Origin of the sequence: Cellulomonas sp. SG140 (genome assembly GCF_025770785.1) — a bacterium.
In the GTDB taxonomy this organism is placed as follows: Bacteria; Actinomycetota; Actinomycetes; order Actinomycetales; family Cellulomonadaceae; genus Cellulomonas.
Genome location: NZ_JANZLA010000012.1, coordinates 1 through 57671, shown reverse-complemented (window position 1 = coordinate 57671; position 57671 = coordinate 1). Strand labels below are relative to the sequence as shown.

The 57671-nt window shown below is 73.4% G+C and carries 52 protein-coding genes (1 of these 52 running past the window's edge); 35 read left to right on the top strand and 17 right to left on the bottom strand.

All coding sequences use genetic code 11. The annotated features are described in order from the left end of the window. Nucleotides 1–776, top strand: partial view of an electron transfer flavoprotein subunit beta/FixA family protein gene (locus N0B34_RS17280; protein WP_263732517.1) — the 3' portion only. 22 nt of this gene lie to the left of the window's left edge; 776 of the gene's 798 nt are visible here — the last part of the coding sequence; its start codon lies beyond the left edge, outside the window; the stop codon is at nucleotides 774–776. A 20-nt stretch (nucleotides 777–796) separates the two neighbouring features. Next, the gene (locus tag N0B34_RS17275; RefSeq protein WP_263732516.1) at nucleotides 797–1774 is read left to right on the top strand and encodes an electron transfer flavoprotein subunit alpha/FixB family protein; all 978 of its coding nucleotides are present in this window, start codon (nucleotides 797–799) and stop codon (nucleotides 1772–1774) included. A 47-nt stretch (nucleotides 1775–1821) separates the two neighbouring features. Here N0B34_RS17275 and N0B34_RS17270 read toward each other — a convergent pair whose 3' ends face one another. Next, a complete protein-coding gene (locus N0B34_RS17270; RefSeq protein WP_263732515.1) occupies nucleotides 1822–2814 on the bottom strand; it encodes a phosphotransferase in 993 nt (330 codons plus the stop codon). A 61-nt stretch (nucleotides 2815–2875) separates the two neighbouring features. Between N0B34_RS17270 and N0B34_RS17265 the strand changes: the two genes are divergently transcribed. The 11 genes from N0B34_RS17265 (at nucleotide 2876) to N0B34_RS17215 (ending at nucleotide 15415) form a co-directional block, all read left to right on the top strand. Then, nucleotides 2876–4069: a cysteine desulfurase family protein gene (locus tag N0B34_RS17265; RefSeq protein WP_263732514.1), complete on the top strand. Its 1194-nt coding sequence runs from the start codon at nucleotides 2876–2878 to the stop codon at nucleotides 4067–4069. Continuing rightward, on the top strand, nucleotides 4069–5196 hold the full coding sequence (gene mnmA / locus N0B34_RS17260; RefSeq protein ID WP_263732513.1) for a tRNA 2-thiouridine(34) synthase MnmA: 1128 nt from the start codon (nucleotides 4069–4071) through the stop codon (nucleotides 5194–5196). The genes N0B34_RS17265 and mnmA overlap by 1 nt, the downstream gene beginning before the upstream one ends. Then, on the top strand, nucleotides 5193–6203 hold the full coding sequence (locus N0B34_RS17255; protein WP_263732512.1) for a hypothetical protein: 1011 nt from the start codon (nucleotides 5193–5195) through the stop codon (nucleotides 6201–6203). Before mnmA ends, N0B34_RS17255 begins: the two co-directional genes overlap by 4 nt. A gap of 187 nt (nucleotides 6204–6390) precedes the next feature. Next, nucleotides 6391–8676, top strand: coding sequence for an NAD-dependent DNA ligase LigA (ligA, locus tag N0B34_RS17250; RefSeq protein ID WP_263732526.1), 2286 nt, complete (start codon nucleotides 6391–6393; stop codon nucleotides 8674–8676). Continuing rightward, nucleotides 8673–9944: a GNAT family N-acetyltransferase gene (locus N0B34_RS17245; RefSeq protein WP_263732511.1), complete on the top strand. Its 1272-nt coding sequence runs from the start codon at nucleotides 8673–8675 to the stop codon at nucleotides 9942–9944. Before ligA ends, N0B34_RS17245 begins: the two co-directional genes overlap by 4 nt. A 25-nt stretch (nucleotides 9945–9969) precedes the next feature. Further along, nucleotides 9970–10389 carry a pilus assembly protein CpaE gene (locus N0B34_RS17240; RefSeq protein WP_263732510.1) on the top strand — a complete coding sequence of 140 codons (420 nt, stop codon included), beginning with the start codon at nucleotides 9970–9972 and terminating at the stop codon, nucleotides 10387–10389. Nucleotides 10390–10497: 108 nt separating this feature from the next. Further along, nucleotides 10498–10797, top strand: coding sequence for an Asp-tRNA(Asn)/Glu-tRNA(Gln) amidotransferase subunit GatC (gatC, locus tag N0B34_RS17235; protein ID WP_263732509.1), 300 nt, complete (start codon nucleotides 10498–10500; stop codon nucleotides 10795–10797). Beyond that, nucleotides 10794–12311, top strand: a complete 1518-nt coding sequence (gene gatA / locus N0B34_RS17230; RefSeq protein ID WP_263732508.1) for an Asp-tRNA(Asn)/Glu-tRNA(Gln) amidotransferase subunit GatA — start codon at nucleotides 10794–10796, stop codon at nucleotides 12309–12311. Before gatC ends, gatA begins: the two co-directional genes overlap by 4 nt. After that, nucleotides 12308–13813, top strand: coding sequence for an Asp-tRNA(Asn)/Glu-tRNA(Gln) amidotransferase subunit GatB (gene gatB / locus N0B34_RS17225; RefSeq protein WP_263732507.1), 1506 nt, complete (start codon nucleotides 12308–12310; stop codon nucleotides 13811–13813). Before gatA ends, gatB begins: the two co-directional genes overlap by 4 nt. A 115-nt stretch (nucleotides 13814–13928) precedes the next feature. After that, nucleotides 13929–14474: a GNAT family N-acetyltransferase gene (locus N0B34_RS17220; protein ID WP_263732506.1), complete on the top strand. Its 546-nt coding sequence runs from the start codon at nucleotides 13929–13931 to the stop codon at nucleotides 14472–14474. A gap of 11 nt (nucleotides 14475–14485) precedes the next feature. Beyond that, nucleotides 14486–15415 carry an NAD(P)-dependent oxidoreductase gene (locus N0B34_RS17215; protein WP_263732505.1) on the top strand — a complete coding sequence of 310 codons (930 nt, stop codon included), beginning with the start codon at nucleotides 14486–14488 and terminating at the stop codon, nucleotides 15413–15415. Nucleotides 15416–15475: 60 nt separating this feature from the next. Here the strand turns inward: N0B34_RS17215 and N0B34_RS17210 are convergent, their stop codons facing one another. Together N0B34_RS17210 and N0B34_RS17205 are read right to left on the bottom strand one after the other, a co-directional pair. Beyond that, nucleotides 15476–16891 (bottom strand): cryptochrome/photolyase family protein, encoded by a 1416-nt coding sequence (locus tag N0B34_RS17210; RefSeq protein WP_263732504.1) that lies wholly within the window; start codon nucleotides 16889–16891, stop codon nucleotides 15476–15478. Between the two features lie 157 nt (nucleotides 16892–17048). After that, nucleotides 17049–17633, bottom strand: coding sequence for a TetR/AcrR family transcriptional regulator (locus N0B34_RS17205; protein ID WP_263732503.1), 585 nt, complete (start codon nucleotides 17631–17633; stop codon nucleotides 17049–17051). 87 nt (nucleotides 17634–17720) lie between these two features. Here N0B34_RS17205 and N0B34_RS17200 point away from each other — a divergent pair, with 87 nt between their 5' ends. Continuing rightward, complete coding sequence (locus tag N0B34_RS17200; protein ID WP_263732502.1) at nucleotides 17721–18617, top strand: SDR family oxidoreductase; 897 nt, start codon at nucleotides 17721–17723, stop codon at nucleotides 18615–18617. A gap of 52 nt (nucleotides 18618–18669) precedes the next feature. Here N0B34_RS17200 and gap read toward each other — a convergent pair whose 3' ends face one another. Both gap and N0B34_RS17190 read right to left on the bottom strand, forming a co-directional pair. Continuing rightward, complete coding sequence (gap, locus tag N0B34_RS17195; protein WP_263732501.1) at nucleotides 18670–19674, bottom strand: type I glyceraldehyde-3-phosphate dehydrogenase; 1005 nt, start codon at nucleotides 19672–19674, stop codon at nucleotides 18670–18672. Beyond that, nucleotides 19671–20276, bottom strand: a complete 606-nt coding sequence (locus tag N0B34_RS17190) for a TetR/AcrR family transcriptional regulator (RefSeq protein WP_263732500.1) — start codon at nucleotides 20274–20276, stop codon at nucleotides 19671–19673. The genes gap and N0B34_RS17190 overlap by 4 nt, the downstream gene beginning before the upstream one ends. 186 nt (nucleotides 20277–20462) lie before the next feature. Between N0B34_RS17190 and ilvD (N0B34_RS17185) the strand changes: the two genes are divergently transcribed. From ilvD (N0B34_RS17185) to N0B34_RS17135, 11 genes are all read left to right on the top strand, one after another. After that, a complete protein-coding gene (gene ilvD / locus N0B34_RS17185) occupies nucleotides 20463–22325 on the top strand; it encodes a dihydroxy-acid dehydratase (protein WP_263732499.1) in 1863 nt (620 codons plus the stop codon). 67 nt (nucleotides 22326–22392) lie between these two features. Then, nucleotides 22393–24111 (top strand): dihydroxy-acid dehydratase, encoded by a 1719-nt coding sequence (gene ilvD, locus N0B34_RS17180; RefSeq protein ID WP_263732498.1) that lies wholly within the window; start codon nucleotides 22393–22395, stop codon nucleotides 24109–24111. 60 nt (nucleotides 24112–24171) lie between these two features. After that, entirely contained in the window at nucleotides 24172–25884 is a 1713-nt protein-coding gene (locus N0B34_RS17175) for a glycoside hydrolase family 13 protein (RefSeq protein WP_263732497.1), read from the top strand. A 273-nt stretch (nucleotides 25885–26157) separates the two neighbouring features. Continuing rightward, entirely contained in the window at nucleotides 26158–28005 is a 1848-nt protein-coding gene (locus N0B34_RS17170) for an acetolactate synthase large subunit (RefSeq protein ID WP_263732496.1), read from the top strand. Nucleotides 28006–28017: 12 nt separating this feature from the next. Further along, the gene (gene ilvN, locus N0B34_RS17165; protein ID WP_263732495.1) at nucleotides 28018–28542 is read left to right on the top strand and encodes an acetolactate synthase small subunit; all 525 of its coding nucleotides are present in this window, start codon (nucleotides 28018–28020) and stop codon (nucleotides 28540–28542) included. A 64-nt stretch (nucleotides 28543–28606) separates the two neighbouring features. Beyond that, nucleotides 28607–29635, top strand: coding sequence for a ketol-acid reductoisomerase (gene ilvC / locus N0B34_RS17160; protein WP_263732494.1), 1029 nt, complete (start codon nucleotides 28607–28609; stop codon nucleotides 29633–29635). 262 nt (nucleotides 29636–29897) lie between these two features. Continuing rightward, nucleotides 29898–30518, top strand: coding sequence for an ASCH domain-containing protein (locus N0B34_RS17155; protein WP_263732493.1), 621 nt, complete (start codon nucleotides 29898–29900; stop codon nucleotides 30516–30518). A 65-nt stretch (nucleotides 30519–30583) separates the two neighbouring features. Continuing rightward, entirely contained in the window at nucleotides 30584–31669 is a 1086-nt protein-coding gene (locus tag N0B34_RS17150; RefSeq protein WP_263732492.1) for a 3-isopropylmalate dehydrogenase, read from the top strand. 97 nt (nucleotides 31670–31766) lie between these two features. After that, complete coding sequence (locus N0B34_RS17145) at nucleotides 31767–32864, top strand: branched-chain amino acid aminotransferase (protein WP_263732491.1); 1098 nt, start codon at nucleotides 31767–31769, stop codon at nucleotides 32862–32864. 277 nt (nucleotides 32865–33141) lie between these two features. After that, the gene (gene cimA, locus N0B34_RS17140) at nucleotides 33142–34746 is read left to right on the top strand and encodes a citramalate synthase (protein ID WP_263732490.1); all 1605 of its coding nucleotides are present in this window, start codon (nucleotides 33142–33144) and stop codon (nucleotides 34744–34746) included. Nucleotides 34747–34798: 52 nt separating this feature from the next. Beyond that, complete coding sequence (locus tag N0B34_RS17135) at nucleotides 34799–35863, top strand: biotin/lipoate A/B protein ligase family protein (RefSeq protein ID WP_263732489.1); 1065 nt, start codon at nucleotides 34799–34801, stop codon at nucleotides 35861–35863. A gap of 26 nt (nucleotides 35864–35889) precedes the next feature. Here the strand turns inward: N0B34_RS17135 and N0B34_RS17130 are convergent, their stop codons facing one another. From N0B34_RS17130 to N0B34_RS17110, 5 genes are all read right to left on the bottom strand, one after another. After that, entirely contained in the window at nucleotides 35890–36363 is a 474-nt protein-coding gene (locus N0B34_RS17130; protein ID WP_263732488.1) for a MarR family winged helix-turn-helix transcriptional regulator, read from the bottom strand. Then, the gene (locus N0B34_RS17125) at nucleotides 36356–36772 is read right to left on the bottom strand and encodes a hypothetical protein (protein ID WP_263732487.1); all 417 of its coding nucleotides are present in this window, start codon (nucleotides 36770–36772) and stop codon (nucleotides 36356–36358) included. The genes N0B34_RS17130 and N0B34_RS17125 overlap by 8 nt, the downstream gene beginning before the upstream one ends. Nucleotides 36773–36850: 78 nt before the next feature. Then, the gene (locus N0B34_RS17120) at nucleotides 36851–37570 is read right to left on the bottom strand and encodes a YggS family pyridoxal phosphate-dependent enzyme (RefSeq protein WP_263732486.1); all 720 of its coding nucleotides are present in this window, start codon (nucleotides 37568–37570) and stop codon (nucleotides 36851–36853) included. 64 nt (nucleotides 37571–37634) lie between these two features. Continuing rightward, nucleotides 37635–38132 (bottom strand): Cys-tRNA(Pro) deacylase, encoded by a 498-nt coding sequence (gene ybaK, locus N0B34_RS17115; RefSeq protein WP_263732485.1) that lies wholly within the window; start codon nucleotides 38130–38132, stop codon nucleotides 37635–37637. A 22-nt stretch (nucleotides 38133–38154) separates the two neighbouring features. After that, nucleotides 38155–40713 carry a DEAD/DEAH box helicase gene (locus N0B34_RS17110; RefSeq protein ID WP_263732484.1) on the bottom strand — a complete coding sequence of 853 codons (2559 nt, stop codon included), beginning with the start codon at nucleotides 40711–40713 and terminating at the stop codon, nucleotides 38155–38157. Between the two features lie 94 nt (nucleotides 40714–40807). Here N0B34_RS17110 and N0B34_RS17105 point away from each other — a divergent pair, with 94 nt between their 5' ends. The 5 genes from N0B34_RS17105 (at nucleotide 40808) to N0B34_RS17085 (ending at nucleotide 45263) form a co-directional block, all read left to right on the top strand. Next, complete coding sequence (locus tag N0B34_RS17105; RefSeq protein ID WP_263732483.1) at nucleotides 40808–41629, top strand: methyltransferase domain-containing protein; 822 nt, start codon at nucleotides 40808–40810, stop codon at nucleotides 41627–41629. Between the two features lie 50 nt (nucleotides 41630–41679). Next, nucleotides 41680–42462 carry a fumarylacetoacetate hydrolase family protein gene (locus N0B34_RS17100; RefSeq protein WP_263732482.1) on the top strand — a complete coding sequence of 261 codons (783 nt, stop codon included), beginning with the start codon at nucleotides 41680–41682 and terminating at the stop codon, nucleotides 42460–42462. A 59-nt stretch (nucleotides 42463–42521) separates the two neighbouring features. Next, the gene (gene rnhA, locus N0B34_RS17095) at nucleotides 42522–42938 is read left to right on the top strand and encodes a ribonuclease HI (RefSeq protein ID WP_263732525.1); all 417 of its coding nucleotides are present in this window, start codon (nucleotides 42522–42524) and stop codon (nucleotides 42936–42938) included. A 76-nt stretch (nucleotides 42939–43014) separates the two neighbouring features. After that, entirely contained in the window at nucleotides 43015–44511 is a 1497-nt protein-coding gene (gene gltX, locus N0B34_RS17090; RefSeq protein WP_263732481.1) for a glutamate--tRNA ligase, read from the top strand. Then, nucleotides 44508–45263, top strand: coding sequence for an HAD family hydrolase (locus N0B34_RS17085; protein ID WP_263732480.1), 756 nt, complete (start codon nucleotides 44508–44510; stop codon nucleotides 45261–45263). The genes gltX and N0B34_RS17085 overlap by 4 nt, the downstream gene beginning before the upstream one ends. Before the next feature lie 34 nt (nucleotides 45264–45297). Here the strand turns inward: N0B34_RS17085 and hisN are convergent, their stop codons facing one another. The 4 genes from hisN to N0B34_RS17065 form a co-directional block, all read right to left on the bottom strand. Further along, nucleotides 45298–46101: a histidinol-phosphatase gene (gene hisN, locus N0B34_RS17080; RefSeq protein ID WP_263732479.1), complete on the bottom strand. Its 804-nt coding sequence runs from the start codon at nucleotides 46099–46101 to the stop codon at nucleotides 45298–45300. Nucleotides 46102–46205: 104 nt separating this feature from the next. Continuing rightward, nucleotides 46206–47267 carry a ribosome small subunit-dependent GTPase A gene (gene rsgA / locus N0B34_RS17075; protein WP_263732524.1) on the bottom strand — a complete coding sequence of 354 codons (1062 nt, stop codon included), beginning with the start codon at nucleotides 47265–47267 and terminating at the stop codon, nucleotides 46206–46208. Further along, nucleotides 47267–48568 (bottom strand): 3-phosphoshikimate 1-carboxyvinyltransferase, encoded by a 1302-nt coding sequence (gene aroA, locus N0B34_RS17070; protein WP_263732478.1) that lies wholly within the window; start codon nucleotides 48566–48568, stop codon nucleotides 47267–47269. The genes rsgA and aroA overlap by 1 nt, the downstream gene beginning before the upstream one ends. 54 nt (nucleotides 48569–48622) lie before the next feature. Then, nucleotides 48623–49216 carry a DoxX family protein gene (locus N0B34_RS17065; protein WP_263732477.1) on the bottom strand — a complete coding sequence of 198 codons (594 nt, stop codon included), beginning with the start codon at nucleotides 49214–49216 and terminating at the stop codon, nucleotides 48623–48625. A 95-nt stretch (nucleotides 49217–49311) separates the two neighbouring features. Here N0B34_RS17065 and N0B34_RS17060 point away from each other — a divergent pair, with 95 nt between their 5' ends. Further along, nucleotides 49312–50070, top strand: coding sequence for a sigma-70 family RNA polymerase sigma factor (locus tag N0B34_RS17060; protein ID WP_318530000.1), 759 nt, complete (start codon nucleotides 49312–49314; stop codon nucleotides 50068–50070). A gap of 2 nt (nucleotides 50071–50072) precedes the next feature. Beyond that, nucleotides 50073–50378, top strand: coding sequence for a mycothiol system anti-sigma-R factor (gene rsrA, locus N0B34_RS17055; RefSeq protein WP_263732476.1), 306 nt, complete (start codon nucleotides 50073–50075; stop codon nucleotides 50376–50378). 120 nt (nucleotides 50379–50498) lie between these two features. Here rsrA and N0B34_RS18110 read toward each other — a convergent pair whose 3' ends face one another. Then, nucleotides 50499–50573 carry a 50S ribosomal protein bL37 gene (locus N0B34_RS18110; RefSeq protein WP_378103088.1) on the bottom strand — a complete coding sequence of 25 codons (75 nt, stop codon included), beginning with the start codon at nucleotides 50571–50573 and terminating at the stop codon, nucleotides 50499–50501. Nucleotides 50574–50738: 165 nt separating this feature from the next. Here N0B34_RS18110 and N0B34_RS17050 point away from each other — a divergent pair, with 165 nt between their 5' ends. The 3 genes from N0B34_RS17050 (at nucleotide 50739) to N0B34_RS17040 (ending at nucleotide 53415) form a co-directional block, all read left to right on the top strand. Then, on the top strand, nucleotides 50739–51827 hold the full coding sequence (locus tag N0B34_RS17050; RefSeq protein ID WP_263732475.1) for a type IV pilus twitching motility protein PilT: 1089 nt from the start codon (nucleotides 50739–50741) through the stop codon (nucleotides 51825–51827). Nucleotides 51828–51991: 164 nt separating this feature from the next. Next, entirely contained in the window at nucleotides 51992–52804 is an 813-nt protein-coding gene (locus N0B34_RS17045; protein ID WP_263732474.1) for a DUF4097 family beta strand repeat-containing protein, read from the top strand. After that, a complete protein-coding gene (locus N0B34_RS17040; RefSeq protein WP_263732522.1) occupies nucleotides 52804–53415 on the top strand; it encodes a PadR family transcriptional regulator in 612 nt (203 codons plus the stop codon). The genes N0B34_RS17045 and N0B34_RS17040 overlap by 1 nt, the downstream gene beginning before the upstream one ends. A 3-nt stretch (nucleotides 53416–53418) precedes the next feature. Here the strand turns inward: N0B34_RS17040 and N0B34_RS17035 are convergent, their stop codons facing one another. Next, entirely contained in the window at nucleotides 53419–54015 is a 597-nt protein-coding gene (locus N0B34_RS17035) for a GDSL-type esterase/lipase family protein (protein ID WP_263732473.1), read from the bottom strand. A gap of 100 nt (nucleotides 54016–54115) precedes the next feature. Continuing rightward, on the bottom strand, nucleotides 54116–57671 hold a 3556-nt coding region (locus N0B34_RS17030; protein WP_263732472.1), incomplete at its 5' end, for a multifunctional oxoglutarate decarboxylase/oxoglutarate dehydrogenase thiamine pyrophosphate-binding subunit/dihydrolipoyllysine-residue succinyltransferase subunit.

Genomic DNA, 57671 nt, shown 5'->3' with positions numbered 1-57671 from the left:
AGCACGTGCCGGACATCCAGTCCGAGCGTTCCCTCGGACCCGATGGCCGCATGGTCCGGGACGGCGGTGACGGGACGCTGAACGAGCTGGACGAGAACGCCGTCGAGGCCGCGCTCACCCTGGTCGAGGAGGCGGAGGACGGAGAGGTGGTCGTGCTGACCGTCGGTCCGGACGACGCCGTCGACGCCGTGCGCCGGGGCCTGCAGATGGGGGCCGACGAGGCGGTCCACGTCGTCGACGACGCGATCGCCGGCTCGGATGCCGTCAGCACGGCCCGCGTGCTCGCGGCCGCGGTGCGCCGGCTGTCCGAGCAGCAGCCGGTGGACCTGGTGCTCACCGGCATGGCAGCCCTCGACGGCCTGACGTCCCTGGTGCCGACCGTGCTGGCGGACCTGCTCGAGCTGCCCGCGTTGACCTTGGCGACCGAGGTGATGGTGGACGAGACGGCGGGCACGGTGACGATCCGCCGCGAGCTGGACCACGCGGTCGAGCTGCTGCGCGCACCGCTGCCGGCCGTCGTCTCGGTGACCGACAGCGCCAACGAGCCCCGGTACCCCGGTTTCAAGGGCATCATGGCCGCCCGCAAGAAGGTGGTGACGACGTGGACGCTGGCCGATCTCGGGATCGCGGCCGACCAGGTCGGTGCGGCGGGGGCCCGGACCGCGGTGGTCGAGGCTGCGGAGCGGCCACCCCGTGAGGACCGTGTCCTGGTGACCGACGGCGGGGACGCCGGCGTGCGCCTGGCGGCCTACCTCGTCGAGAACAAGCTCGTCTGACCCGGACCCGAGGACCTGCGATGACTTCCCCCGTGCTGGTGCTGCTCGACCACGCCGCCGACGGCGTGCTCCGACCCTCGGCGGCGGAGCTGGTGACGCTCGCCCGCCCGCTGGCCGGTGACGGCGGCGTGCTCGGCGCCTGGGTGGGCGACCGACCGGGCCCCGACGCGCTGGCGGTCCTCGCTGCCCACGGTGTCGCGGCGGTGCACGTGGTGCGTCCGGACGCCGATCCCGCGCTCAGCGCCGTCACCGCCGAGGCGGTGACGGCCGTGCTGGGCGCGACCGGGGCGGGACTCGTGCTGATCCCCTCGACGTTCGAGGGCAAGGAGGTCGCAGCCCACCTGGCCGCGTCCACCGGCGCCGGCGTGGTGACGGATGCGGACGGGGTGCAGCTGCAGGACGGCGTGCCGGTGGCGAGCAAGACCGTGCTCGCGGGGACCTGGACCACCCGGTGCTCCGTGGTCGGGGCGCCCGCCGTGGTGACGGTGAAGGCCAACGCCGTTCCCGCGGAGCCGGTCGCGGCACCGACGGAGCCCGCCGTGGTCGAGCACGAGCTGACGGTGAGCCCGGCGGCACGGCGGGTGGAGCTGGTGGAACGCACCGAGCGGGCGCCCTCCGACCGGCCCGACCTCTCCGGTGCGCAGGTGGTCGTGGTCGGCGGGCGCGGGACGGAGGGCGACTTCGGCCCCATCGAGGAGCTCGCCGACCTGCTCGGCGCGGCCGTCGGGGCCACCCGGGTGGCGACGGACGAGGGCTGGATCGCCAAGGAGGCGCAGATCGGGCAGACCGGCGTCACCGTGACGCCGCGGCTCTACATCGGTGCCGGGGTGTCCGGCGCGGTGCACCACCGCGGCGGCATGCAGGCCGCCGGCACGATCGTGGCGGTGAACTCCGACCCGGACGCGCCGATCTTCGAGATCGCCGACTTCGGCGTCGTCGGAGACCTCTTCACGGTGCTTCCGCAGGCGACCGCGGAGCTTCGCCGGCTGCTCGGCTGACCGCCGGCCCTCGGGTACGACGGCCACCCGGGGCCGCGGCGGCCGGGTCAGGACAGGTCGCGCAGCCAGCGCAGCGTCGCCTCGCCCTGAGCCGCCTGGAACGGGCGAAGGTTGGGAACGCCCGCGGGTGCGGGCTGCAGCGACCCCCAGACGAGGTACCCGGCGAGACCGGCCAGCCCGGCCCGCAGGTCGTCGCGGCTGACCCCGTCCGACACCGCCCTGGACGCGAAGATGCTGGCCGGGTCGCCGCCGCCCTGCAGCTCGACGGACGGCAGCATGAAGGCCAGGTCGAGCCACGGCGCCCCGACGCTGGCGTGCGGCCAGTCGATCAGCCACACGCGGTGGTGGTCGTCGATCATCACGTTGTCCGCGCGAAGGTCGCCGTGCACCAGCCCGTCACCGGCGAGGACGCCCGGCGCGTCCTGCTCCCAGCGCACCAGGTCGTCGAGGTGCTCCAGCGCCCACAACGTGACCGGTCCCTGCTGCGCCAGCGTCGCGCGGTCAGCGGACGGTCCGTGGAACAGCCGGCGCCAGCCGGTCAGGTCCTCCGCCAGCAGGTCGTCGGTGCGGGGCAGGCCGTGCCCCGGCAGCGGCTCCGCGTCCGCGAGCGCGTCGACGGCGTCCAGGACGGAGGCGAGGTCGCTGGGCCGCCACGGCATCTCGGGGGAGCGACCGTGCACGGACTCGAAGCCCAGCAGCAGCCAGCCGTCCTCCTCGCCGGACCACAGCAGCCGAGGCGCGGGCACCTCGGGAGGCAGCGCCGAGGCCACGACGATCTCGCGGCGCGCCAGCTCGACGGAAGAGGGGTTGATCTCGGCGGAGACGGCCTTGACGAAGACGTCGCCGCCGTCCGCCAGCTCCAGCACCGCCACGAAGCCGGGGGAGAAGCCCTCCGTCGCCGTGATCTCCGCCGTCACCTGCGAGCCGGCCAGGGTGCTGATCGCCCGGCGCACGCGGGTCGGCAGGTCGCGCCAGTCGAGCCGCTGACCGCTGAACGCAAGCGGCAGGGCGATGGCGTCGTCGGCACCCACGGAGGTCATACTGCCAGCCCGTCCCGTCCCGGTGGCGGTTCGTCCATCCACCGGTTCGTAGACTCGCACGGTGAGCGTCTACCTCGACCACGCGGCCACCACACCGATGCTCCCGGCCGCCGTCGAGACGCTCACCGCCGAGCTGGCCCGCACGGGGAACCCGTCCTCGCTGCACGGGTCCGGCCGTGCCGCCCGGCGCACGGTCGAGGAGGGTCGCGAGCGGCTCGCAGCCGCCCTGGGCGCCCGACCCAGCGAGGTCGTCCTGACCTCCGGGGGGACGGAGGCCGACAACCTCGCGGTGAAGGGCCTGTTCTGGGCGCGGCGCACCGCCGATCCCGAGCGACGCCGGCTGCTGGTGTCCAGCGTGGAGCACCACGCGGTGCTCGACCCGGCGTTCTGGATGGCGGAGCACGCGGGCGCCGAGGTGGTGCTGCTGCCGGTCGACGGGGACGGCGTGGTGGACACGGCGGCGCTCGCGGCCGAGCTGGCGGAGCACGGCTCCCGGACGGCGCTCGTGTCGGTGATGCGGGCCAACAACGAGGTCGGTGCACTGCAGCCGGTGGACGAGGTGGTGGCGCTGGCGCACCGCTACGGCGTCCCCGTGCACGCCGACGCCGTGCAGGCCGTGGGCCAGGTGCCCGTCGACTTCGCCGGATCGGGGCTCGACGCGATGACCGTCACCGCGCACAAGCTGGGTGGGCCGGGCGGCATCGGTGCGCTGCTCGCCCGGCGCGGCCTCGACCTGACGCCCGTGCTGCACGGCGGAGGTCAGGAGCGCGGCGTGCGGTCGGGCACGCTGCACGCTCCGCTGGTGGCCTCGTTCGCGGTCGCGGCACAGGAGGCGGTGGCGGTGATGCCGGAGCTCGCGGTCCGCGTCGGCGCGCTGCGCGACCGGTTGGTCGCCGGGGTGCTCGACCGTGTGGCGGGGGCGCGGCTGCGGGGACCGGCGGAGGCGTCGCGACGGCTGCCCGCGAACGCCCACTTCACCTTCGACGGGTGCGAGGGCGACTCGCTGCTGTACCTGCTGGACTCGGCGGGGATCGAGGCGTCCACGGGGTCCGCGTGCCAGGCCGGGGTCCCGCAGCCGAGCCACGTCCTGCTGGCCATGGGGCTCGGCGAGGACGACGCCCGCGGGGCGCTGCGGTTCAGCCTGGGCCACACGAGCACGGAGCAGGACGTCGACGCCCTGCTCGCCGCGCTGCCGGCCGCCGTGGACCGCGCGCGGGCGGCCGGCCGGGCGCTGCGGGCGGCGGTGCCGGCCTGATGCGGGTGCTCGCGGCGCTGTCCGGCGGTGTCGACTCGGCGGTGGCGGCAGCGCGCGCGGTCGACGCGGGTCACGAGGTGGTCGGGGTGCACATGGCCCTGTCCCGCAACCGCGACCAGCTGCGCACCGGCTCACGTGGCTGCTGCTCGATCGAGGACGCCGGCGACGCCCGTCGCGCGGCGGACGTGCTGGGCATCCCGTTCTACGTGTGGGACCTGTCGACGCAGTTCGAGCAGACGGTGGTCGCCGACTTCCTGTCCGAGTACCAGGCGGGTCGCACCCCGAACCCGTGCGTGCGGTGCAACGAGCACGTCAAGTTCTCGGCGCTGCTGGACAAGGGCGTGGCGCTCGGGTTCGACGCGGTGTGCACGGGGCACTACGCGCGCGTGGTCGACGGTCCCGACGGGTCCCGTGAGCTGCACCGGGCGAGGGACGCGGCCAAGGACCAGTCGTACGTGCTGGCGGTGATGGGTCCGCAGCGGCTCGCACGTGCGCTGTTCCCGCTCGGGGACGTCGTCTCCAAGGAGCAGACACGCGCCGAGGCGGCCCGGCGCGGTCTGTCCGTCTCGGCCAAGCCCGACTCCTACGACATCTGCTTCGTGGCCGACGGGGACACCCAGGGGTTCCTGAGGGACCGGCTCGGCTCCCGCCCCGGCGAGGTGGTGGACGTCGACGGCACGGTGGTCGGGGTGCACGACGGGGCGTACGCCTACACGGTGGGGCAGCGGCGTGGGCTGCACCTGGGACGGCCGGCGGTGGACGGCCGCCCGAGGTACGTGCTCGCGGTCGAGCCGGTGCGGAACCGGGTCGTGGTCGGCCCGGCGGAGGCTCTTGCCGTGACCGCGGTGCGGGCGGACCGTGCCGTGTGGTTCGGCGAGGCGCCGGCTGCCGGGACGGCGTGCGACGTGCAGGTGCGGGCGCACGGTGCGGCGGTGGGCGCTCAGGTCATCCGGGCGGACGACCGCGTCGAGGTCGCGCTGGACGCGGACGCCGCGCTGCGCGGCGTGGCGCCGGGGCAGTCCCTGGTGCTCTACGCGGGGAGCCGGGTGCTGGGACAGGCGACGGTCACCGGGACCGCTGGGCCGGCGTCGGCTGCGACGGGTCGGGATTCCGCGGTGCGCGCATGACGGCGGTCAGCGGTCCCGGCCCGTGGCCAGGGATGGACGCGCTCGAGGCGCAGAACGTGGTGCTCGGCGAGCTCGCTTCGCCGCCCGAGGGTGTCACCGGGATGCCGTTCGCGGTGGTGCTCACCCAGCGCGGGCCGTGGTCCGACCTGCTCGGACGGGCCCTCGGGATGCTCGTCGACCTGCCGGCCGAGCTGGGCCCGCACGGCTGGCGGCTGACCGGTCGGCCCGGCGGCGACCTGCTGCGCACCCGCTCCTACCTGCGCGACGACGTCGACGCCCTCGCGGTGGCGGCGCACGGCTGGTCCGGGCCGCTCGTGGTCCCCGTGTGCGGACCCGTGACGACGGCCGCGTCCGTGGACCTCGCCCGGGGCGACCGGGTGCTGAGCGACGCCGGCGCCTCCCGGGACGTGGCGGAGTCGTTGGCCGCAGGTATCGCCGACCATCTCGCGTCGCTGCGCCGTGCGGTGCCGGGCGCGACCCCGACGCTGCTGCTCCACGAGCCCGAGCTGGCGGCCGCGATCGAGGCTCGGGTCCCGACGTTCTCCGGCCGGGCCACGTTGCGTGCGGTGCCGGTGCAGGTGGCCGGTGAGCGCATCGCCGCGGTGGCGGCCGCCGCTCGTGCGGCCGGGGCCGGCGACGTGGTGGTGCACACCGGGAGCTCGCTGGTGGGGTTGGCCGCGGCGATCGTGGCCGGGGTCGACGGCGTGGCGGTGGAGATCCGGGACCTGCCAACTGCGGGCTGGGAGCAGCTCGCCGGTGCGGTGGAGGCCGGGACGGCGCTGTGGGCTCAGCTCGCGCCGGCGCCGCGCGGGTCGGGAGCGGCGGTGGACGTCGCGGCGCACGCGGAGCAGCTGCTGCGGCCGTGGTCGCGCATCGGGCTGGCCACCGCGCAGCTCGAGGGCGTGGTGCTGATGGCCCCGGCCGGCGACGGTGCCCCGTCCGCGCGCCGCGCGCTCGCGGACACGGTGCAGGCCGCGCAGCGGGTCGCGGACCGCGCCGCCGGGTAGGCGTGCGACCGGTGGCCGGCGCTCCGGGGCCGCTCGCTGGCCGGCGGTGCGGTGCCGGTCGGCGGCTGTCGGTGGTGCGGACCATGATGTGCGCGTGAGCGAGGCGAACCAGACCGGGCCCGACGAGGGGGCACAGGGCGGTGACCAGGGCACCGGCCCGCAGCAGGAGCAGGAGGTTCCTGCCGAGGTGCGGCGCCGGTGGACGGACCTCGCCGAGCGCGTGCGGTCCGACCAGTTCGCCTACTACGTGCTCGACTCGCCGCCGTCGTCGGACGCGGAGTACGACGAGCGCCTGCGGGGGCTGGCCGCGCTCGAGGACCAGTACCCGGGCCTGCGCACCCCTGACTCTCCGACGCAGCAGGTGGGCGGGACGTTCTCGACCGAGTTCGCCGCCGTGCAGCACGCCGAGCGGATGCTCTCGCTGGACAACGTCTTCTCCCGCGAGGAGCTGGCCGCCTGGGCCGATCGCGTGCAGCGCGACGTGCCGTCCGGGGTGCCGCTGCACTGGCTGTGCGAGCTGAAGATCGACGGGCTCGCGATCGCGCTGCTGTACGAGCGTGGCCGGCTGGTGCGCGCCGCCACCCGGGGCGACGGGCGCACCGGGGAGGACGTCACCCTCAACGTGCGGACCATCCCGACGATCCCGGCGGTGCTGGCCGGACCGCCGGAGTCGCACCCCGAGCGGATCGAGATCCGCGGCGAGGTCTTCCTGCCGGTCGAGGCCTTCGAGCAGCTCAATGCGGCCCAGGTCGAGGCTGGGCGACCGCCCTTCGCCAACCCCCGCAACGCGGCCGCGGGGTCGCTGCGGCAGAAGGACCCCCGCGTGACCGCGTCGCGGCCGCTGCGGATGTACGCCCATGGGTTCGGTGCGCTGCGCTGGGGGCCCGGGGGCGGGGTCGGCGTGGAGCGGCAGTCGCAGGTGTACGACCTGCTGGCCGGATGGGGCGTGCCGGTGTCCTCCCACAGCCGCGTGGTCGGCTCGCTCGACGAGGTGTGGGCGATGGTCGAGCACTACGGCGAGCACCGGCACGACGTCGAGCACCAGATCGACGGGATCGTCGTCAAGGTCGACGAGATCGCGCTGCAGCGTCAGCTCGGCAGCACCAGCCGGGCGCCGCGCTGGGCGATCGCCTACAAGTACCCGCCGGAGGAGGTGAACACCCGGCTGCTGGCCATCGAGGTCGGCATCGGCCGCACCGGCCGGGCGACCCCGTTCGCGGTGATGGAACCGGTGCTGGTGTCCGGCAGCACCGTGCGGCAGGCGACCCTGCACAACCAGGACGTGGTCCGCGCCAAGGGCGTGCGGATCGGCGACATGGTGGTGCTCCGCAAGGCGGGGGACGTGATCCCGGAGATCGTGGGCCCCGCACCCGCGGCCCCGGACGACACCGTGCCGCGCGTCGAGTGGCACATGCCGGCCGACTGCCCGGAGTGCGGCACCCCGCTGCGGCCGATGCGGGAGGGGGACGTCGACCTGCGCTGCCCGAACGCCCGGTCCTGCCCGGCCCAGGTGCGTGGCCGCCTCGAGCACATCGGGTCCCGCGGCAGCCTCGACATCGAGGCCTTGGGAGAGGTGACGGCGGCCGCGCTGACGCGGCCCGAGGTGCCGAGCACCCCGCCGGTGCCGACGGAGGCGTACCTGTTCGACCTGGTCGGGTACCCGGCCGACGCCCCCGCCGAGACGGTGGAGCGCGTCCGGGCGGCCAGCATGGCGCTGCTCGCCCAGGTCGAGGTGGTGGTCCGGGACCCCGAGACTGGGCTGCCCCGGGAGGACCCCGACGGGGCCGTGCGGCGGCGCGCACCCTTCCGGCGGCAGGCGAAGCGCACGCCGGCCGCACGACGCGCGGCGGCTGTGGACGGTCGCGAGCTGCCGGAGTGGGAGCCGTCCGAGCAGGCGCGCAAGCTGCTCGACGAGCTGGACGCGGCGAAGTCCAAGGAGCTGTGGCGCGTGCTGGTCGGCCTCAGCATCCGCAACGTCGGTCCGATCGCGGCGCGCGCCCTCGCGTCCGAGCTCGGGTCGATGGCGGCGCTGCGCGAGCTGCTGACCGACCGGGAGACGGCGCTGGCCCGACTGTCCGGCATCGAGGGCATCGGACCGACGATCGCGGAGTCGATCGTCGACTGGTTCACCGGCCCCGAGTCGGACTGGCACCGCGAGATCGTGGACCGGTGGGCGGCCGCCGGGGTCCGCATGCAGGACGCGCGTGACGAGTCGACGCCGCGCACGCTCGAGGGTGTGACCGTCGTCGTCACCGGCTCTCTCGAGGGCTTCAGCCGCGAGGAGGCGAAGGAGGCGATCCTCACCCGAGGGGGCAAGGCGGCCGGCTCGGTGTCGAAGAGCACCGACTTCGTCGTCGTCGGGGAGAACGCCGGCTCCAAGGAGGCGAAGGCTCGCGAGCTCGGCCTGCGGATCCTCGACGAGGCGGGGTTCGTGACACTGCTGGCGGACGGTCCGGACGGGGTCGCCGAATGAGCGGGGCGCCGGCTCCGCTCGCGGTCACCGTGCGCGTGGCGAGCGAGGACGACGAGCAGGCGGCCGGGGAGCTGACGGCCCAGGCCTACCAGGCGGACGGTCTGCTCCTCGACGCCGACCCCTACGCGGACGAGCTGCGCGACGCGCACCGCCGGGCCGTCGAGGCGCGGCTCCTCGTCGCGACGGTGCCGACGGGGGACGGTCGCGAGGCCGTGGTCGGCTCGCTGACGCTCGCACCGTACGGCTCCTCCTACGCAGAGGTGGCCGAGCCGGACGAGGTCGAGGTGCGCATGCTCGCCGTGGCGCCCGAGGCCCGACGGCGGGGTGTGGCGGAAGCCCTGATGCAGGCGGCGCTGCGGGAGGCGGTCGCCGGGGGCGCCCGTCGGGTGGTGCTGTCGATGCTCGACGCGGCCACGAGCGCGCGGCGCCTGTACGACCGGCTCGGTTTCGAGCCGCAGCCGGACCGGGACTGGGGGCACGGGGGCGTCCACCTGCGGGTGCACGCGTGGACGGCTCCCGAGCCGCCGGGCGCGCTGGTCGAGGCTGCTACCTGGAGCCCGGCACACATGGTGGACGTGGACGGCTGGCGGGTCGGGTTGTCTGCAGGGATCACCCGCCGGGCGAACAGCGTCCTCGCGCTGGCCGCGCCGTCCGACCTGGCGGGTGCCCTGGCGCGCGTCGAGGCGCTGTACCGCCAGGAGTCGTTGCCCGCGACCTTCCGCGTGGGGAGCGAGTCGCGGCCCTGGGACCTGGACCTGCTGCTCGAGGACCGGGGCTACACGACAGTGACGACCACCGACGTCCTGGTGCGGGCGGCGCACGACCCGACGCACGGCTCGGCGGAGCGCCCACCGCGTCCCGCCGGGCTGCACGTCGGTGACGACCCGGAGGAGGACTGGGTCCACGACTGGCTGGCCGGCAAGCACGGCGTGCATCCCGACAGCGCGGCCGTCGGTCGGGCCGTGCTCACCAGCGCACGTGCCCGCTATCTGTCCGTGCACGACGGCGGGCGGCTGGTCGGGCGGGCCCGCGTCGCCTTCGCCGAAGGCTGGGCGGGGGTGTCCTGCCTGGCCGTCGACCCGGCTCAGCGCCGACGTGGACTGGGCCGCGCGCTGATGGTCGCCGCCCTCGGGGAGGCGGCGCAGGCGGGGGCCCACCGCGTCTTCCTCCAGGTGGAGGCGTCGAACTCGGGTGCCGCGCGCCTGTACTCCACGCTGGGCTTCCGTCCCGCGCAGCGGTACGCGTACCGCGAGCTCACCCTGCCGTGAGCGTCGCGCCGCGGATACTGGAGAGGTGATCTCGACCTCTGCCGCCGAGCGGCTGCACCGGGCGGGCCTCGTGTGGCACCCGCACGCCGGGGACCGGTTCGCGCTCCGCTCGGCCCAGCTGTCCGGCGAGGTGTTCACCATCAGCGACATGGTGGTGGAGGCCCATCCCTACCCGAGCGGGACGGTGCTGGGCTTCAACGGCACCACCGAGTGGGCCCTGGACTCCGTCGAGCAGGACGACGCCCTGTGGCTGCCCCGCGAGGACCAGCTGCGCGAGCTGCTCGGCGGGACGTTCCGCAGCCTGGCGCGCACGTTGGACGGTCGCTTCGAGGTGCTCGTCGAGCTCGCCGGCAGACCCGAGCAGGTGTTCGGGGCCGACTCGGCGGCGGACGCCTACGCGGAGGCACTGCTCGAGCTGCTCGCCGTCGCCCTCGAACGCGGCTGACCAGCGACCGGGTGGTCGGCGGGAGACGCCGGTCGGCCGGGCCGGCGGTGGTCCGGCCGGGCCCCGGGGCCCGAGGGGCCGTCCGAGGGCGCCACTAGACTCCACCGCATGTCCACCCTCTCTCGCGACGAGGTCGCGCGCGTGGCGGCCCTGGCGCGGATCGACCTGACGTCCGTCGAGCTGGACCGCCTCGCCGGCGAGCTCGACGTCATCGTCCAGTCGGTCGCCCGGGTCGCCGAGATCGCCACCCCGGACGTCCCGGCCACCAGCCACCCGCTGCCGCTCACCAACGTGTTCCGCGCCGACGAGCCGGTTCCGCCGCTCGACCGCGACGAGGTGCTGGCCGGCGCACCGGCCGCCCAGGAGGGCAAGTTCGCCGTCCCGCAGATCCTGGGGGAGGACGCGTGAGCGCCGACCTGACGCGGCTGACCGCCGCCGAGCTGTCCGAGCGCCTGGCCACCCGCGAGGTCAGCGCGGTCGAGGCGACCACCGCGCACCTGGAGCGGATCACCGCGGTGGACGGCCCCGTCCATGCGTTCCTGCACGTCAGTGCCGACCAGGCGCTCGCGACGGCGGCAGACGTCGACGCCCGGCGGTCAGCGGGCGCGCCGGTGCACCCCCTCGCCGGGGTGCCGATCGCCGTCAAGGACGTCGTCGTCACGCGCGGCCTGCCCACCACCGCCGGGTCCGCCATCCTGCGCGACTGGGTGCCGCCGTACGACGCGACGCTGGTGCAGAAGATCAAGTCCGCCGGCCTGCCGATCCTGGGCAAGACCAACATGGACGAGTTCGCCATGGGATCGTCCACCGAGCACTCGGCGTACGGGAACACGCACAACCCGTGGGACCTCGACCGCATCCCCGGCGGCTCGGGCGGCGGTTCCGCCGCCGCCGTCGCGGCCTACGAGGCGCCGCTGGCGATCGGCACGGACACCGGCGGCTCGATCCGGCAGCCGGCGGCCGTCACCGGCACCGTCGGCGTGAAGCCGACGTACGGCAGCGTCTCGCGCTACGGGCTGATCGCGCTGGCGTCCAGCCTCGACCAGGCCGGCCCGGTGACCCGCACGGTGCTGGACGCCGCGCTGCTGCACCAGCTGATCGCCGGCCACGACCCGTTCGACTCCACGTCGCTGCCGGACGAGGTGCCGGACTACGTCGCGGCCGCGCGTGCGGGCGCGTCGGGCGATCTGCGCGGTGTGCGCGTCGGCGTGATCCGTGAGCTGCAGGGCGACGGCTACCAGCCGGGCGTGCTGGCCCGCTTCACCGAGTCGCTGGACCTGCTGCGCGAGGCGGGTGCCGAGATCGTCGAGGTCTCGTGCCCGCACTTCCAGTACGCCCTGGCGGCGTACTACCTGATCCTGCCGGCGGAGGCGTCGAGCAACCTCGCCAAGTTCGACGGCATGCGGTTCGGCCTGCGCGTCGAGCCGGACCACGGCCCGGCGACCGCCGAGCGCGTCATGGCGGCGACCCGAGGCGCCGGCTTCGGCGACGAGGTGAAGCGCCGGATCATCCTGGGCACCTACGCCCTGTCGGCCGGGTACTACGACGCCTACTACGGCTCGGCGCAGAAGGTGCGCACGCTGATCCAGCGGGACTTCGCGGCCGCCTTCGCGCAGGCGGACGTGCTGGTGTCCCCGACAGCGCCGACCACGGCGTTCCGGCTCGGCGAGAAGCTGGACGACCCGCTGGCGATGTACCTGAACGACGTGGCGACCATCCCGGCGAACCTCGCGGGCGTCCCGGGCATGTCGCTGCCGTCGGGACTGTCCGACGACGGCCTGCCCGTCGGCTTCCAGGTGCTGGCGCCGGCGCGTGAGGACGCGCGGCTGTACCGGGTGGGGGGCGCCCTCGAGGCGTTGCTGGAGCAGAGCTGGGAGGGGCCGCTGCTCTCGCGCGCGCCCGAGCTGGAGGTGGCACGGTGACGACGAGCGTGGACTTGGTCGAGTACGACGAGGCGGTGTCCCGGTACGACCCGGTGTTCGGGATCGAGGTGCACGTCGAGCTGGGGACGCGCACCAAGATGTTCGACGGCGCCGAGCAGTCGTTCGGGGCGGAGCCGAACACGCAGGTCACCCCGGTGAGCCTCGGCCTGCCGGGTGCGCTGCCGGCGGTGAACGGCACGGCGGTCGAGTACGCGATCCGCATCGGTCTGGCGCTGAACTGCACGATCGCCGCGAGCTGCCGCTTCGCCCGGAAGAACTACTTCTACCCGGACGTGCCGAAGAACTTCCAGACGTCGCAGTACGACGAGCCGATCGCGTACGACGGCTGGGTGGACGTGGACCTCGAGGACGGCACCACGTTCCGGGTGCAGATCGAGCGCGCCCACATGGAGGAGGACGCCGGCAAGAACACCCACGTCGGTGGTGAGGGTGGCCGCATCCACGGTGCGACGTACTCGCTGGTCGACTACAACCGGGCCGGCGTGCCGCTCGTCGAGATCGTCACCCGGCCGATCGAGGGAGCGGGCGCCCGGGCACCCGAGGTGGCCCGCGCCTACGTCCAGACGCTGCGCGACATGTTCCGCACGTTGGGCGTGTCCGAGGCGCGGATGGAGCGCGGCAACGTGCGCGCCGACGTGAACCTGTCGCTGCGCACCAGCCCGCAGGCGCCGCTGGGCACGCGGACCGAGACGAAGAACGTCAACTCCTTCCGTGCCGTCGAGCGCGCCGTGCGCTACGAGGTGACGCGCCAGGCCGCCGTCCTCGACGCGGGCGAGGCCGTGGTCCAGGAGACGCGGCACTGGCACGAGGACACCGGGATCACGACGCCGGGCCGCGTGAAGTCGGACGCGGAGGACTACCGGTACTTCCCGGAGCCGGACCTCGTCCCGATCGCACCGGACCCGGCCTGGGTCGAGCAGATCCGCGCCGCGCTGCCGGAGCTGCCGGCGGCTCGCCGTCGTCGGCTGCAGGGGGAGTGGGGCTACGCCGACGCCGAGATGCGCGACGTGGTCAACGCCGGTGCCGTGGACCTCATCGAGGCGACCGTCGCCGCGGGCGCCTCGCCGGCAGCGGCGCGCAAGTGGTGGATGGGCGAGCTGGCCCGCACCGCCAAGCAGCAGGAGGTCGAGCTGGCGGACCTGCCGATCACGCCCGCGCAGATCGGTGCGCTGCAGCAGCTGGTGGACGCCGGCCGGATCAACGACAAGCTGGCGCGCCAGGTGCTCGAGGGCGTGCTGGCCGGTGAGGGAGACCCGGAGCAGGTGCTCGTCGCCCGTGGCCTGGAGGTCGTCTCCGACGACGGGCCGCTGCTGGCCGCGATCGACGACGCCCTGGCGGCCCAGCCGGACGTCGCGGAGAAGATCCGTGGCGGCAACCTCGGCCCGGTGGGCGCGATCATCGGCGCGGTGATGAAGGCGACCCGCGGGCAGGCCGACGCCGCACGGGTCCGCGAGCTGGTGCTGGAGCGGGTGCGGGGCTGACCGGATCGACGTGCGGCCGGCCGAACCGACCGGTCGCACGTCGGCAACATCCGGGTCACATGCCGTCCCTACGATCCGATCCGGCAGGACGGCGGCGACGAGAGGCGTGCGGGCGATGAGGGCACCGACCTTGCAGGGCGAGATGATCGTGCTGCGACCGCTCGAGGGACGGGACGCGGACGCGGTCTACGAGCTGCTGTCCGACCCGGAGGGTCGGCGGCTGGTCGGCGGCACCCGCCAGTACACCCGCGCGGAGATCCCCGCGGCGATCGCCCGCGCGGCGGCGTCCGAGGACCGACTGGTCCTGGCGGTCACGGCCAACGGGGACGACGAGTACCTGGGCCAGATCGCGCTCGAGTCGATCGACCCCGTGGTCGGTGCCGCCTCCGTCACCCTGCAGATGCGCCCCGCGTACCGGGGTCGGGGGTACGGCACGGAGGCGATCGAGCTGGTGCTCGGCTTCGCCTTCGACGGGCTCGGTCTGCACCGCGTCGGCATCGAGGTGCTCGCGATCAACGCGCGGGCGAAGTCGTTGTACGAGAACCTCGGGTTCCGCGTGGAGGGCCGGCTGCGCGACGCCTACCGCGACGGCGACGGCTGGTGCGACGGGATCCTGATGGGTCTGCTGGAGGACGAGTACCGGGCCGGGCAGCCGGCCTAGAGGGGATCGGCGTGCTGACCGTCACCGTGCCGTCGCAGGACCTGCTCGGCCGTCTGGCCGACCTGGCCGACCGGGTGCGGCTGGTCCGCTGGGACCTCGCGGCCCCGCTGGGCCCGGACGTAGCGCCCGACGTGGGCGTGGTGGTGGTCCCGCACTACTTCGTCCGGCCCGGTGGCTTCGCCGTGCTGCACGGCCTGCCCCGGCTTCGGCTCGTGCAGCTGCCCAGCGCCGGGTTCGAGCACGCCCTGCCGCACATGCCGGCGGGCATCACGCTGTGCAACGGTCGCGGCGTGCACAGCACGGGTACCGCGGAGCTCGCCCTCGCGCTGACGTTGGCGATGCAGCGCGGCCTCCCGGACGCCGTCGCCGCCCAGGCACAGGGCCGGTGGAGCTCGCCGATGCTGCACTCGCTGGCGGACCGGCGGGTCGTGGTGGTCGGGGCCGGGTCGGTGGGTGCCGCGGTGGTGTCGCGGCTGCGGCCGTTCGAGGTCGACGTGGTGCAGGTGGGTCGCAGCGCGCGGGACACCGCCGACGGTCACGTGCACGCCGTCGGCGAGCTGGCGGACCTGGTGCGCGACGCTGACGTGGTGATCCTGGTCGTGCCGCTGGACCGCAGCACCCACCACCTGGTGGACGCTGCGCTGCTGCGGCGGATGAAGGACGGTGCGCTGCTGGTGAACCTGGCGCGCGGCAAGGTGGTGGACACCGACGCGCTGCTCGCCGAGCTGACCTCAGGTCGTCTCCGGGCGGCGCTCGACGTCACCGACCCGGAGCCCCTCCCACCGGAGCACCCGCTGTGGCACGCGCCGAACGTGCTGATCACGGCGCACCAGGGCGGCAACACCGATGCCACGGAGCCGCGCGTGGCGGCGCTGGTCCGTCGGCTGCTCGAGGACCTTCTGGCGGGACGGGAACCGCAGAACGTCGTCGCGCGCACCTGAGCCGGTGCCCACGTGCAGCCGCCGGGCCGCGCTCGCGCGGCCGTTCCCGCACCGGACCTGTCAGCCGCGGCGGCCGTACGCCTCGAGCGTCGCGCGTCGCTCCGTCGCGTGGTCGACGATCGGTGCGGGGTAGCCCGCCGGGGCACGTTCGCCGAGGGTCCACGGCTGGTGCACCGCCGGCGCGGGGACGTCGCGGAGCTCGGGCACCCACCGGTGCATGTACCGCCCGTCGGGGTCGAACCGCTGGGACTGGGTGACAGGGTTCAGCACCCGGAAGTACGGCGCGGCGTCGAAGCCGGTCCCGGCCACCCACTGCCAGTTCAGCTGGTTCTGCGCGACGTCCCCGTCCACCAGGTGCGCCATGAAGTGCGCAGCCCCACGTCGCCAGTCCAGGTGCAGGTCCTTGACCAGGAACGACGCGGTGACCATCCGCACCCGGTTGTGCATCCAGCCGGTGGTGGCCAGCTGGCGCATGCCGGCGTCGACCAGCGGGTAGCCGGTACGGCCCTCGGACCAGGCGGTGAACGCCGCGTCGGCGTGCGGACCGGACGCCCAGGCGTCGTCGGGCACCACGGCGCGCAGCGAGGAGTGGGCTGCCTCCGGCCGGTGCCACAGCACGTCGGCGTGGAACTCGCGCCAGGCCAGCTGGGAGGTGAACACCTCGGCGTCCGGGGCGAGCTCGGGTACGGCTGCCACCGCCTGGGCCAGGTCCGCGAGCAGCGTGCGCGGGTGCACCTCGCCGAGCTTGAGCGCGGCCGACAGCCGTGAGGTGCCCTCTCGGTCCGGACGGTCCCGGTCGACCGCGTACTCGGCGAGCGGGCCGCCGGCGAAGCGACGCCACGACGCGAGGGCGTCCCGCTCCCCGGCCGGTTCGGTGGGGTCCCCGCCGTCCGCCCCCGGTTCGCTCGGCTGCCGGTCGGCGCGCCGGTGGTCGTGGTCCGGTCCTGCCAGGCTCGCCCAGCCGTCGCCCCGCACCTGCACCCACCGGACCGTCGGAGCCGGCGCGGCGGGCGCCGACCACCCGTGCTCCAGCCATGCCCGCCGGAACGGCGTGAACACGGTGTACGGCGTTCCCTGCCGCGTGCGCAGCCGCCCGGGCGCCACCGCGTACGGGGATCCGGTCCGCACCAACGGCACGTCGAGCGCGTGCTCCACCGCCGCGTCGCGCCGCCGGCCGTAGGGCTCGGTCGAGGCCGTGACGTGCACGGCCGTTGCCCCGACCTCATGGACGACGGCGGGCACGACGGCGTCCGTTGCGCCGAGGCGGATCACCAGGCGCCCGTCCAGCGCCCGGTCGAGGGCGCGCAGGCTGGCGGTGAGCCGTCGCAGCCGGGGTGCTCCGGCTGCGACGATCAGCCGCGGATCGGCGACGAAGAGGGCGACCACCTCGCCGTCCGCCGCGTCGCGGACGGCGGCCAGCAGCGCCGGGTGGTCCGTGAGCCGCAGGTCGCGGCGGAACCAGAGGACGGTGGGCACGGGTGCGACGGTACGGGCCGGACGCTCGTGCGGCGACGCGTGCGGTGGCGCACCGACGCGCCGCTCCGACGCGCCCGCTGACGTGCCCCGCTGACGTGCCCCGCTGACGTGCCCCGCCGACGTGCCCCGCTGACGTGCCGCGCTGACGTCCCCCCGGCTACGTCGTGGCGCGCTGCGATGCCGAGCTGAGGGACCGCAGCTCGTCGAGCACCGTGGACTCGATCTCCGCCAGCGACCGGTGCTCGTCCTCCTGGATCCACTGCCCGAACGCGACGCCGAACACCGTGCTGCCGGCCTCCGCGGCGAGCGTGGCCCCCGGCTCTGGGACGCCTCGGGCGAGGAGCGCGGCGCGCAGCGTGCCGGCCAGCTCGGCCATCTTGTGCCGTTCCCGTTCGAGCAGCGCCGGGTTCTGGGCGATGACGGTGCGGCGCAGGCGGGCCCAGGCGCGCCGGTCGTCGGGGAAGAAGTCCGCACCCGAGCGCAGTGCTGCGGCTACCAGATCGAGCGCGGGGGTGCCGTCGGGTGCGTCGGCGAGGCCGGCGAGGAAGGCGTCGACCAGGCGGGACTGCCCGTCGAACAGCACCTCGCGCTTGTCCGCGAAGTGCCGGAAGAACGTCCGCTCGCTGAGGCCGACCGCGGCGGCGATGTCGGCGGCGGTCGTCTCCTCGAACCCGCGCTCGGCGAACAGCTCCAGGGCCGCCGCCTGCAGCCGCTCCCGCGTACCGGGTTCCCATCGCACCATGGCCCGAGTGTAGTGATGACAGCGACTGACATGAGACGTAGGGTGATGTCTGTCGCTGACATCAGCGACCTTTCGAAGGGAGCACCCATGCACGTGTTCGTCACCGGAGCCTCCGGGTGGATCGGCTCCGCCGCCGTCGACGAGCTGCTCGCGGCCGGTCACACCGTCACGGGGCTGGCCCGGTCGGACTCGTCCGCGGCCGCCCTGGCCGCCAAGGGCGTCACCGTGCAGCGCGGCGACCTGGACGACCTGGGCTCCATCCGCACCGGTGCGCTCGCCGCGGACGCCGTCCTCCACCTGGCCAACAAGCACGACTGGTCGAACCCGGCCGCCTCGGTCGCCGCCGAGCGCGGTGCGGTGGAGACGATCGGCGAGGCACTCGTCGGAACCGGCAAGACGTTCCTGCTCGCCTCGGGCGTCGCAGGGCTCACCCAGGGCCACCCTGCGACAGAAGCCGACCCGTCGCCGTTCCACGGGCCGCAGTCGCCCCGCGGCGGCACGGAGAACCTGGCCCTGGAGCTGGTGGACCAGGGGGTCCGCAGCATCGCGCTGCGGTTCGCACCGACGGTGCACGGCATGCGGGACCACGGGTTCGTCGCCGCGCTGACCGGTATCGCCCGCCGGCAGGGCGTGTCCGCCTATCCCGGCGAGGGGGCCAACCGGTGGGCGGCGGTGCACCGGTCGGACGCGGCCCGGATGATCGCTCTCGGCCTGGCCGACGCCCCTGCGGGCAGCAGGCTGCACGCCGTGGCGGAGGAGGGGGTGCCCTCCCGAGCGATCGCCGAGGCGATCGGGGCGGCTCTCGACGTCCCCGTCCGGTCCGTCGAGCCCGACGACGTGCCGGCGCACTTCGGTTGGATCGGCACGTTCTTCGGCATGGACCTGGCTGCGACGAGCGACGCGACCCGGCAGCTGCTGGGCTGGTCGCCGACGGGTCCCACCCTGCTCGAGGACATCGCGGCCGGCGCCTACACGCTCGCCTGACGGCCGCGGGTGCCGACGACCGACTCATCGGCTGTCGGCACCCGCGCCGCGGTCACCGCCGTTCGCCCACCAGCTGCGCCAGCTCGACGAGCCGGTGCGAGAAGCCGTACTCGTTGTCGTACCAGGCCAGGATCTTGACCTGGTCGCCCACCACCTGGGTCAGCGGGGCGTCGAAGATCGCCGAGTGCGGGTTGCCGACGATGTCGGCCGACACGATGGGCGCCTCCGAGTACTCGAGGTACCGCCCGAGCCCGGGGGAAGCCGCCGCCGCACGGAACGCCTCGTTGACCTCCTGGACGGTCGCGGTCCGGGACAGCACCGCGGTCAGGTCGGTGATCGAGCCGACCGGGACGGGCACCCGCAACGCGAAGCCGGTCAGCCTGCCGTCCAGCTCGGGGATGATCCGCCCGATGGTCTTCGCCGCGCCCGACGAGGTCGGGATGGTCGAGACCGCCGCCGCCCGCGCCCGGCGCAGGTCCGAGTGCGGCGCGTCGTGCAGCCGCTGGTCGCTCGTGTAGGCGTGCACCGTGGTCATCAGCCCCGACTCGATGCCGAAGGCGTCGTGCAGCACCTTGGCCATCGGCGCGAGGCAGTTGGTGGTGCACGAGCCGTTGGAGAACACGTCGTGCGCCGTGGGGTCGACCGCGTCGGTGTTGACGCCGAGCACGATCGCGGGCACGTCGCCCTTGGCCGGGGCCGAGACGATCACCTTGCGCGCGCCACCGGCCAGGTGCTGGCGCGCGCTGTCGGCGTCCGTGAAGCGCCCGGTGGACTCGATCACCACGTCGGCGCCGACCTCCCGCCAGGGGATCCGCGACGGCTCGCGCTCGGCGAACACGCGCAGCCGCCGTTCGCCGACGAGGATGTCGTCGCCGTCCACGCGCACGCCGTCGAGGTGACCCGAGATCGAGTCCCACTCCAGCAGCGTGGCCAACGTGGTCACGTCGGTGATGTCGTTGACCGCGACCACCTCGACGTCGGCGCCGCTGCTCAGCGCAGCCCGCAGAGCCGTGCGCCCGATGCGACCGAAACCGTTGATGCCGATCCGTACCGTCACTGCGTCTCCTTCGTCGAGGTGCTTGCCGTCTGTGCCCGCGCCGCCTCGAGGAGCGCCACCGCTCCGCGGACCGCTCGGTCCATGTACTCCTGGGAGCCGTGGGCGCGGGCCAGCACGTAGCCGCCCTGCAGCACCGCGGACAGGGCCAGGGCCAGGTCCTGCGCCGGGATCGTGCCCGGCAGCTGGCCGGCCTCGATGGCCTGCTCGACCGCCCGCGTCCAGCGCTCGGCCTGGGTGTCGAACGCGCGCGCCACCTCCGCGAGCAGCTCGGGGTCCTGGACCACCTGCGGGTCCTGTGTCATGCGTCCGGCGCGGCAGCCCTTGGTGCCGGGTCGCGGCCGTTGCAGGTATCCCTCGATCCGGTCGAGCGGCGTGCCGCCATGGTTCTCGTCCTCGAGCCCCTGCGCCTCGGCGATCAGGGTGTCGATGGCGGACCGGAAGGCCGCCACCGCGAGCTCGTGCTTTCCCGAGAAGTGGTGGTACATGCTGCCCTGCCCGACGCCGGCCTTGGCGAGCACGTCGTGCGGGCTGGTGGCGGCGTAGCCGCGCTCCCAGAGCAGGTCGGCCATCGCCTCGGTCAGGCGTTCCCGGGTGGAGGTCATGTCGTCACTGTACCTACTAGTAGTTACAGAACGCTAGGTGCTGCCCGTGGCGTTCCGCGGCGCACCCGCCGGGGCGGCGTGGACGCTCACACAGCGGGACGACGGGTTCTCTGTCCGTGAGACGGACGTACGGTTGGCGGGCGCCACCAGGCGGTGGCCACCGTCACGCCCGAGGAGATGCCCGCGATGAGCCGTCCGCTGCGCTCACGTACCTCGACCCACGGCCGCAACATGGCCGGTGCCCGCGCGCTGTGGCGCGCGACCGGCATGGGTGCCGACGACTTCGGCAAGCCGATCGTCGCGATCGCCAACTCGTACACGCAGTTCGTCCCGGGCCACGTGCACCTGAAGGACATGGGCGACCTGGTCGCGTCCGCGATCCGCGAGGCCGGCGGCGTGGCCAAGGAGTTCAACACCATCGCGGTCGACGACGGCATCGCCATGGGCCACGGCGGCATGCTCTACTCGCTGCCCAGCCGTGACCTCATCGCCGACTCCGTCGAGTACATGGTCAACGCGCACACCGCGGACGCCCTGGTGTGCATCTCCAACTGCGACAAGATCACGCCCGGCATGCTGCTGGCCGCGCTGCGCCTGAACATCCCGACGGTCTTCGTCTCCGGCGGCCCGATGGAGGCCGGCAAGGCCGTCGTCGCCGACGGTGTGGCCAGCACCCACCTCAACCTGATCAACGCGATCAACTACTCGGCGGACGACAACGTCTCCGACGACGCGCTCGGCCTGGTCGAGGCGAACGCCTGCCCCACCTGCGGGTCCTGCTCCGGCATGTTCACCGCCAACTCGATGAACTGCCTGACCGAGGCGCTCGGGCTGTCCCTGCCCGGCAACGGCTCGACGCTGGCCACGCACGTCGCGCGTCGGGACCTGTTCCTCGAGGCCGGGCGCACGGTGGTCGAGCTGGCCAAGCGGTACTACGAGGACGAGGACGACACCGTCACGCCGCGCGGCATCGCCACCAAGGCGGCCTTCACCAACGCGATGACGCTGGACGTCGCGATGGGCGGCTCCACCAACACCGTGCTGCACATCCTGGCGGCGGCGCAGGAGGCCGGCGTCGACTTCACGCTGGCCGACATCGACCGGCTGTCCCGCCGCGTCCCGTGCCTGAGCAAGGTGGCCCCGAACCACCCGGACTTCCACATGGAGGACGTGCACCGAGCCGGTGGCATCCCCGCGCTGCTCGGCGAGCTGGACCGCGCGGGCCTGCTGGACCACGACGTGACCAGCGTCCACACCCCGACTTTGCGGGCCTGGCTCGACGACTGGGACGTGCGCGGCGGCAAGGCCACCGACCGGGCGGTCGAGCTGTTCCACGCCGCCCCCGGCGGCGTGCGCACCACCCGGGCGTTCTCCACCGCCAACCGCTGGGACCACCTGGACACGGACGCGGAGAGCGGCTGCATCCGCGACGTCGCGCACGCCTACACGGTCGAGGGCGGCCTGGCGGTGCTGCGCGGCAACCTCGCCGACGACGGCGCCGTGATCAAGACCGCCGGCATCGACCCCGAGCTGTTCCACTTCGTCGGCACGGCCGTCGTCTGCGAGTCGCAGGAGGAGGCGGTCGACAAGATCCTGTCCAAGCAGGTCAAGCCGGGCGACGTCGTCGTCGTGCGCTACGAGGGCCCGTCCGGCGGCCCCGGCATGCAGGAGATGCTCTACCCGACGTCGTTCATCAAGGGTCGTGGCCTGGGCAAGGTGTGCGCGCTGATCACCGACGGCCGGTTCTCCGGCGGGTCCAGCGGCATCTCGGTGGGCCACGTGTCCCCGGAGGCGGCCGCAGGCGGCACGATCGGCCTGGTCGAGGACGGCGACGAGATCGAGATCGACGTCGAGACGCGGCTGATCCGGCTCAACGTGCCGGACGACGTGCTCGCTGCGCGCCGCGCCAAGATGGAGGCGTCCGAGCGGCCGTGGCAGCCGCTGGACCGCGAGCGGTACGTGTCCCAGGCGCTGCAGGCGTACGCGGCGATGGCGACGTCCGCCGATCGCGGGGCTGTGCGGGACCTGTCGCGGATCCGGCGCGGCTGACGGGCCGCGCTCGGCCGGCGGCGCGGGCCCGGGCCGACGAGGTAAGGGCGACCTACACTCCGAGGGCATGACGGCCACCGCGGGTTCAGGTAGCGACGGGATCGACCTCAAGCCGCGCTCGCGGCAGGTGACGGACGGCATCGAGGCGACGGCGGCGCGTGGCATGCTGCGCGCGGTCGGCCTCGGTGACGAGGACTTCGCCAAGCCGCAGATCGGCGTCGCCAGCTCGTGGAACGAGATCACGCCCTGCAACCTTTCGCTGCAGCGACTGGCCCAGGCCGTGAAGGGCGGCGTGCACGCCGCCGGCGGCTATCCGCTGGAGTTCGGCACCATCTCGGTCTCCGACGGCATCTCCATGGGCCACGAGGGGATGCACTTCTCGCTGGTCAGCCGCGACGTGATCGCCGACTCGGTGGAGACCGTGATGATGGCCGAGCGGCTGGACGGCTCGGTGCTGCTGGCCGGCTGCGACAAGTCGCTGCCCGGCATGCTGATGGCCGCCGCCCGGCTGGACCTGGCCAGCGTGTTCCTCTACGCCGGCACGATCATGCCGGGCTGGGTCAAGCTCGAGGACGGCACCGAGAAGGACGTCACGATCATCGACGCCTTCGAGGCGGTCGGCGCGTGCGCCCGCGGCCTGATGAGCCGCGGTGACCTCGACCGGATCGAGCGGGCCATCTGCCCGGGTGAGGGCGCCTGCGGCGGCATGTACACCGCCAACACCATGGCGTCGGTGGCCGAGGCGCTCGGCATGTCGCTGCCCGGCTCGGCGGCCCCGCCGTCGGCCGACCGGCGCCGCGACGCCTACGCCCACCGCTCCGGCGAGGCGGTCGTGAACCTGCTGCGGCAGGGCATCACCGCCCGCCAGATCATGACCAAGGAGGCGTTCGAGAACGCCATCGCCGTGGTGATGGCGTTCGGGGGCTCCACCAACGCCGTGCTGCACCTGCTGGCGATCGCGCACGAGGCGCAGGTGGAGCTGACGCTCGACGACTTCTCGCGGGTGGCGGCCCGGGTGCCGCACCTCGGTGACCTCAAGCCGTTCGGCCGGTACGTGATGTACGACGTGGACCGGGTCGGCGGCGTGCCCGTCGTGATGAAGGCCCTGCTCGATGCGGGGCTGCTGCACGGCGACTGCCTGACGGTCACCGGCCGCACGGTCGCGGAGAACCTGGCGGACATCGACCCGCCGGACCCGGACGGGGTGATCCTGCGTGCGCTGGACAACCCGATCCACCGGACCGGGGGCATCACCATCCTGGGCGGCAGCCTGGTGCCCGAGGGTGCCGTGGTGAAGTCGGCCGGCTTCGACTCGGACGTGTTCGAGGGCACCGCGCGGGTGTTCGAGCGCGAGCGGGCGGCGCTGGACGCCCTGGAGGACGGGACGATCCAGGCCGGGGACGTGGTGGTGATCCGCTACGAGGGGCCGAAGGGCGGCCCGGGCATGCGCGAGATGCTGGCCATCACCGGCGCGATCAAGGGCGCCGGGCTCGGCAAGGACGTGCTGCTGGTCACCGACGGCCGGTTCTCGGGCGGCACCACCGGGCTCTGCGTCGGCCACATCGCCCCGGAGGCGGTCGACGGCGGTCCCATCGCCTTCGTCCGGGACGGCGACCGGATCCGGCTCGACGTCGCCAACGCCCGGCTCGACCTGCTGGTGGACGACGACGAGCTGGCAAGGCGGCGCGCGGGCTGGGCGCCGATCGCCCCGCGGTTCACCACCGGGGTGCTGGGCAAGTACCAGAAGCTGGTCGGCTCGGCGTCCCGGGGGGCGGTCCTCGGCTGACCTGGCGCCTGTGCCGCCGGCCCGGCTGGCGGAGGCGCATCGGTCGGGTTTGATGGACCGGTGACCTTCACCCCCGCCGACGCCCCGTGGTGGACGCGCGCCGTCGTCTACCAGATCTACCCGCGCTCCTTCGCCGACTCCGACGGCGACGGCATGGGCGACCTGCGGGGGATCCTCGAGCACGTCGACCACCTGGTCGACCTGGGCGTGGACGTGGTGTGGCTGTCGCCGGTGTACCGCAGCCCGCAGGACGACAACGGCTACGACATCAGCGACTACCGGGACGTCGACCCGATGTTCGGCACGCTGGCCGACCTCGACGAGCTGATCGACACGCTGCACGGCCACGGCATCCGGCTGGTGATGGACCTCGTCGTCAACCACACCTCCGACGCGCACCCGTGGTTCGTCGCCTCGCGCTCGTCGAAGGACGACCCCAAGCGGGACTGGTACTGGTGGCGGCCGGCGCGCGAGGGCATGGAGGCCGGGACCACCGGTGCCGAGCCGAACAACTGGGGGTCCTTCTTCTCGGGCCCGGCGTGGCAGTACGACCAGGCGACGGGCGAGTACTACCTGCACCTGTTCTCCCGCCGGCAGCCCGACCTGAACTGGGAGAACCCGGACGTCCGCGCGGCCGTCTACTCGATGATGCGCTGGTGGCTCGACCGGGGGGTCGACGGCTTCCGGATGGACGTCATCAACCTGATCTCCAAGGACCCGCGGCTGCCCGACGGCGAGGCGCAGCACGGTGCCCACGCCGGTCCGCTGGTCGCCAACGGCCCGCGGGTGCACGAGTTCCTCGCGGAGATGCACCGCGAGGTGTTCGCCGGGCGGGCCGACAAGCTGATCACCGTGGGGGAGACCCCCGGTGCGACGGTGGCCGACGGTGAGCGCTACACGGACCCCGCACGGCACGAGCTCGACATGGTGTTCACCTTCGAGCACGTCGATCTCGACCACGGTCCGGGCGGCAAGTTCGACGTGCGGCCGCTGAGGCTGACCGACCTGAAGGCGGTGCTGGGCCGGTGGCAGGTGGGGCTGGCCGAGCGGGGCTGGAACTCCCTCTACTGGGACAACCACGACCAGCCGCGCATCGTCTCCCGCTGGGGCGACGACGGCCGTTACCGCCGCGAGTCCGCCCGGATGCTCGCCACCGTCCTGCACCTGCACCGCGGCACGCCGTACGTGTACCAGGGCGAGGAGCTGGGCATGACCAACGCGCACTGGGACACGTTCGACCACTACCGCGACATCGAGTCGCTCCGGTACGTCGAGGAGATGCGCGCCGCAGGGACGCTGACCGACCAGCAGCTGCTGACGGCGCTCGCGGCCATGAGCCGGGACAACGCCCGCACCCCGATGCAGTGGGACGACTCGCCGCAGGCGGGGTTCACCACCGGTCAGCCGTGGCTGCCGGTCAACGTGAACCACACGACGATCAACGCGCGGGAGGACCGGGCGGACCCGGACTCGGTGTTCGCCCACTACCGCCGCCTGATCGCGCTGCGGCACGAGCACGACGTGGTGGCCCTCGGCGACTTCACCATGCTGCTGCCCGACGACGAGCACGTGTACGCGTTCACGCGCCGCCTCGGCACCGAGGAGCTGCTGGTGCTCGGCAACTTCACGGGCGACCCGCAGCCGGTGACGCTCGACGACCCGTGGCCCGCCGACGCGGAGGTGCTGATCGGCTCGTACCCGGGGGAGACGCCCGGGCCCGACACGGCCCTGCGCGCGTGGGAGGCACGCGTCTACCGCAGGCTGCGTGCGTGACGTCCCGCGATCCGAGACCGTGCACCGCGATGTGAGACGAACGGACCCACGCGTGACAGCGCGTGGGCCCGTGGCGTAGTGTCCGGCGGGTGCAGACGAACCTCCTCGTAGTACTTACCTGAGCGCCGGCGACGACCTCCCGCTCCGGTCTTCGTCCGCGCGCACCCCTCGACCAGCCCGTCCCCGGGCCGAGGGGTTTTTTCGTGTTCGGGGACCTGTAGCGCCGTAGTCCGAAGTCCAGCAGTCCCGCAGTCCGACCCCGAGGAGACACCGATGGTCCAGGGTCCTCACCCGGCACCACCCGCGACGCCGCGGCCCGCGGCCGCCGCGCGGCCGCCCGCCGCACCGCAGCACGGCTCGACGATCGGGCCCGAGCAGGTCACCGGCGCGCAGTCGATCGTCCGGTCGCTCGAGGAGGTCGGCGTCGAGGTCGTCTTCGGCATCCCCGGCGGCGCGATCCTGCCGACCTACGACCCGCTGATGGACTCGGCCAAGGTGCGCCACATCCTGGTGCGCCACGAGCAGGGCGGTGGTCACGCGGCCTCCGGGTACGCCCACGCCACCGGCAAGGTCGGCGTGACGATGGCGACCTCGGGGCCGGGTGCGACCAACCTGGTCACCGCGATCGCCGACGCGAACATGGACTCGATCCCCATGGTGGCGATCACGGGTCAGGTCGGCGCCGCGCTGATCGGTACGGACGCCTTCCAGGAGGCGGACATCGTCGGCATCACGCTGCCGGTGAGCAAGCACAACTACCTGGTGACGGACGCGGACGAGATCCCCCGGGTGATCGCGGAGGCCTTCCACATCGCCTCGACGGGACGGCCAGGGCCGGTGCTGGTCGACATCGCCAAGTCGGCGATGCAGGCGCGGACGACGTTCTCCTGGCCGCAGGAGATCCAGCTGCCCGGGTACCACCCGGTGACCAAGCCGCACGCCAAGCAGGTGCGTGAGGCGGCCCGGCTGCTGGCCACGGCACGGCGGCCGGTGCTGCTGGTCGGCGGCGGCGTGATCCGCGCCGATGCGACCGCGCTGCTGCGCCGGCTGGTGGACGCCTCGGGTGCGGCGGTGACCACCACGCTGATGGCCCGCGGCGCGCTGCCCGACGACCACCCGCAGCACCTGGGCATGCCGGGCATGCACGGCACGGTGCCCGCGGTGGCGGCCCTGCAGCGCGCGGACCTGATCGTGGCGCTCGGCGCCCGGTTCGACGACCGTGTCACCGGTCTGCTGTCGAGCTTCGCGCCGAACGCCGCCGTGGTGCACGCCGACATCGACCCGGCGGAGATCGGCAAGAACGTCCGGGTGGACGTGCCGATCGTCGGCGACCTCAAGGAGGTCATCGCGGACCTGCTGCCGGAGCTCGAGCGCGAGCAGGCGCACCACGGCAAGCCGGACCTCGAGGCGTGGTGGCGGCAGCTGGACGCGTGGCGCGAGACGTTCCCGCTCGGGTACGACGAGCCGCACGACGGCCACCTGGCGCCGCAGCACGTGATCAGCCGGATCGGGGAGATCTCCGGGCCGGAGTCGATCTTCGTGGCGGGCGTGGGCCAGCACCAGATGTGGGCCGCGCAGTTCATCAGGTACTCCCGGCCCAAGTCGTGGCTGAACTCGGGGGGCCTCGGCACCATGGGCTACGCCGTGCCGGCCGCGATGGGCGCCAAGGTCGGCCAGCCCGACCGCACCGTCTGGGCGATCGACGGCGACGGCTGCTTCCAGATGACCAACCAGGAGCTGGCCACCTGCGCGATCAACGACATCCCGATCAAGGTGGCGGTGATCAACAACTCCTCGCTCGGCATGGTGCGCCAGTGGCAGACCCTGTTCTACGAGTCGCGCTACTCCAACACCGACCTGCACACCGGCCACGGCACGGTGCGGATCCCGGACTTCGTCAAGCTGGCCGACGCCTACGGCGCGGTCGGGCTGCGGTGCGAGACCAAGGCCGACGTGGACGCGACCATCAAGCGCGCGATGGAGATCGACGACCAGCCCGTGGTGGTGGACTTCACCGTCTCCCGCGACGCGATGGTCTGGCCGATGGTGGCCGCCGGAGTGAGCAACGACGACATCCAGTACGCCCGGGGACTGTCCCCGGCGTGGGACCGGGAAGACTGAGGAGATCCGACCATGACCCGGCACACCCTCTCGGTGCTCGTCGAGAACAAGCCCGGCGTGCTCACGCGCGTCGCCGGCCTGTTCGCGCGGCGCTCGTTCAACATCCACTCCCTCGCGGTGGGCCCCACCGAGCACGAGGAGATCAGCCGCATCACCGTCGTCGTCGACGTCGACGCGCTGCCGCTCGAGCAGGTGACCAAGCAGCTGAACAAGTTGATCAACGTCATCAAGATCGTCGAGCTCGAGGACGACGCCTCCGTGCGCCGCGAGCTGCTGCTGGTCAAGGTGAAGGCCGACCAGTCCCAGCGCACCGGTGTGCTGGAGGTGGTGGACCTGTTCCGCGCCCACGTCGTGGACGTCGGCACGGAGTCCGTGGTCGTCGAGGCGATCGGCAGCCCCACCAAGCTGACCGCGCTGCTGGCGGCCCTGGAGCCGTTCGGCATCCGTGAGATCGTCCAGTCGGGCACCGTCGCCATCGGCCGCGGCCCCCGTTCCATCACCGACCGAGCCCTGGAGCGGGTGAGCCGGTCGGCCTGACCTGCCGACCTCTCGCCGTCTTCCCCCGCACTCTGCACAACCGACAACCGAGGAGAGTTCCACCGTGGCTGAGCTGTTCTACGACGACGACGCCGACCTGGCCGTCATCCAGTCCAAGAAGGTCGCCGTCATCGGCTACGGCAGCCAGGGGCACGCGCACGCACTGAACATGCGCGACTCCGGCGTCGACGTCCGCATCGGCCTGCGCGCCGGCTCGGCGTCCCGGGCCAAGGCCGAGCAGCAGGGCCTGCGGGTCCTCGAGGTGGCCGACGCGGTCAAGGAGGCCGACGTCGTCGTGATCCTGGCGCCGGACCAGGCGCAGCGGAAGCTGTACGCCGAGGAGATCGAGCCGAACCTGAACCCGGGCACCGCGCTGGTGTTCGGCCACGGCTTCAACATCCGCTTCGGCTACATCACCCCGAAGGCCGACGCCGACGTGTTCATGGTCGCCCCCAAGGGTCCGGGCCACCTGGTGCGTCGCGAGTACGTCGCCGGCCGTGGCGTGCCGGTCGCGATCGCCGTCGAGAAGGACGCGTCCGGCCAGGCGTGGCCGCTCGCGCTGTCGTACGCCAAGGCGATCGGCGGCCTGAAGGCGGCCGGCATCAAGACCACCTTCACCGAGGAGACCGAGACCGACCTGTTCGGTGAGCAGGCCGTCCTCTGCGGTGGTGTCTCGCAGCTGATCCAGTACGGCTTCGAGACGCTGACCGAGGCCGGCTACCAGCCGGAGATCGCATACTTCGAGGTGCTGCACGAGCTGAAGCTGATCGTCGACCTCATCTACGAGGGCGGCATCACCAAGCAGCGCTGGTCGGTCTCGGACACGGCCGAGTACGGCGACTACGTCTCCGGCCCGCGGGTGATCGACCCGCACGTGAAGGAGAACATGAAGGCGGTGCTGGCCGACATCCAGTCGGGGGCGTTCGCCACCCGGTTCATCGCCGACCAGGACGCCGGTGCGCCGGAGTTCAAGGCGCTGCGGGAGAAGGGCCAGAACCACCCGATCGAGCCGGTCGGCCGCGAGCTGCGCAAGCTGTTCGCGTGGGTGAAGCCGTCGGACGCCGACTACACGGAGGGAAGCGCGGCGCGCTGACCGCAGGTGGGGGTCGCCCGTAGGGCGGCACCCGCCGGAGGGCAGTGCAGAGCGCTTCCCGACCACAGGTAGAGCGGGTTGGGCGGCGCGCTGACCGGGGGTCGCCCGTAGGGCGGCACCCCGCCGCAGGGCAGTGCAGAGCGCTTCCCGACCACGGCTGGAGCGGGTTCGGCGGCGCGCTGACCGCAGTCGTGCAGGTGGGGGTCGTCCTTCGGGTGGCCCCCACCTCGCACGTCCGGCCCCGGCCCGCCACGATGTCCCCATGACGGACGAGACGGACGAGCAGCTGGTGCCCGCCGCGGGCGGGTCGGGTGTCCCGGGTGACGTGGACGGCGACGGGCTGTCCGACGTCCCCGCGGTGGGCGGTGACGTCGAGGAGGACGACGCCCTGGTGGCGTTCTGGCAGGCGGCTCAGGCGCACCTCGGCCTGGGCCGGATGGACGTGGTGATGGGTCCGGGCGACCGCGACCTCGTCGCCCCGCCGGTGTGGTCGTTCGGGGACAGCCCGCAGCTCGCGGACGAGCTGCTCGAGCTGGTGCTGGCGGGCCGGAAGACCGCGACGGCCGGCGCCCTGAGCGACTACGAGGCGGCGGGGGAGGCGCTCCCGCAGGTCGGTGACGTCTCGATCGTCACCGACGGGTCGGGGACGCCCCGCGTCGTGCTGCGCGCCACGCAGGTGGACGTGGTGCCGTTCGACGAGGTGGGGGCCGAGCACGCCGCTCTCGAGGGAGAGGGGGACCGGTCGCTGGAGCAGTGGCGACGGGACCACGAGGCGGTGTGGCGACGTAGGCTGCCCGCCGAGCCGTTCGACCCGCGGATGGCGATGGTCCTCGAGCGGTTCGAGGTGGTGTACCCGACGCTGGGCCCCACACCTGCGGAGTGATCCCCGCTGACCATGTAGTGAGACTCCCATCCCGAGGGATGGGACGGACCGCTAGCGTGGCTCCCATGTCCGACGCCGCACCGCAGGTGCCCGCCCTCGCCGACCCGACCGTGCTCGACCTGGCCGTCGTGCCGGGGGACGGCATCGGCATCGAGGTGGTGGAGCAGGGCCTCCTCGCCCTCGAGGCGGCCCTGGCCGGCGGCGGCCCGTCGCTGCGCACCACGCAGTTCGACCTCGGTGCGCGGCGCTGGCACGCCACGGGCGAGACGTTGACGGACGACGACCTCGCCGCGATCCGCACCCACGACGCGATCCTGCTCGGCGCGGTCGGCGACCCGACGGTGCCGTCCGGCGTGCTCGAGCGCGGCCTGCTGCTGCGGCTCCGGTTCGCGCTGGACCACTACGTCAACCTCCGGCCCGGCCGGCTCTACCCGGGCGTGCGGTCCCCGCTGGCCGACGCGGGCGAGGTCGACTTCGTCGTCGTCCGTGAGGGCACCGAGGGTCCGTACGTCGGCAACGGTGGTGCGCTCCGCGCCGGCACGCCGCACGAGGTGGCCACCGAGGTGAGCCTCAACACCGCCTTCGGCGTCGAGCGGGTGGTCCGGTACGCCTTCGAGGTCGCCTCGCGCCGACCCCGGAAGCAGCTGACGCTGGTGCACAAGCACAACGTGCTGGTGCACGCGGGCCACCTGTGGCGCCGCACGGTCGACGCGGTGAACGCCGAGTTCCCCGACGTGACGGTCGACTACTCGCACGTCGACGCCGCCACGATCTACCTGGTCACCGACCCGTCCCGGTTCGACGTCGTGGTGACCGACAACCTGTTCGGCGACATCCTCACGGACCTCGCCGCGGCGATCACGGGCGGGATCGGCCTGGCTGCCTCGGGCAACGTCAACCCGGACCGCACCGCGCCGAGCATGTTCGAGCCGGTGCACGGCTCCGCCCCGGACATCGCAGGGCAGGGCAAGGCGGACCCGACGGCCACGGTTCTGTCCGTCGCGATGCTGCTCGACCACCTCGGGCTCCCGGACGCCGCGGCCCGCGTCGAGGCGGCCGTCGCGGCCGACCTGGCCGACCGGGCCGGGGCTGCGCGAGTACGGTCGACGGCCGAGGTGGGCCAGGACCTCGTCTCCCGCATCGCCGGCTGACCCCGGGGTCGCTCGCGACCCTGTCCTGCCGCCCCGGCCGTCGTCACCGGTACCGTCGTCCCCGACCCTGGTGAAAGGCCCTCACATGAGCACGGACATGAGCACGACCACGCCCGACCTGTTCGAGATCCGTCCCAGCGCCCACCCGGTGCCGGACGCCGAGCGCGAGGCCGCGCTGGCGTCCCCGCGGTTCGGCACGGTGTTCACCGACCACATGGCACGGATCAGCTGGTCCACCGCCGACGGCTGGCACGACCGGCGGGTGGAGCCCTACGGCCCGCTGCAGCTCGACCCCGCCACCGCCGTGCTGCACTACGCGCAGGAGATCTTCGAGGGGCTCAAGGCGTACCGGCACGCCGACGGCTCGGTCTGGACCTTCCGACCCGAGGTGAACGCAGCGCGCTTCGCGCGATCGGCCCGCCGCCTGGCCCTCCCGGAGCTGTCCACGCAGGACTTCCTGGGTGCGATCCAGGCGCTGGTCACGGTGGACCGCGCCTGGGTGCCGACGGGCGAGGAGATGAGCCTGTACCTGCGGCCGTTCATGTACGCGTCGGAGTCGTTCCTCGGCGTGCGGCCCGCCGGCGCCGTGGAGTTCCTGGTCATCGCGTCGCCCGTCGGTCCGTACTTCGCCGGCGGCGTCAAGCCGGTGTCCATCTGGGTGGACCGCGACTACCACCGGGCCGGTCCGGGCGGCACCGGTGCGGCCAAGTGCGGCGGCAACTACGCCGCCAGCCTGCTGCCGCAGCAGGAGGCCTACGCAAAGGGCTTCGAGCAGGTGTGCTTCCTCGACGCGACCACCGGGACGCAGCTGGAGGAGCTCGGCGGGATGAACGTGATGGTGGTGCACGCCGACGGGCACGTCAGCACGCCGCCGCTGACCGGGTCGATCCTCGAGGGCGTCACCCGGTCGTCGATCATCCAGCTGCTCGAGGAGTCCGGGCACCCGGTCCACGAGGAGGCCGTGCTGCTGGCCGACCTGACCGCGGGGCTGCGGGACGGGTCGGTGACCGAGGTGTTCGCGTGCGGCACGGCCGCGGTGATGACGCCGATCGGACGGCTGGCGTCGGACGACTTCGACCTGACGGTCGGCACGGGTGAGGCGGGGGCCGTCACCACCCTGGTGCGGCAGCAGCTGACGGACATCCAGTACGGGCGCGCCGAGGACCGGTACGGCTGGCTGCACCGGATCGCCTGAACCGCACCTGTGGACGACGCCGCACGTCGGCGCGGCGTCGTCCACAGGCCGGACGGGGTGTCCACCGGACGTGACGTGTGCCACCATGGCGGCGTGACCCGGTTCCACCTCATCATTGGATAGCGCGTCGGCAACCACCTCCGCCGACGCGCAGACCTCCCGACCCTCGGGGGGTCTTTTTGTTGTCACCGACGGTTCCCGGGCACCACCCCCGCCCGGTACGTCGCCCCCGGCACCACCCCCGCCGGTCCCGCACCGCACGAGCAGGAGAGCCCACGTGAGCACTGGCTTCCAGGTGTACGACACCACGTTGCGCGACGGCGCCCAGCAGGAGGGCATCGCCCTGTCGGTCGCCGACAAGCTGGCGATCGTCCCGCTGCTGGACGAGCTCGGCGTGGGCTACATCGAGGGCGGCTGGCCGGGCGCCGTGCCCAAGGACACCGAGTTCTTCAAGCGTGCGGCCAAGGAGCTCGACCTGCGGCACGCGGTGCTCGCGGCGTTCGGCGCCACGCGCCGCGCCGACGCGCGCGCGGCCGACGACCCGCAGGTGCGCGCGCTGGTGGACGCGGAGACGCCCGTGGTGACGGTGGTCGCCAAGAGCGACGTCCGGCACGTGGAGCGCGCGCTGCGGACGACGCCCGACGAGGGCCTGGCGATGATCGCCGACACCGTGCGGTTCCTGGTCCGCGAGGGACGGCGGGTGGTGGTGGACGCCGAGCACCTGTTCGACGGCTACCGGTTCGACGCCGACTTCTCCCGCGCCGCGGTGCTGACGGCGTTCGAGGCGGGCGCCGAGGTGGTCACGCTGTGCGACACCAACGGCGGGATGCTGCCCGCCTGGGTGACGCGCATCGTCACCGAGCTGCGCGAGGCGGTCGGGCCCGCCGGCATCCTCGGCATGCACGCGCACAACGACTCCGGGTGCGCGGTGGCCAACACGCTCGCGGCGGTCGAGGCGGGCTGCGAGCACGTGCAGGGGACCGTCAACGGCTACGGGGAGCGGACGGGCAACGCCGACCTGCTCACGGTCGTGGCGGACCTGGAGCTCAAGCTCGGGCGGCCGGTCCTGGCGGCGGTGGACGGCGGCGGTCTTCGCGAGCTGACCCGCATCGCCCACGCGATCAGCGAGATCACCAACATCTCGCCGTTCGCCCGGTCGCCGTACGTCGGTGCGAGCGCCTTCGCGCACAAGGCGGGCCTGCACGCGTCGGCGATCCGGATCGACCCGGACCTCTACCAGCACGCCGACCCGGCTGCCGTGGGCAACGACATGCGCATGCTCGTCTCCGACATGGCGGGCCGGGCGTCCATCGAGCTCAAGGGTCGCGAGCTGGGCTTCGACCTCTCCGACCGGCCGCAGGTGCTCGCCGCGGTGACCAACCGCGTCAAGGACGCCGAGGCCAACGGGTACACCTACGAGGCCGCGGATGCGTCGTTCGAGCTGCTCCTGCTCGAGGAGGCCGGTGCCGGCAAGCCCGCGTACTTCACGGTCGAGTCGTGGCGCACGATCATCGAGCGCCGGGGCGGCCGCGGTACGGCGGCGACCGCCGAGGCGACGGTCAAGCTGCACGCAGGCGGCGAGCGCTTCGTCAGCACGGGGGAGGGGAACGGCCCCGTCGACGCGCTGAACCACGCGCTCCGGCACGCCCTGCTCGGCGTCTACCCCGAGCTCGAGCCGTTCGTGCTGATCGACTTCAAGGTGCGGATCCTCGACTCGCAGCTCGGTACCGACGCGATCACGCGAGTCCTGATCGAGACCACGGACGGCAGCTCGTCGTGGAGCACCGTCGGGGTGGGGCCCAACCTGATCGAGGCGTCGTGGGAGGCCTTGACCGACTCGGTGATCTGGGGCCTGTACAAGGCCGGAGTCCCCGCCCGCTGAGCGCCCGTCGACCGTCGGCTGACGGGCCTCGTCGCGTGCCTAGAGTGGCGGGGTGCACGGTGCGTACAAGGTTCCCGGGGGCAAGCTCGTCGTCGTCGACCTGGACGTGGTCGACGGCCGCCTGACGGGCGTCGAGCTGAGCGGCGACTTCTTCGTCGAGCCCGACGAGGTGCTGGACGTGCTGCGCGACGCGCTCGAGGCGATGCCCGCGGACAGCAGCGTGACCCGGCTGACGCATGCGATGACCGAGGCGCTGGACGACGCACGGCTGCCCGCTGCACCGGCGATGATCGGCTTCACCGCCCGGGACGTCGCCGTCGCCGTGCGCCGGGCGCTCGGCCTGTCGACGACGTGGCAGGAGCACACGTTCGAGCTGCTGGACCCGGGCCCGCTGCCGCCGGCGATGCACACCGCGCTCGACCAGGTGCTGACCGAGGAGCTGGCCGCCGGACGGCGGGGTCCGACCCTGCGGTTCTGGGAGTGGCAGACGCCGGCTGTGATCATCGGCTCGTTCCAGTCCGTGCGCAACGAGGTGGACGCCGAGGCGGCGCAGCGCTACGGCGTGCAGGTGATCCGGCGGATCAGCGGCGGCGGCGCGATGTTCATGGAGGCGGGCAACTGCATCACGTTCTCGCTGGTGGTGCCCGAGTCGCTGGTGGACGGCCTGTCGTTCGAGGAGTCGTACGCGTTCCTCAACCAGTGGGTGCTGGGTGCGCTCGCGGACGTCGGCGTCGAGGCCGGCTTGTCCGGGCTCAACGACATCTCCTCACCGGCCGGGAAGATCGCCGGGTCCGCGCAGAAGCGCATGGTGGGCGGAGCGGTGCTGCACCACGTGACGATGGCGTACGACATCGACGCCGACAAGATGAACCAGGTGCTCCGCATCGGCCGCGAGAAGCTGTCCGACAAGGGCACGGTCAGCGCCGTCAAGCGCGTCGACCCCGTCCGTTCGCAGACGCGCCTGCCGCGCGAGGCGGTCATCGAGGCGTTCACCGAGCACTTCCGGACCCGGTACCCGACCGTCGAGGGCGGGTTGCGCCCGACGGAGCTCGCACGCGCCGCGCAGCTGCAGCACGAGAAGTTCGAGAACCCCCTCTGGACCGCCCGCCTGCCGTGACCCGGCGGCAGCCGGACGTCGGTCGGTCAGCCGTTCCCCTGCGACCGCGGCGAGCGCGCCCGCCCTCCGAGGCTCCGGAGCGAGCTCAGCACCTCGCGGGAGTGCGACCCGAAGAACCGGGCGTCGGCGCCCTCGACGACACGCACCGCGCTGCGCGCGAGCTCGGCACCGGCGGCGGTCACCTCGATGCGCCGCACGCGGGTGTCGGATGCGTCGACGGTCCGCACCACGAGTCCCTTGGCTTCCAGCCTGCGCAGCACCTCCGACGTCATCTTCGGGTCGGTGCCGGCCTGCCGGCCGACGTCCAGCTGGCTCGGTGGGGTGTCGGACCTGCCGAGCCACCACGTGCACGCCAGCAGGACGAACTGCACGTGGGTCAGGTCCAGGGGCCGCAGCGCCTCGGCGATCTCCCGCTGCCAGGCCATCGTCACCTGCCAGAGCAGGAACCCGGGGCTGTCGGCCGCCGGGTCGGCGAAACGGCTGCCGGCGGTGTCAGCCACGGCGGGCGGCGTCGACCAGGGCGTCGAGCTGCTCGGGGAAGTCGGCGCTGATCTGCGGGCCGAGCTCCGGCCCGGCCTCGTCGGCACCCGGGCCGCTGATCGTCAGCCGGTGGGTGATCCGGGTGCCGTCGGCGAGCTGCTCGAACGAGTGTCGGAACGTGAGCACGAGGTCCTCGAAGCGGGTCTCGTCGGCGTAGGTCGCGCCGGGCTCCAGCTCGGTGACGACCGACGTCATCGTGTCCTGTCCGGCTGGTGTGACGGCGATCCGCGTGCCGACCGCCAGCTCGCGGTCGGGCCGGAAGACGTCACCGCCCGGCAGCACGAGCCGTCCGGAGTGGATGGCGACGAACGTCTGCCAGAGCCGGTCGACGGGGACGTCGGTCTCGGCGGTGTGCTCATGAGTCCACATGGTTTCTCCGTAGGTGCGCAGATGATCTGTGCGCCCACTATCCGTGACGGCGGCCGCTGGTGTCAACACCCGGCGGCGTCAGCCGCGGGCGCCGAACACGGCGGTGCCGATCCGCACCACGGTGGCGCCCTCGGCGATCGCGGCCTCGAGATCGCCGCTCATCCCCATCGACAGCGCGCGGGCGTCCGCGGTGCCCGCGGCCCCGGAGGTCACCACCTCGTCCCGCAGGCGCGCGAGAACGGCGTAGCCGCCCTGGACCCGCGCCTCGTCCGCGGAGTTCGCCCCCACCGTCTGCAGGCCCGTGAGCCGCAGTCCCGGCAGCGCCGCCACGGCGACGGCCAGGTCCACCGCGCCGGAGGGATCGACACCGTGCTTCGTCGGTTCGCCCGAGACGTTGACCTGGACCATCACCTCGAGAGGTGCCTCCCGGTCGACGCACCGGGCGGACAGGCGCTGCGCGAGGTCCAGCGACTCGACGGAGTCGACCGAGTCCGCGTACCGCAGTGCGGCGTTGACCTTGTTCGTCTGCAGGGGGCCGATCAGGTGGTACGGGACCTCGAGGTCCGCCAGCTCCTCGGCCTTGGCCACCAGCTCCTGCACCCGGTTCTCGCCGAGGAGCAGCGTCCGCGTGACGCCCGACGCGCGGTGGGCGAGCACGGCGGCGCGGACGGTGGCCGCCGGCTGCGTCTTGGTCGCGAGCAGCAGGGTGACGTCCCCCGGTGGCCGACCCGAGGCGGCCTCCGCCCGGTCGATGCGGGCATGAACCGCTGCCAGCCGCACGCTCAGCTCGTCCGCCACGTCGGGGAACGCTACTGCGCGCCCGGCCGCGGGGGCGGCACCGCCCACGCGAGCCGAGGCGTGGTCAGGGTGCCGCGATCGCGGCCACGACGGCGCCGGTCAGCCGCACCAGGTCGTCCGGAGCCAGCCCGACGTCCAGCCCGCGCCGCCCGCCGGACACGTATACGGCGTCGTAGAGCCACACCGTCTCGTCCACCACGGTCGGGTGAGCCGTCTTCTGACCGAGCGGTGAGATCCCGCCCGCGACGTAGCCCGTGGCGCGCTCGGCGTCCGTGCGGTCCGCCATGGCGGCGCGCTTGCCGCCGACGGCGTGCGCGAGCGCCTTGAGGTCGAGCATCCCGGTGACCGGGACGACGGCGACGGTCAGGGTGCCGTCGACCTCGGCCATCAGCGTCTTGAACACCTGCCCCGGGTCCAGGCCGAGCACGGTCGCCGCCTCGAGGCCGTAGCCGAGGTCGGTGCGCGGGTCGTGCTCGTAGGTGTGCACGCTGTGCGGGGTCCCCGTCTCGGTGAGCAGCACCAGGGCCGGTGTGCCGGTCCCACCGGTCTTCGCACGCGCCACGGTCAGCCAGGGTAGAGGGACGTCACAGGACGCCGACGGCCTCGACCACCAGGCGCACCTCGCCGGCCTCGTCGCTCGCGGCGAGGTCCACCACGGCGTCGATCCGCCAGTCGTGGTCGCCCTCGGGGTCGTCCAGCAGCTGCCGCACGCGCCAGGTGGTGGAGCCGGGGGTGACCTGGAACAGCTCCGGGCCACGGGCGGCGGCCCCGGTCAGCATCTCCTCGTGCTCGTCCCAGTAGGGGTCGAGGGCCTCGTGCCACCGGTCGGCGTCCCACGACCGGCCCTCGCCGTCCACGTCGCCCAGGGCCGCGAGACCGCTGACGTCGTGGCGGGACGCCAGCTCGACCCGGCGGAACAGGGCTCCGCGCACCAGGGCGCGGAACACCCGCGGGTTGCCGGTGATCGGCGGGGGCGCCTCGTCGGTCGTCGTCGGTGCCGGCTCGTCGGCCTCGTCCGGGTGCGCCAGCCGCTCCCACTCGTCCAGCAGGCTGGAGTCGGTGCGGCGCACCAGGTCGCCGAGCCACTCGACGATCTCCTCGAGCTCCTCGGTGCGGCGCTCCTCGGGGACGGTCTGGCGCAGGGCCCGGTACGCGTCGGCGAGGTAGCGCAGCAGCACGCCCTCTGTGCGGTCGAGCTTGTAGAACGACACGTACTCCGCGAACGTCATCGCGCGCTCGTGCAGGTCGCGGACCACCGACTTCGGGGCGGGGGACAGGTCGGCGACCCAGGGGTTGGTCTGGCGATAGGTGGCGAAGGCGACGGCCAGCAGGTCGGCGAGGGGTCGTGGGTACGTCACGTCCTCGAGCAGCGCCATGCGCTCGTCGTACTCCAGCCCGTCCGCCTTCATCGCGGCCACGGCCTCGCCGCGCGCCTTGTTCTCCTGGGCGGCGAGCACCTGACGAGGGTCGTCGAGCGTGGACTCGATCACCGAGACGACGTCGTGGGCGTAGCCGGGGTCGTCGCGATCCAGCAGGTCGAGCGCGGCGTAGGCGAAGGGGGACAGCGCCTGGTTGAGGGCGAACCCGTGGGGCAGGTCGTGGGTGAGCCGCACCGTGCGGCGGCGACCCTTCGGGGCGCTCGGATCCTCCACCCACTCGCGCTGCAGCACGCCCGCGGCCCGCAGCGACCGGTAGACCTCGACGGCGCGGCGCACGTGCCGGCCGCGGGCGCCGGCCGGCTCGTGGTTGTCGCGCAGCAGGTGGGTCATCGCCGCCACGGGGTCGCCGGGGCGGCTCAGCACGTTGAGCACCATGGCGTGCGTCACCGCGAACGACGAGGTCAGCGGCTCGGGCGGCGCGTCCCGCAGCCGTTCGAACGTCTTGTCCGTCCAGTTCACGTGGCCGGGCGGCGCCTGCTTGCGGACGATCTTGCGCACCTTGCGCGGGTCGTCGCCGGCCTTGGCGAGCGCCTTGCGGTTCTCGATCACGTGCTCGGGAGCCATGACGACGACCTCGCCGACGGTGTCGAACCCCGCGCGGCCGGCCCGGCCCGCGATCTGGTGGAACTCACGCGCCGACAGGTGCCGCATGCGCACACCGTCGAACTTCACCAGCGACGTCAGCACCACCGTGCGGATCGGCACGTTGATGCCCACACCGAGGGTGTCGGTGCCGCACACCACCGGCAGCAGCCCCTGCTGGGTCAGCCGCTCCACCACCCGTCGGTACTTGGGCAGCATGCCGGCGTGGTGCACGCCGACCCCGTGCCGCAGCAGCCGGGACAGGGTGCGGCCGAAGCCCGGCCCGAACCGGAAGCCGCCCAGCTCGTCGGCGATGCGATCCCGCTGCTCGCGCGAGGCGAGGGGGGTGGACAGCAGCGCCTGCGCGCGTTCGACGGCCTCCTTCTGGGTGAAGTGCACGACGTAGACCGGGGCGCGGTGGGTGTGCACCAGCTCGTCCAGCAGCTCGTGCAACGGCTCGACGGCGTAGGAGTAGGTGAGGGGCACCGGGCGCTCGACGCTGGTCACCACGGCGACCGATCGGCCGGTGCGGCGGGTCAGGTCCTCGGCGAAGAACGAGACGTCCCCGAGGGTGGCGGACATCAGCACGTGCTGGGCCTTGGTCAGCTCGAGCAGCGGCACCTGCCACGCCCAGCCGCGCTGCGGGTCGGCGTAGAAGTGGAACTCGTCCATCACCACCTGGGCGACGTCGGCGTCCGGCCCGTCACGCAGCGCGAGGTTGGCCAGGATCTCGGCGGTGCAGCACAGGATCGGCGCTGTGGGGTTCACCGCCGAGTCGCCGGTCATCATGCCGACGTTGGCGGAGCCGAACATGTGCACCAGCGCGAAGAACTTCTCGCTGACCAGGGCCTTGAGCGGTGCGGTGTAGACGGAGCGGCGGCCGGCGGCGAAGGCGACGAAGTGTGCCGCGGCGGCGATCAGCGACTTGCCGGACCCCGTGGGGGTGGAGACGATCACGTGCTCGCCGCTGACCAGGGCGAGCAGTGCCTCCTCCTGGTGCGGGTACAGCGCGAGACCCTGGTCGGCGGCCCACCCGCTGAACGCCTCGTACAGGGCATCGGGGTCCTGGGGATCCGCGGGCACCCGGTCGACGAGGCGCTGACCCGGTGCTGCGACGGTCACCCGACCAGTCTCCCACGGCAGGCCGGATCCCAGATGGTGGTACGTACTGTTCCGTCTCTTGAAACGAGGGAGCCGCCGACGCCTACGATGGCGTGTGTCCACCTCCACGCACCCGGACGTCTACGTCCACGGCCACCAGGAGAGCGTCCTGCGGTCGCACCGCTGGCGCACCGCCGAGAACTCCGCGGGCTACCTCCTGCCGTCGCTCGAGCCGGGCATGAGCCTGCTCGACGTCGGGTGCGGACCGGGCACCATCACGCTCGACCTCGCCGACCGGCTGGCGCCGGGCGCGGTGGTCGGCGTCGACTCCTCGGCCGCCGTGGTGGACATCGCCCGCGAGGCGGCGCGCGAGCGCGGCACCACCAACGTCGAGTTCCGCAGCGCCGACGCGTACGAGCTGCCGTTCGAGGACGGTTCGTTCGACGTGGTGCACGCCCACCAGCTGCTGCAGCACCTCACCGATCCCGTGGCGGCGCTGCGTGAGATGCGGCGGGTGGCCCGGCCAGGCGGTCTGGTCGCCGTGCGCGACTCGGACTACGCGGGCATGACGTGGTTCCCGCCGTCGGCCGGGCTCGACGAGTGGCAGGCGCTCTACCACGAGGTCACCACGGCGCTGGGCGCCGAGGCGGACGCCGGGCGGCACCTGCTGGCGTGGGTGCGCGAGGCGGGCTTCGACCCGGACGGCATCGAGCCCGGCGCCGGCGTCTGGTCGTACGCGACGCCGCACGACCGGCGCTGGTGGGCCGGCCTGTGGGCGGAGCGGTGCGTGACGTCGAACTTCGCCGCTCAGGCGGTGCAGCACGGGCTCGCCGACGAGGTCGGTCTCGAGCTGCTGGCCGACGCGTGGCGGGACTGGGGCGAGCAGGAGGACGGCTGGTTCGCCGTGCTGCACGGCGAGGTGCTCGCGCGGGCCTGAGCGGCGCCGGCGCCGTCGGCCCGGGCTCGTCGGCTGGTTAGGGTTGGCCCGTGCGCATCGCCAGGTTCACCACCGGCGGGGATCCCCGCTTCGCCCTCGTCGAAGGAGCTCCCGGTGACGAGGAGCTCGTCGTCATCGCCGGCGACCCGATCTTCACGCCCGTCCAGGCGACCGGTGAGCGGATCCCGCTCGCCGACGAGGGGGTGCGGCTGCTCGCACCGGTGATCCCGCGGTCCAAGATCGTCGGCGTCGGGCGCAACTACGCCGAGCACGCCGCCGAGCACGGCGTGGAGGTGCCGACCGCGCCGCTGCTGTTCCTCAAGCCGAACACGGCTGTGATCGGGCCGGACGACCCGATCGTGCTGCCCGACTGGTCCCACCAGGTGGAGCACGAGGCGGAGCTGGCCGTGGTGATCGGCAAGGTCACCAAGGACGTCAGCCCCGAGCGCGCGCTGGAGAAGGTCTTCGGCTTCACGGTCGCCAACGACGTGACCGCGCGCGACGTCCAGCGCACCGACTCGCAGTGGGCGCGGGCCAAGGGCTTCGACTCCTCGTGCCCGCTGGGACCGTGGATCGTGCCGGGGCTCGACGTGGACGACCTCGCCGTGACCGCCCGGGTCAACGGAGAGACGCGCCAGTCCGGGCGTACGTCGGCGATGGTGTTCGACGTCGCCTACCTGGTCAGCTACATCTCCGAGGTGTTCACGCTGCTGCCCGGCGACGTGATCCTCACCGGTACCCCGGCGGGCGTCGGCCCGCTGAACCACCGTGACGTGGTCGAGGCGGAGGTCGAGGAGATCGGCGTGCTGCGCAACCCGGTGCTGCGCCGGTGAGCGAGCGGACCGTCGCCGAGCCGCCCGCCGGCGCGGCGGCCGCGCCGACCACCGTCGAGATGTGGACCGACGGTGCCTGCAAGGGCAACCCGGGACGCGGTGGCTGGGGCGTGTTGATGCGGTACGGCGACCACGAGCGCGAGCTGTTCGGCGGTGAGGCGCTGACCACCAACAACCGCATGGAGCTGACCGCGGTGATCGAGGGGCTGCGCGTGCTGACCCGCCCCTGCACGGTGACGCTGCACGTCGACTCCCAGTACGTGATGAACGGCGTGACCAGGTGGATCGCCGGCTGGAAGCGCAACGGCTGGAAGACCGGCGCCAAGCAGCCGGTGAAGAACCAGGACCTGTGGCAGGAGCTGGACGCCGAGCTGGCGCGGCACCAGGTCAGCTGGACGTGGGTGCACGGGCACCGCGGCGACCCCGGCAACGAGCGGGCCGACCAGCTGGCGAACAAGGGCGTCCCGGCGGCCTGACCGCTGTCCGACGGCGTCGTCTCGGGGCCGTTCCGGCGCGTCAGGGCGGCCGCCGACGCCTCGATAGGCTTGTCCGGTGACCCCCACGAGCCCGATCCGCGTCCGTTTCTGCCCGTCACCGACCGGAACCCCGCACGTGGGCCTGATCCGCACGGCGCTGTTCAACTGGGCCTACGCGCGGCACGTCGGCGGCACGTTCGTCTTCCGCATCGAGGACACGGACCCCGCTCGCGACTCCGAGGAGAGCTACCAGCAGCTGCTCGAGGCGCTGCGCTGGCTGGGGCTGGACTGGGACGAGGGCGTCGAGGTCGGGGGCCCGTACGAGCCGTACCGGCAGTCGCAGCGGATGGACGTCTACGCGGACGTCGCCCGGCGGCTGCTCGAGGGCGGGTACGCGTACGAGTCGTTCTCCACGCCGGAGGAGATCGAGGCGCGGCACCGGGCGGCGGGGCGGGACCCCAAGCTCGGGTACGACGGGTTCGACCGCGACCTGTCGGAGGAGCAGAAGGCCGCCTACCGCGCCGAGGGCCGCGAGCCGGTGCTGCGGCTGCGCATGCCGGACGAGGACGTGACGTTCGACGACCTGATCCGGGGCGAGGTGACGTTCCGCGCCGGCTCGGTGCCGGACTACGTGATCGTCCGGGCCAACGGCTTCCCGCTGTACCCGCTGGTCAACCCGGTGGACGACGCCCTGATGGGCATCACGCACGTGCTGCGCGGGGAGGACCTGCTCTCGTCGACCCCGCGCCAGGTGGTCCTCTACCGCGCGCTGCTCGAGCTCGGCATCGCCACGGTCATGCCGCAGTTCGGCCACCTGCCGTACGTGATGGGCGAGGGCAACCGGAAGCTGTCGAAGCGTGACCCCGAGTCGAACCTCTTCCTGCACCGCGAGCGCGGGTTCACCCCGGAGGGGCTGCTCAACTACCTGGCGCTGCTCGGCTGGTCCATCTCGCCGGACCACGACGTGTTCAGCGTGCAGGAGATGGTCGAGGCCTTCGACATCGCGAACGTCAACCCGAACCCTGCCCGGTTCGACCTGAAGAAGGCCGAGGCGATCAACGCCGCGCACGTGCGCCTGCTGGAGGCCGACGACTTCCGCGACCGGCTGGTCCCGTACCTGCACGCCGCCGGGCTGGTGGCTGCGGCGACCTTCGCCGAGCTGCCCGCGGACCAGCAGGGCGTGCTGACCGCCGCGGCGCCGCTGGTGCAGACCCGCATGACGCTGCTCGGCGAGGCCGTGGGCATGCTCGGATTCCTCTTCGTCGCGGACGACGCGGTGGTGGTGGAGGACGACGCTCGCGGCGGGCTCAAGGACGACGCGGCGACGATCCTGGACGCGGCGACCGACGCGCTGCAGCAGCTCGCGGCGGACGGGTTCACGACGGCGGCCACGCAGGACGCGCTGCAGGCGGCGCTGATCGACGGGCTGGGGCTCAAGCCCCGGCTGGCGTACACGCCGCTGCGCGTGGCACTGACGGGTCGGCGGGTGTCGCCACCGCTGTTCGAGTCGATGGAGATCCTCGGCCGCGACGCGACGCTGGCACGTCTGGCGGCGCTGCGGGCGGCGCTGTGACGGCTGCGGTGCCGCGCGCGGGCGCACGGCTGGACGGCGTGCTGTTCGACATCGACGACACCCTGGTGGACACGCGCGGTGCCTTCCGCGCCGCGTTCGAGGTGATCGCCCACCGCTACCTGCCGGACCTGCCGCTCGAGCGGCTGCCCGAGGTGCTGGCGACCTGGCGGGCCGACGCGAGCGGCCACTACCGGGCGTACACCCGCGGTGAGACCGGCCACCGTGAGCAGCGGATGGCCCGGGCGAACGAGCTGCACGCGCTGTTCGGCGGCCCGGAGCTGGACGACGCCGCGTTCGAGGCCTGGGACCAGGTGTTCGAGGGCGGCTTCACCGCGGCCTGGGCCGCGCACCCGGAGGCGTCGGAGGTGATCGACCGGCTGCTCGCGGCCGGGCTGCGCGTCGGCGCCCTGTCCAACGCCCACGTCGCGTACCAGACCGACAAGCTGGCGCGCACGGGCTTCCTCGACCGCGTGCCGATGCTCGTCGGCATCGACACGCTCGGTGTCGGGAAGCCGGACCCGTCGGTCTTCCTCGAGGCGTGCCGCCTGCTGGGGACCGAGCCCGCGCGTACGGCGTACGTCGGCGACGAGCTCGACGTCGATGCGGTGGCCGCTTCCGAGGCCGGGCTGCGGGGCGTCTGGGTGGACCGGCCCGGCGGACGGCGCGTGCCGGTGCCCGAGAGCGAGGTCGCAGAGGCCGACGTGCTGGTGATCCACAGCCTCGCCGAGCTTCCCGACGCCCTCGGGCTCTGACCGAGCTGCCGCTGTCCGCGGCCAGGGACGCGGTTCAGCGACCGGGCAGCGGGTCGAGCAGCTCGAGGACCTCGTCGTGCAGGCGCCCGTTGGTCACCAGCGCCGAACCGCCGAGCGGACCGGGGACGCCGCGCACCGAGGTGAACCGGCCGCCGGCCTCGGTCACCACGGGCACCAGCGCCGCCATGTCGTGCAGCTTGAGCTCCGGCTCGGCGGACACGTCGACCGCCCCCTCCGCGACCAGCACGTGCGACCAGAAGTCGCCGTAAGCCCGGGTGCGCCACACCGTGCGGGTGAGGTCGAGGAAGGCGGGCAACCGGCCCTGCTGCTCCCACCCGGAGAGGCTGGAGTAGGACAGCGAGGCGTCCGACAGCCGGTCGACGGCGGATACGTGGATCTGTCGGGCGGCGGCCAGCGAGCGGCCCGTCCAGGCGCCCGAACCGGCGGCCGCCCACCAGCGCCGGTTCAGGGCAGGGGCGCTGACGACGCCCACGACGACCTCGTCGCCCTCCATGAGAGCGAGCAGGGTGGCCCACACCGGCACGCCGCGCACGAAGTTCTTGGTCCCGTCGATCGGGTCGACCACCCAGCGCCGCGGTCCGTGCCCGGTGTCCGCCAGCTCCTCACCGTGCACGGCGTCCCGCGGGCGCGTGCGGGACAGCTGGGAGCGGATCAGCTCCTCCGCCGAGCGGTCCGCGTCCGTGACCGGCGTCAGGTCGGGCTTCGTCTCGACGTGCAGGTCCTGGGCGCGGAACCGCTCCATGGTCAGCGCGTCCACCTGGTCGGCGATCACGTGGGCCAGTCGCAGGTCGTCGTCGTACCCGGGGCGCGAGCCCATCGTGGAGTCCCTCCGGTCGGCGGCGCCGGTCGGCCGCGTCGCCGTCACGCTAGCGCGCCGGGCGGGGGCTCCGGGCTGCCGGTCCGGCCAGGCGTGTCGGCCGGTCAGCGTTCGGTGCGGTCGTCCGGGTCGGCGGTGCCCGTGCGCGCGGCGAGCAGCCGCCGGAAGGAGTCGAGCCGTGCCGTGCGGGTGGCTCGAGCGGCATCGTCGGGCGCCGCCGAGACCCAGTCGTCCAGCGCGCAGTCCGGGGCGTCGGCGGCGTGCGTGCAGCCGCGCGGGCACGCCTGCGCGACCTCGGCGAGGTCGGCGAACGCTGCGAGCAGGTGGGCCGGTTCGACGTGGGCGAGGCCGAACGAGCGCACCCCGGGCGTGTCCACCACCCACGTGACCGGCCCGTCGCCCGGGACCCGGAGCGCGATCGCCGAGGAGGACGTGTGCCGGCCGCGCCCCGTGGTGTCGTTCACCGCGCCCGTCGCCCGGTACGCCCCGGGCACCAGGGCGTTCACCAGGGTGGACTTGCCCACGCCCGAGTGGCCGACGAGCACCGACACCTTGCCGGACAGCGCCGCGCGCACGTCGTCGAGGCCGGACACCAGCCGGTCGCCGTCCATGCCGGTCACCAGCACCCGGACGCCCACGGGCGTGTACATCGCGCTGAGGGGCGCAGGGTCGGCGAGGTCGGCCTTCGTCAGCATCAGCACGGCGGACATGCCGGCGTCGTAGGCCGCCACGACGCACCGGTCGATCATGCGCGGGCGCGGTTCGGGGTCCGCGAGCGCCGTGACGACCACCAGCTGGTCCGCGTTCGCCACGATGACCCGCTCGACGGGGTCGGTGTCGTCGGCCGTCCGGCGCAGCACCGTCCGGCGCTCCCCGATGCGCACGATCCGGGCCAGCGTGCCCGCGTCGCCGGACGTGTCGCCGACGACGTCGACCAGGTCGCCCGGCACCACGCGCTCGCGGCCGAGCTCGCGCGCCTTCATCGCCACGACGGGCTGCTCGTCAGGGCCGCCCGGGTCGACCAGCACCGCGTACCGGCCGCGGTCCACGCCGGTGACCATGCCGACCCGCGCGTCGGCGTGCTCGGGCCGCTGCTTCGTCCGCGGGCGAGAGCCGCGGCCGGGGCGCACCCGGACGTCCGACTCGTCGTACCGCCGCACCGCCATCAGGCAGGCGTCCCGTTCCCGGCCAGCATCGACGTCCACATCCCGACGAAGTCGGGGATCGTCTTGGCGGTGGTCGCCACGTCGTCCACCTCGACGCCCGGGACCGCCAGCCCGATCAGCGCGCCCGCGGTCGCCATCCGGTGGTCGGCGTAGCTGTGCCAGGCCCCGCCGGTCAGCGGGCGCGGGGTGATGACAAGCCCGTCCGACGTCTGCTCGGCCCGGCCGCCGAGGCCCGTGATCTCGGCGGCCAGTGCCGCCAGCCGGTCCGTCTCGTGACCGCGCATGTGCCCGATCCCGCGCAGCCGGGTGGGGGAGTCGGCGAGGACCGCCAGCGCGGCCACCGTCGTGGCGAGCTCGGACGCCGCACGCAGGTCGAGGTCGACGCCGTGCACGGCACCCGTGCCGCCGACCGTCAGCACGTCGCCCACGAGCCTCGCGGTGCCGCCCATGCTCGTCAGGATGTCCGGCAGCAGGGCCCCGGGCTGCGTGGTGGTCGCCGGCCAGCCGGGCACGGACACCGTCCCGCCGGCCACCAGCGCGGCGGCCAGGAACGGTGCGGCGTTCGACAGGTCCGGCTCGACCCGGACGTCCCGTCCCTCGATCGCTCCCGGCAGCACCTGCCAGATCGCCGGACGGGAGTCGTCGACCCGCACGCCGGCGGCCCGCAGCACCTCGACCGTCATCTCGATGTGCGGCAGCGACGGCAGCGTCGGTCCGGTGTGCCGCACCGTCAGCCCGTCCCGGTAGCGTGCGCCGGCCAGCAGCAGCCCGGAGACGAACTGGCTCGAGCCGCTGGCGTCGACGTCCACCTGACCGCCGTCCACCGCGCCGTGCCCCCGCACCGTGAACGGGAGCCGTCCGGGCTCGCCGTGCTGCTCGACGTGCACGCCGAGCGCCCGCAGGGCGTCCAGCACGGGGCCCATCGGCCGGACGCGGGCCTGCGCGTCACCGTCGAAGTGCACCGTCCCGTCGGCCAGCGCGGCCACGGGCGGCAGGAACCGCATCACCGTGCCGGCCAGCCCGCAGTCCACCGTCACGCCGCCCCGCACGGGCCCGGGGTCCACCAGCCAGTCGCCGTCCTCCTCGACCACCCGGCTGCCCAGGGCGCCGAGGGCCGCGGCCATCAGGCGGGTGTCGCGCGACTGCAGCACGCCGTGCAGGCGGCTCGGCCCGGAGGCGAGCGCCGCGAGGACCAGGTACCGGTTGGACAGCGACTTGGAGCCCGGGACCTCGACCACCGCATCGAGCGGACCGACGGCGGACGGTGCTGGCCAGGGCGCTGGCCGGGGGGCGTCGGTCATGGCTGCAGGGTACCGGCGGGGCCGTCCACGTCAGCGGCCGGTCCGCGCCACCCGTCAGTCGTCGGCCGTCGCCTCACGCACCGCGTCCTTGACGGCCGCGCGGGTCTCCCACGCGTTCTGCCAGCGCCACGCCAGCCCCGGGCGGCCCTCGTGGTCGGCCGCCGCCAGCAGCGCACCACCGGTGGCCGACACCGCGGACCAGAACCGGCGTCGCCGCACGGCGCGCGCGCTCGGCTGGTCGAGGCTCGCCACCGTGACGCCGCGGCCCGCCGGGGCGTTGACCAGTGCGACCGGTGCCGCGAGGGCGGCGAGCGCCAGCGCAGAGGTCCGCGGCGCCCGCCCGGTCGCCAGCATCCCGCCCGCGACCAGCATCGCGGCCCCGTGCAGCCGCACCGCGGTGGTCAGCTGTCGGTCGCTCAGCTCACGCCCGAGCGCCTGGTCGAGCACGGCCTGCACGTCGACGCCGTACCGGTCGTCCAGCACGCGCTCGGCACCGCTCAGGTGCGCGTATCGCGCCAGGCGTGCCCGCAGCGCCGTGACGCCCTCGCGCGCCGCAGCCGCGTGGGAGGAGGGGTGCCGCACGGCGTCGAGCCCCTCGACCAGGAACCACGAGGCGAACATCGGACGGGCGACGCGGCGCAGCAGCACGGCAGACCTCCTCGGGACCGGGCACCGACGCCGGTGCGTGCGTCCACGCTAGCGCCGGGGGAATGACCCCGCCGGGCGCCGGTGTTGCAGCCACCATGACCTGTGTGCTCGACCGCCCGCGTGCGGCAGACCGCTCCACGGGCGAGGTGCTCGGCATCCCGTCGGTCGCCGCGACGCCGGTGTGGGCGCCGTACTCGGCGGACGTCCAGGTGCGACGGCTAGGCTCGGCGCCGATGAGCGACGACACCACGCGGGCGCCCCAGGGCGAGGGCGACTCCGCGCGCGCCGAGCGGTTCGAGGCCGAGGCCCTGGTCTACCTGGACCAGCTGTACGGCGCTGCCCTGCGGATGACGCGCAACCCGGCGGACGCCGAGGACCTGGTGCAGGAGACGTTCGCGAAGGCGTTCGCGGCGTTCCACCAGTACCGCCCCGGGACCAACCTCAAGGCGTGGCTGTACCGCATCCTCACCAACACCTACATCAACTCCTACCGCAAGAAGCAGCGGGAGCCGCAGCAGTCGCACGCGGAGGAGGTCGAGGACTGGCAGCTGGCCCGTGCCGAGTCGCACACCTCGACCGGACTGCGCTCGGCCGAGGCGGAGGCGCTCGACCACCTGCCCGACTCGGACGTGAAGGACGCCCTGCAGCGCCTGCCCGAGGACTTCCGGATGGCCGTCTACTACGCGGACGTCGAGGGCTTCGCGTACAAGGAGATCGCCGAGATCATGGGCACTCCCATCGGAACAGTGATGTCCCGGCTGCACCGTGGCCGGGCACAGCTGCGTGAGCTGCTGCACGACTACGCCCGCGAGCGCGGGCTGGTGCCGAGCGGCCCCGCCGCACCGGAGGCATGACGATGACGCACCTGCAGCCGGACGACGAGGCCCGGCCCGAGCTCGGTCAGCACACGCACGCCGAGGACGACCCCTGCGCGGCGGCCGTCGAGCGCCTGTGGTCGTACGTCGACCACGAGCTCGACGTCAGCGAGGCCGACGAGCTGCGCGAGCACCTCGCCGAGTGCACGCCGTGCCTCGAGGAGTACGGGATCGACGTGGTGCTCAAGACGGTCGTCCGTCGCGGCTGCCAGGAGTCGGCGCCGGAGACGCTGCGCGTCCGGATCCACCAGACTCTGCTGCGCGGCGGGGCCGAGCCGCAGGTCTGACGCGTCGGCGGCACGGTCGGCGCGCTGCTGGGCGCGGGGTGTACGGCCGGCGGCCGGTCAGCGCGGGGGGAGACGACGAAGGCCCCGACCGGACGGTCGGGGCCTCGCGTGCATCACGGCTCAGGCGTTGGGGCGCTTGCCGTGGTTGGCGGCGCTGCCGGCGCGGGACTTGCGCTTGCGACCACGCTTGCTCATCGGGTTCTCTCCTCGGCTGGGGGTACGGCTGCGGCGCACGGCGGTGCGCGACGTCGTCGTCCATGGTCCCACACCGGACGAGGCGGCTCGTTCGCGGCGAGGGTCGGGCGCCCGCGCCGCCGGCGGAGGCTCAAGTCGGCGAGCCCGTCAGCCGATGACCGCAGGGTGAGCGCGCAGATCCAGTCCGTCATCCCGTTCCTGCACGCGCTGGCCAGCACGGGCGGTTCCGACCTGCACTGCAAGGTCGGTTCGGCGCCGCGCGTCCGCGTGGACGGCCGGCTGCGCAAGCTGCAGGCGCCCGAGCTCACCCCCGCGGACACCGAGCGGATGCTCGAGGAGGTGCTGCCGGACGACCTCGTCGAGGTGTTCCGGCGCTCCCGTGAGGCGGACTTCGCGTACTCGCTGCCGGGGGTGGGGCGGTTCCGGGTCAACGCCTACCAGGCCCGCGGGACGTACGGGCTCGTCTTCCGGCGCGTCGCCGTGGGGGCCCAGTCGCTGAGCGAGCTGGGGCTGCCCGAGGTGGTGGGCGAGCTCGCGCTCGAGCCGCGCGGCCTGGTGCTGGTGACCGGCCCGACGGGGTCCGGCAAGACGACGACCCTGGCGTCGATGGTCGACCTGGTGAACTCGTACCGCGAGGTCAACATCATCACCATCGAGGACCCGATCGAGATCCTGCACTCGGACAAGAAGGCGATCGTCTCCCAGCGCGAGGTGCGGCAGGACACGGCCGACTTCGCGGTGGCGCTGCGCGCGGCGATGCGGCAGGACCCCGACGTGATCCTGGTCGGTGAGATGCGCGACCAGGAGACCGTCCGCGCTGCGCTGTCCGCCGCGGAGACCGGCCACCTGGTGATGTCCACGCTGCACACCATCGACGCACCGGAGACGATCAACCGCATCGTCGACTTCTTCCCGCCGCACGAGCAGAAGCAGATCCGCATCGCCCTGTCCCAGTCCCTGCGCGGGATCGTCTCGCAGCGGCTCGTCCGCAAGGCGGACGGCACCGGCCGGCGTCCCGCGGTCGAGGTGATGGTCAACACCGGCCGCACGGCCGAGGCGATCGTCGAGCCGCTGGACAACCCGCCGCTGATCGACCTGATCCGCGACGGCGAGTTCTACAAGATGCAGACCTTCGACCGGCACCTGTTCTCCCTGGTCCGCGACGACGTCATCACCTACGAGGAGGCGCTCGCGGCGTCGTCGAACCCGCACGACCTCACGGTGGAGCTCAAGGCCGCCGGCGTCGTCGTCTGACGTCGGGGCGCTCGCCCCTCGCAGCCCCCGCGGAGCCCGCACTCGGCCGCACGACGGCCCGGTGCGGGCTCTCGCTCGTCGGCACCTGACGTGGCGCTTGTCACGCCGTGAGACGCGATATATCGTGAGTGCCAACAAGATATATCGCGAACTGAGGAGGGGTCATGCCCACGGAGTCCTGGGTGGTCGACGGGCCGCGCGTGATCGAGCTGGAGCAGGTCACCGCCGTCCGGGTGGGGCTGGTGGCGGGGCGGGTCGACGTCGTCGCGCACGACGAGCCAGGTGTGCGGCTCGAGGTGCACTCGGTCGACGGCCGTCCGCTCGAGGTGACGCTGTCCGACGGCGAGCTGCGCGTCGGGTACGCGTTCACGCTCGGTGGCTGGGAGGGGTTCCTGGAGACCGTGCGCAACTTCCGTGGCCGGGACCGGGCCGACGTGCACGTCGCGGTCCCGCGGGAGATCGCGGTGCGCCTGGGCACGGTGAGCGCCGACGGCCTGCTCGCGGGCGTGCAGCAGGACTGCGCGGTCTCGACGGTGTCCGGGTCGGTCGTCGTGGACGGCACGCGTGGGCGGCTGAGCGCCAACACGGTGTCCGGCGAGATCGCCGTGCGCGACCACCGCGGCGACCTGCGGATCACCAGCGTGTCCGGCGACGTGGCGGCGTCCGGCCAGCTCGTCGTCGTGCAGGGCACCACGGTGTCCGGCGCCCTGACGCTCGACACCGCCGCGGAGGCGTCGTCGTTCACCGTCAGCTCGGTCTCGGGCGACGTCACCGTCCGGCTGCCGCTCGACAAGGGGCTGCGGGCGACGGCGCACACGGTGTCCGGACGGCTGGTCGTGGACGGGCGGGAGTACAAGGGCACGTCGCCCGGCCAGAAGTCGGTGGACCTCAGCTCCGGCGACGGCAGCTGCTACCTGACGGCCAACACGGTGTCCGGGCACGTCACCGTGCTGCGCGGCGTCGCGGCCACCGCATGATGGCCTCGGTGTTCGCCCACGGCCAGCTGCGCCTGTACCTGCTCGCGCTGCTCGAGGACGGTCCCCGGCACGGGTACGAGCTGATCACGGCGCTATCGGACCGGTTCGGCGGCACGTACCGACCCAGCGCGGGCACGGTGTACCCGCGGCTCGCCCGCCTCGAGGAGGAGGGGCTCGTCGTGCGGGCGGACGAGGGCCGCAAGACGACCTACGCGCTGACGCCGGCGGGCCGCGCCGAGCTCGAGGACCGTCGGGACGACCTCGCGGACCTGGAGGCCGGCATCGCCGAGACGGTCCGCGACCGGGCCGTGCAGCTGCGGGACGACGTGCGGGACGCGATGCGGGGGCTGCGCGCGGACCTCGCGTCCGCCGCCCAGCAGGCCCGTGCCCACGCGGTGCCCGCGCCGCCCGCCCCCGCCGAGGAGGCGCGGACGGCGTCCCACGTCAACCGGATGGAGGCCGACGCCCTGGTGCGGCGGTTCGCCGACGAGCTCCGCGCGGACCTGCGGCGGGCCGACGCGGGACCGGGGGTGGCCCCCCTCACCGTGGACACCGTCCGCACGGTGCTCGACCAGGCGCTGCGGGCGGTGCGGGGCACCCTGCCCCGCTAGCCGTCAGGCGTCGTCCGGCAGCCCGAGCCAGGTGTGCCAGCCGGTGTGCAGCACCAGCCACGCGATCAGCCCGTACCCGGCCTGGCCGGGCAGCTGCCCGTCGCCCGCGGCGAGGTCGGCCAGCCACTGGTCGTGGGCGACCAGCGGGGTGTACGTGTCGACGTACGGCACACGTCGCCGCCCCGCCACGTCGGCGTAGGCGGCGGACAGCTCAGCGAGGTGCTGCGCCTGGTCGGGCGAGCCGGGCGGCGGTCCGACGACGAAGGCGGGGACGCGGCGCTGCTCGGCGACGTCGAGGATGTTGGCCAGGTTCAGCCGGCTGCGTGCCAACGAGAGCCCGGCGTCCGCATCGGCCCGTCCCAGCGCGACCACCAGCCGGTTGTCCGCCTCGGGGACCCAGCGACGGGACGCCTCGAGGTCCCACCGGGCGCCGAGCTGCGTGGTGTTCTCGCCCGGCACCGCCAGGGTCAGCACGGCCAGCGGTCCGGGGGTGCTGGTGCGTGCCGCGACACGTCCCACCCACCCGAGCGCCCGTGGGTCACCTGCGCCTGCCGCGAGCTCGTCCCCGACCACCACCAGCCTGACCGGCAGGTCAGCCACGCCCCTCACCGCCTTCCGTGCGCCGACCGGCGCGCCGCACGGGGGCCAGTCTGGCAGCGCCCGGCCGCCAGCCCGGGGAGGCGGCGGCCGGGTCGCGCGGTCAGCGGGCGAACGCCGCGGCGATCAGCTCGGTCTGCTGCACCGCGTGCTTCTTCGCGGAGCCCGTCGCGGTGGCGGCCGACTCGGCACGCGACACGACGCGGAGCTGGCGGCCCAGCACCGGAGGCACGTGCAGCGACAGGTAGGACCACGCGCCCTGGTTCTGCGGCTCGTCCTGCACCCAGACCAGCTCGGCGTCCCCGTACGGCGCCAGCGCGTCACGCGCCGCCTCGGCGTCGAACGGGTACAGCTGCTCGAGCCGGACGATCGCGGTCTGCCGGTCGCCGGAGGACACCCGGTGCGCGAGCAGGTCCCAGTACACCTTGCCGCTGCAGAGGAGCACGCGGGTCACCTGGTCGGCCTGCGCGGCGGCGAGCTCGTCGCCGATCACGGGCCGGAAGGTGCCCGACGTGAAGTCGGCGACGTCGGACGTCGCCGACTTCAGCCGCAGCATCGACTTGGGGGTGAAGACGACGAGCGGCCGACGCGGCCGGTCGTAGGCCTGCCGGCGCAGCAGGTGGAAGTAGGACGCCGGCGTCGACGGCTGCGCGATGGTCATGTTGTCCTCGGCGGCGAGCTGCAGGAACCGCTCGATGCGCGCCGACGAGTGGTCCGGCCCCTGGCCCTCGTACCCGTGGGGGAGCAGCAGCGTGACGGACGACTGCTGCGCCCACTTCTGCCCGGCGGAGCTGACGAACTCGTCGAGGATCGTCTGCGCGCCGTTGACGAAGTCGCCGAACTGCGCCTCCCAGACCACCAGGGCGTCGGGACGCTCCACCGAGTAGCCGTACTCGAAGCCGAGCGCGGCGTACTCCGACAGCGACGAGTCGTACGTCCAGAACTTCGCCTGGTTGGCCGACAGGTAGCTCAGCGGCGTCCACTCGGCGCCCGTCTCACGGTCGTGCAGCACCGCGTGCCGCTGGGCGAACGTCCCGCGCCGGCTGTCCTGGCCGGCGAGCCGCACCGGCGTGCCCTCCACCAGGAGCGAGCCGAACGCGAGCAGCTCGCCGAAGGCCCAGTCGATGCCGCCCTCGCGGCTCATCGCCTCGCGGCGGGTGAGCAGCGTCGCCAGCTTGGGGTGCACGGTGAAGCCCTCCGGAGCCTGCACGTGCGCGGCGCCGATGCGCTCCAGCACCTCCGCGGGGACCGCGGTGCGCCAGCCGACCATCACGCCGGCGTCCTCGTGCTGCGCCTCCGGACGCTCCAGCCCGGCCACCGTCTCCGGTGCCTTGCTCGGCGTCCAGCCGTCCTCGCGCGTCTCGGCGAACACCCGCTCCAGCTGCGACTGGTAGTCGCGCAGCGCGTGCTCCGCCTCCTCCAGCGTGATGTCACCACGCCCGACGAGGGTCTCCGTGTAGAGCTTGCGCACCGAGCGCTTGGCCTCGATCAGGTTGTACATCAGCGGCTGGGTCATCGAGGGGTCGTCGCCCTCGTTGTGGCCGCGGCGCCGGTAGCACAGCATGTCGACGACGACGTCGCGGTCGAACTGCTCGCGGTACTCGAAGGCGAGCTCGGCCACGCGGACGACGGCCTCGGGGTCGTCGCCGTTGACGTGGAACACCGGCACCTGCAGCCCCTTGACCACGTCGGTCGCGTACTGCGACGAGCGGGACGACGACGGGCCGGTGGTGAACCCGACCTGGTTGTTGATGACCACGTGGATGGTGCCGCCGGTGCGGTAGCCGCGCAGCTGCGACAGGTTGAGCGTCTCGAAGACGACGCCCTGACCGGCGAAGGCCGCGTCGCCGTGCACCAGGATCGGCAGCACGGAGAAGCCGTCGCCGCCGAGGTCGATGCGGTCCTGCTTGGCCCGCACGATGCCCTCGAGCACGGGGTCGACGGCCTCCAGGTGCGACGGGTTGGCCGCCAGGTGCACCCGCGTGGTCGCACCGGACTCGGCGGTGAACCGGCCCTCGGTGCCGAGGTGGTACTTCACGTCGCCGGAGCCCTGGACGCTCTTCGGGTCCTGGTTGCCCTCGAACTCGCTGAAGATCTGGCCGTACGACTTGCCGGCGATGTTCGCCAGCACGTTCAGCCGGCCGCGGTGCGCCATGCCGATGCCCACCTCGTCGAGGCCCGCGTCCGCCGCCTTCGAGAGGATCGCGTCCAGCAGCGGGATCAGCGACTCGCCGCCCTCGAGGGAGAACCGCTTCTGGCCGACGTACTTGGTCTGCAGGAAGGTCTCGAACGCCTCCGCCGCGTTCAGCCGCCGCAGGATGCGCAGCTGGTCCTCACGGGGCGTCCGCGCGTAGCCGGACTCCAGCCGCTCCTGCAGCCACCGCCGCTGCCGCGGGTCCTGCAGGTGCATGTACTCGATGCCGACCGTGCGGCAGTACGAGTCGCGCAGCAGGCCGAGGATCTCCCGCAGGGTCGCGCGGGACTTGCCGGTGAACCCGCCGGTGGGGAAGGTGCGGTCCAGGTCCCAGAGCGTCAGGCCGTGGTTCTGCACGTCGAGGTCCGGGTGCTTGCGCAGCCGGAAGGCCAGCGGGTCGGTGTCGGCCATCAGGTGGCCCCGCGAGCGGTAGGCGTGGATCAGCTCGCCGATCCGCGCGGGCTTGATCGCCTCGTCGTCCGGGTCGACCGTGTTGTCCCGCACCCACCGCACGGGCTCGTACGGCACGCGCAGCGACGTGAAGACGCGGTCGTAGAAGCCGTCCTGACCGGTCAGCTTGTCCGCGATGATCCGCAGGAAGTCTCCCGACTGGGCGCCCTGGATGATCCGGTGGTCGTACGTCGAGGTGAGGGTGAGCACCTTGGAGATGCCCATCTGGTTCAGCCGCTCGACGGACGTCCCGGCGAACTCGGCCGGGTAGTCCATCGCACCGACGCCGACGATGGTGCCCTGGCCCTGCATCAGGCGCGGCACCGAGTGCACCGTCCCGATCGTGCCGGGGTTCGTCAGCGACACCGTGGTCCCGGCGAAGTCGTCCACGCCGAGCTTGTTCTGCCGTGCCCGGCGGACCACGTCCTCGTAGGCGGCCCAGAACTGGGCGAAGTCCAGCGTGTCGGCCTTCTTGACCGACGGCACCAGCAGCTGTCGCGTCCCGTCCGGCTTGGACAGGTCGATGGCGATGCCGAGGTTGACGTGAGCCGGCGTCAGCACCGCCGGCTTGCCGTCCTGCTGCGTGTACGACGAGTTCATCGCCGGCATCTGCGTCAGCGCCTCGACCATCGCGAAGCCGATGAGGTGCGTGAACGACACCTTGCCGCCGCGTCCGCGGGCGAGGTGGTTGTTGATGACGATGCGGTTGTCCACCATCAGCGTCGCCGGCACGGCCCGCACGCTCGTGGCGGTGGGGACCTCGAGCGAGGACTCCATGTTGGTCACCACGCGCGCCGCGGGCCCACGGAGCTTCTGGACCTCGTCGGCGGCCTGGTCCTGCTCGGTGTGCTCGTGGCCGAGGGTCGCGGCGGCCGCGTACGGCGCCGTGGCGGGCAGCGCGCGGGCGACGGGTACGGGACCGGTCGGCAGCAGCTTCGCGGGGCCGCCGGCGCCGTCGCCGGACGGACGCGGGGGTGCGGCGGGGGCCGGGGTGGACGTCGCGGGCGCCGCCGCG

Excerpts from the sequence above, each read along its gene's own strand:
- N0B34_RS17275 (WP_263732516.1), top strand. The coding sequence starts at position 797 with ATGACTTCCCCCGTGCTGGTGCTGCTCGACCACGCCGCCGACGGCGTG.
- N0B34_RS17270 (WP_263732515.1), bottom strand. The coding sequence starts at position 2,814 with ATGACCTCCGTGGGTGCCGACGACGCCATCGCCCTGCCGCTTGCGTTC.
- mnmA (WP_263732513.1), top strand. The coding sequence starts at position 4,069 with ATGCGGGTGCTCGCGGCGCTGTCCGGCGGTGTCGACTCGGCGGTGGCG.
- N0B34_RS17255 (WP_263732512.1), top strand. The coding sequence starts at position 5,193 with ATGACGGCGGTCAGCGGTCCCGGCCCGTGGCCAGGGATGGACGCGCTC.
- N0B34_RS17245 (WP_263732511.1), top strand. The coding sequence starts at position 8,673 with ATGAGCGGGGCGCCGGCTCCGCTCGCGGTCACCGTGCGCGTGGCGAGC.
- gatC (WP_263732509.1), top strand. The coding sequence starts at position 10,498 with ATGTCCACCCTCTCTCGCGACGAGGTCGCGCGCGTGGCGGCCCTGGCG.
- N0B34_RS17220 (WP_263732506.1), top strand. The coding sequence starts at position 13,929 with ATGAGGGCACCGACCTTGCAGGGCGAGATGATCGTGCTGCGACCGCTC.
- N0B34_RS17205 (WP_263732503.1), bottom strand. The coding sequence starts at position 17,633 with ATGGTGCGATGGGAACCCGGTACGCGGGAGCGGCTGCAGGCGGCGGCC.
- N0B34_RS17200 (WP_263732502.1), top strand. The coding sequence starts at position 17,721 with ATGCACGTGTTCGTCACCGGAGCCTCCGGGTGGATCGGCTCCGCCGCC.
- N0B34_RS17190 (WP_263732500.1), bottom strand. The coding sequence starts at position 20,276 with ATGACCTCCACCCGGGAACGCCTGACCGAGGCGATGGCCGACCTGCTC.
- ilvD (WP_263732499.1), top strand. The coding sequence starts at position 20,463 with ATGAGCCGTCCGCTGCGCTCACGTACCTCGACCCACGGCCGCAACATG.
- ilvD (WP_263732498.1), top strand. The coding sequence starts at position 22,393 with ATGACGGCCACCGCGGGTTCAGGTAGCGACGGGATCGACCTCAAGCCG.
- N0B34_RS17170 (WP_263732496.1), top strand. The coding sequence starts at position 26,158 with ATGGTCCAGGGTCCTCACCCGGCACCACCCGCGACGCCGCGGCCCGCG.
- ilvN (WP_263732495.1), top strand. The coding sequence starts at position 28,018 with ATGACCCGGCACACCCTCTCGGTGCTCGTCGAGAACAAGCCCGGCGTG.
- N0B34_RS17155 (WP_263732493.1), top strand. The coding sequence starts at position 29,898 with ATGACGGACGAGACGGACGAGCAGCTGGTGCCCGCCGCGGGCGGGTCG.
- N0B34_RS17150 (WP_263732492.1), top strand. The coding sequence starts at position 30,584 with ATGTCCGACGCCGCACCGCAGGTGCCCGCCCTCGCCGACCCGACCGTG.
- N0B34_RS17145 (WP_263732491.1), top strand. The coding sequence starts at position 31,767 with ATGAGCACGACCACGCCCGACCTGTTCGAGATCCGTCCCAGCGCCCAC.
- N0B34_RS17125 (WP_263732487.1), bottom strand. The coding sequence starts at position 36,772 with ATGTGGACTCATGAGCACACCGCCGAGACCGACGTCCCCGTCGACCGG.
- rnhA (WP_263732525.1), top strand. The coding sequence starts at position 42,522 with ATGTGGACCGACGGTGCCTGCAAGGGCAACCCGGGACGCGGTGGCTGG.
- hisN (WP_263732479.1), bottom strand. The coding sequence starts at position 46,101 with ATGGGCTCGCGCCCCGGGTACGACGACGACCTGCGACTGGCCCACGTG.
- rsgA (WP_263732524.1), bottom strand. The coding sequence starts at position 47,267 with ATGGCGGTGCGGCGGTACGACGAGTCGGACGTCCGGGTGCGCCCCGGC.
- aroA (WP_263732478.1), bottom strand. The coding sequence starts at position 48,568 with ATGACCGACGCCCCCCGGCCAGCGCCCTGGCCAGCACCGTCCGCCGTC.
- N0B34_RS17060 (WP_318530000.1), top strand. The coding sequence starts at position 49,312 with ATGACCTGTGTGCTCGACCGCCCGCGTGCGGCAGACCGCTCCACGGGC.
- rsrA (WP_263732476.1), top strand. The coding sequence starts at position 50,073 with ATGACGCACCTGCAGCCGGACGACGAGGCCCGGCCCGAGCTCGGTCAG.
- N0B34_RS17045 (WP_263732474.1), top strand. The coding sequence starts at position 51,992 with ATGCCCACGGAGTCCTGGGTGGTCGACGGGCCGCGCGTGATCGAGCTG.
- N0B34_RS17040 (WP_263732522.1), top strand. The coding sequence starts at position 52,804 with ATGGCCTCGGTGTTCGCCCACGGCCAGCTGCGCCTGTACCTGCTCGCG.